66 protein-coding genes (1 of these 66 only partly in view) are annotated in these 54,708 nt (G+C 68.9%); 11 read left to right on the top strand and 55 right to left on the bottom strand.

Going from position 1 to position 54,708, the window contains the following annotated elements; all coding sequences use genetic code 11:
- Positions 1–245 precede the first annotated feature (245 nt).
- Positions 246–1,865, bottom strand: a complete 1,620-nt coding sequence (gene groL, locus AB0C28_RS44715) for a chaperonin GroEL (protein WP_357862491.1) — start codon at positions 1,863–1,865, stop codon at positions 246–248.
- A gap of 71 nt (positions 1,866–1,936) precedes the next feature.
- Positions 1,937–2,251: a co-chaperone GroES gene (gene groES / locus AB0C28_RS44710; protein ID WP_197093639.1), complete on the bottom strand. Its 315-nt coding sequence runs from the start codon at positions 2,249–2,251 to the stop codon at positions 1,937–1,939.
- A gap of 279 nt (positions 2,252–2,530) precedes the next feature.
- Here groES and AB0C28_RS44705 point away from each other — a divergent pair, with 279 nt between their 5' ends.
- The gene (locus AB0C28_RS44705; protein WP_358081968.1) at positions 2,531–3,772 is read left to right on the top strand and encodes a class I SAM-dependent methyltransferase; all 1,242 of its coding nucleotides are present in this window, start codon (positions 2,531–2,533) and stop codon (positions 3,770–3,772) included.
- Between the two features lie 193 nt (positions 3,773–3,965).
- Positions 3,966–5,807, top strand: a complete 1,842-nt coding sequence (locus AB0C28_RS44700) for a hypothetical protein (RefSeq protein WP_357862495.1) — start codon at positions 3,966–3,968, stop codon at positions 5,805–5,807.
- A 155-nt stretch (positions 5,808–5,962) separates the two neighbouring features.
- Here AB0C28_RS44700 and tsaD read toward each other — a convergent pair whose 3' ends face one another.
- From tsaD to AB0C28_RS44645, 11 genes are all read right to left on the bottom strand, one after another.
- A complete protein-coding gene (tsaD, locus tag AB0C28_RS44695; protein ID WP_357862497.1) occupies positions 5,963–6,994 on the bottom strand; it encodes a tRNA (adenosine(37)-N6)-threonylcarbamoyltransferase complex transferase subunit TsaD in 1,032 nt (343 codons plus the stop codon).
- A complete protein-coding gene (rimI, locus tag AB0C28_RS44690; protein ID WP_357862560.1) occupies positions 6,987–7,418 on the bottom strand; it encodes a ribosomal protein S18-alanine N-acetyltransferase in 432 nt (143 codons plus the stop codon). The genes tsaD and rimI overlap by 8 nt, the downstream gene beginning before the upstream one ends.
- 11 nt (positions 7,419–7,429) lie before the next feature.
- Positions 7,430–8,077 carry a tRNA (adenosine(37)-N6)-threonylcarbamoyltransferase complex dimerization subunit type 1 TsaB gene (tsaB, locus tag AB0C28_RS44685; RefSeq protein ID WP_357862499.1) on the bottom strand — a complete coding sequence of 216 codons (648 nt, stop codon included), beginning with the start codon at positions 8,075–8,077 and terminating at the stop codon, positions 7,430–7,432.
- Positions 8,078–8,144: 67 nt separating this feature from the next.
- Positions 8,145–8,684: a class F sortase gene (locus AB0C28_RS44680; RefSeq protein ID WP_358081942.1), complete on the bottom strand. Its 540-nt coding sequence runs from the start codon at positions 8,682–8,684 to the stop codon at positions 8,145–8,147.
- A 3-nt stretch (positions 8,685–8,687) separates the two neighbouring features.
- A complete protein-coding gene (locus tag AB0C28_RS44675; protein ID WP_346110087.1) occupies positions 8,688–9,380 on the bottom strand; it encodes a hypothetical protein in 693 nt (230 codons plus the stop codon).
- 168 nt (positions 9,381–9,548) lie between these two features.
- Complete coding sequence (tsaE, locus tag AB0C28_RS44670) at positions 9,549–10,010, bottom strand: tRNA (adenosine(37)-N6)-threonylcarbamoyltransferase complex ATPase subunit type 1 TsaE (RefSeq protein ID WP_357862503.1); 462 nt, start codon at positions 10,008–10,010, stop codon at positions 9,549–9,551.
- Between the two features lie 78 nt (positions 10,011–10,088).
- Complete coding sequence (locus AB0C28_RS44665; RefSeq protein WP_357862505.1) at positions 10,089–11,141, bottom strand: alpha/beta hydrolase; 1,053 nt, start codon at positions 11,139–11,141, stop codon at positions 10,089–10,091.
- A gap of 45 nt (positions 11,142–11,186) precedes the next feature.
- Positions 11,187–12,320, bottom strand: coding sequence for an alanine racemase (alr, locus tag AB0C28_RS44660; protein ID WP_358081939.1), 1,134 nt, complete (start codon positions 12,318–12,320; stop codon positions 11,187–11,189).
- A 125-nt stretch (positions 12,321–12,445) separates the two neighbouring features.
- Positions 12,446–13,897 (bottom strand): NAD(P)H-hydrate dehydratase, encoded by a 1,452-nt coding sequence (locus tag AB0C28_RS44655; RefSeq protein WP_358081937.1) that lies wholly within the window; start codon positions 13,895–13,897, stop codon positions 12,446–12,448.
- A gap of 3 nt (positions 13,898–13,900) precedes the next feature.
- Positions 13,901–14,251, bottom strand: coding sequence for a holo-ACP synthase (locus AB0C28_RS44650; protein ID WP_346110082.1), 351 nt, complete (start codon positions 14,249–14,251; stop codon positions 13,901–13,903).
- 13 nt (positions 14,252–14,264) lie between these two features.
- Positions 14,265–15,671 carry an alkaline phosphatase PhoX gene (locus AB0C28_RS44645; protein ID WP_358081934.1) on the bottom strand — a complete coding sequence of 469 codons (1,407 nt, stop codon included), beginning with the start codon at positions 15,669–15,671 and terminating at the stop codon, positions 14,265–14,267.
- 193 nt (positions 15,672–15,864) lie between these two features.
- Here AB0C28_RS44645 and coaA point away from each other — a divergent pair, with 193 nt between their 5' ends.
- The 6 genes from coaA (at position 15,865) to AB0C28_RS44615 (ending at position 21,289) form a co-directional block, all read left to right on the top strand.
- A complete protein-coding gene (gene coaA / locus AB0C28_RS44640) occupies positions 15,865–16,767 on the top strand; it encodes a type I pantothenate kinase (protein ID WP_357862562.1) in 903 nt (300 codons plus the stop codon).
- 169 nt (positions 16,768–16,936) lie between these two features.
- Positions 16,937–17,863 (top strand): DUF389 domain-containing protein, encoded by a 927-nt coding sequence (locus tag AB0C28_RS44635; RefSeq protein WP_357862513.1) that lies wholly within the window; start codon positions 16,937–16,939, stop codon positions 17,861–17,863.
- A gap of 40 nt (positions 17,864–17,903) precedes the next feature.
- Complete coding sequence (locus AB0C28_RS44630; protein WP_358081931.1) at positions 17,904–18,812, top strand: ABC transporter ATP-binding protein; 909 nt, start codon at positions 17,904–17,906, stop codon at positions 18,810–18,812.
- Complete coding sequence (locus AB0C28_RS44625; protein WP_357862517.1) at positions 18,805–19,662, top strand: ABC transporter permease; 858 nt, start codon at positions 18,805–18,807, stop codon at positions 19,660–19,662. Before AB0C28_RS44630 ends, AB0C28_RS44625 begins: the two co-directional genes overlap by 8 nt.
- A complete protein-coding gene (locus AB0C28_RS44620) occupies positions 19,659–20,573 on the top strand; it encodes an ABC transporter ATP-binding protein (protein ID WP_357862519.1) in 915 nt (304 codons plus the stop codon). The genes AB0C28_RS44625 and AB0C28_RS44620 overlap by 4 nt, the downstream gene beginning before the upstream one ends.
- Positions 20,573–21,289, top strand: coding sequence for an ABC transporter permease subunit (locus AB0C28_RS44615; protein ID WP_346110076.1), 717 nt, complete (start codon positions 20,573–20,575; stop codon positions 21,287–21,289). The genes AB0C28_RS44620 and AB0C28_RS44615 overlap by 1 nt, the downstream gene beginning before the upstream one ends.
- A 49-nt stretch (positions 21,290–21,338) precedes the next feature.
- Here AB0C28_RS44615 and glmM read toward each other — a convergent pair whose 3' ends face one another.
- The 3 genes from glmM to rplM are packed head-to-tail and all read right to left on the bottom strand — an operon-like array spanning position 21,339 to position 23,690.
- Positions 21,339–22,694: a phosphoglucosamine mutase gene (gene glmM, locus AB0C28_RS44610; RefSeq protein WP_357862522.1), complete on the bottom strand. Its 1,356-nt coding sequence runs from the start codon at positions 22,692–22,694 to the stop codon at positions 21,339–21,341.
- A 1-nt stretch (position 22,695) separates the two neighbouring features.
- Positions 22,696–23,220 carry a 30S ribosomal protein S9 gene (gene rpsI / locus AB0C28_RS44605; RefSeq protein WP_357862524.1) on the bottom strand — a complete coding sequence of 175 codons (525 nt, stop codon included), beginning with the start codon at positions 23,218–23,220 and terminating at the stop codon, positions 22,696–22,698.
- Positions 23,221–23,246: 26 nt separating this feature from the next.
- Positions 23,247–23,690, bottom strand: coding sequence for a 50S ribosomal protein L13 (rplM, locus tag AB0C28_RS44600; RefSeq protein WP_106236123.1), 444 nt, complete (start codon positions 23,688–23,690; stop codon positions 23,247–23,249).
- Positions 23,691–23,996: 306 nt separating this feature from the next.
- Between rplM and AB0C28_RS44595 the strand changes: the two genes are divergently transcribed.
- From AB0C28_RS44595 to AB0C28_RS44585, 3 genes are all read left to right on the top strand, one after another.
- Positions 23,997–24,752, top strand: coding sequence for a CAP domain-containing protein (locus AB0C28_RS44595; RefSeq protein WP_357862526.1), 756 nt, complete (start codon positions 23,997–23,999; stop codon positions 24,750–24,752).
- 435 nt (positions 24,753–25,187) lie between these two features.
- Positions 25,188–26,660 (top strand): hypothetical protein, encoded by a 1,473-nt coding sequence (locus AB0C28_RS44590; RefSeq protein WP_357862528.1) that lies wholly within the window; start codon positions 25,188–25,190, stop codon positions 26,658–26,660.
- 1,188 nt (positions 26,661–27,848) lie between these two features.
- Entirely contained in the window at positions 27,849–29,723 is a 1,875-nt protein-coding gene (locus tag AB0C28_RS44585) for a hypothetical protein (RefSeq protein WP_358081929.1), read from the top strand.
- 35 nt (positions 29,724–29,758) lie between these two features.
- Here AB0C28_RS44585 and truA read toward each other — a convergent pair whose 3' ends face one another.
- The 39 genes from truA to AB0C28_RS44390 form a co-directional block, all read right to left on the bottom strand.
- Positions 29,759–30,625 carry a tRNA pseudouridine(38-40) synthase TruA gene (gene truA / locus AB0C28_RS44580; RefSeq protein WP_358081926.1) on the bottom strand — a complete coding sequence of 289 codons (867 nt, stop codon included), beginning with the start codon at positions 30,623–30,625 and terminating at the stop codon, positions 29,759–29,761.
- Between the two features lie 91 nt (positions 30,626–30,716).
- On the bottom strand, positions 30,717–31,271 hold the full coding sequence (gene rplQ / locus AB0C28_RS44575) for a 50S ribosomal protein L17 (RefSeq protein ID WP_358081923.1): 555 nt from the start codon (positions 31,269–31,271) through the stop codon (positions 30,717–30,719).
- Between the two features lie 90 nt (positions 31,272–31,361).
- A complete protein-coding gene (locus AB0C28_RS44570) occupies positions 31,362–32,378 on the bottom strand; it encodes a DNA-directed RNA polymerase subunit alpha (protein ID WP_103960866.1) in 1,017 nt (338 codons plus the stop codon).
- Between the two features lie 97 nt (positions 32,379–32,475).
- Entirely contained in the window at positions 32,476–33,102 is a 627-nt protein-coding gene (rpsD, locus tag AB0C28_RS44565; RefSeq protein WP_326631022.1) for a 30S ribosomal protein S4, read from the bottom strand.
- Positions 33,103–33,125: 23 nt separating this feature from the next.
- Complete coding sequence (gene rpsK, locus AB0C28_RS44560) at positions 33,126–33,530, bottom strand: 30S ribosomal protein S11 (protein ID WP_020542285.1); 405 nt, start codon at positions 33,528–33,530, stop codon at positions 33,126–33,128.
- Positions 33,531–33,575: 45 nt separating this feature from the next.
- Positions 33,576–33,956 carry a 30S ribosomal protein S13 gene (rpsM, locus tag AB0C28_RS44555; protein WP_106236112.1) on the bottom strand — a complete coding sequence of 127 codons (381 nt, stop codon included), beginning with the start codon at positions 33,954–33,956 and terminating at the stop codon, positions 33,576–33,578.
- Positions 33,957–34,179: 223 nt separating this feature from the next.
- On the bottom strand, positions 34,180–34,293 hold the full coding sequence (gene rpmJ, locus AB0C28_RS44550) for a 50S ribosomal protein L36 (protein WP_003956441.1): 114 nt from the start codon (positions 34,291–34,293) through the stop codon (positions 34,180–34,182).
- Positions 34,294–34,315: 22 nt separating this feature from the next.
- Positions 34,316–34,537: a translation initiation factor IF-1 gene (infA, locus tag AB0C28_RS44545; protein ID WP_012887858.1), complete on the bottom strand. Its 222-nt coding sequence runs from the start codon at positions 34,535–34,537 to the stop codon at positions 34,316–34,318.
- 298 nt (positions 34,538–34,835) lie between these two features.
- Entirely contained in the window at positions 34,836–35,264 is a 429-nt protein-coding gene (locus tag AB0C28_RS44540) for a hypothetical protein (RefSeq protein WP_357862536.1), read from the bottom strand.
- Positions 35,265–35,463: 199 nt separating this feature from the next.
- On the bottom strand, positions 35,464–35,901 hold the full coding sequence (locus tag AB0C28_RS44535; RefSeq protein ID WP_357862538.1) for a DUF1707 domain-containing protein: 438 nt from the start codon (positions 35,899–35,901) through the stop codon (positions 35,464–35,466).
- Positions 35,902–35,916: 15 nt separating this feature from the next.
- The gene (map, locus tag AB0C28_RS44530; protein WP_357862540.1) at positions 35,917–36,726 is read right to left on the bottom strand and encodes a type I methionyl aminopeptidase; all 810 of its coding nucleotides are present in this window, start codon (positions 36,724–36,726) and stop codon (positions 35,917–35,919) included.
- A 113-nt stretch (positions 36,727–36,839) separates the two neighbouring features.
- Complete coding sequence (locus AB0C28_RS44525) at positions 36,840–37,490, bottom strand: adenylate kinase (RefSeq protein WP_106236107.1); 651 nt, start codon at positions 37,488–37,490, stop codon at positions 36,840–36,842.
- Positions 37,490–38,794 carry a preprotein translocase subunit SecY gene (gene secY / locus AB0C28_RS44520; protein ID WP_357862542.1) on the bottom strand — a complete coding sequence of 435 codons (1,305 nt, stop codon included), beginning with the start codon at positions 38,792–38,794 and terminating at the stop codon, positions 37,490–37,492. The genes AB0C28_RS44525 and secY overlap by 1 nt, the downstream gene beginning before the upstream one ends.
- Positions 38,795–38,964: 170 nt before the next feature.
- On the bottom strand, positions 38,965–39,432 hold the full coding sequence (gene rplO / locus AB0C28_RS44515) for a 50S ribosomal protein L15 (RefSeq protein ID WP_106253388.1): 468 nt from the start codon (positions 39,430–39,432) through the stop codon (positions 38,965–38,967).
- 1 nt (position 39,433) lies between these two features.
- The gene (gene rpmD / locus AB0C28_RS44510; RefSeq protein ID WP_080043226.1) at positions 39,434–39,616 is read right to left on the bottom strand and encodes a 50S ribosomal protein L30; all 183 of its coding nucleotides are present in this window, start codon (positions 39,614–39,616) and stop codon (positions 39,434–39,436) included.
- Between the two features lie 2 nt (positions 39,617–39,618).
- Positions 39,619–40,248: a 30S ribosomal protein S5 gene (gene rpsE / locus AB0C28_RS44505; RefSeq protein WP_106253389.1), complete on the bottom strand. Its 630-nt coding sequence runs from the start codon at positions 40,246–40,248 to the stop codon at positions 39,619–39,621.
- A gap of 49 nt (positions 40,249–40,297) precedes the next feature.
- Complete coding sequence (gene rplR / locus AB0C28_RS44500) at positions 40,298–40,681, bottom strand: 50S ribosomal protein L18 (protein WP_357862544.1); 384 nt, start codon at positions 40,679–40,681, stop codon at positions 40,298–40,300.
- A 2-nt stretch (positions 40,682–40,683) separates the two neighbouring features.
- Complete coding sequence (rplF, locus tag AB0C28_RS44495) at positions 40,684–41,226, bottom strand: 50S ribosomal protein L6 (protein WP_357862546.1); 543 nt, start codon at positions 41,224–41,226, stop codon at positions 40,684–40,686.
- Between the two features lie 16 nt (positions 41,227–41,242).
- Complete coding sequence (gene rpsH / locus AB0C28_RS44490) at positions 41,243–41,641, bottom strand: 30S ribosomal protein S8 (protein ID WP_106253393.1); 399 nt, start codon at positions 41,639–41,641, stop codon at positions 41,243–41,245.
- Positions 41,642–41,788: 147 nt separating this feature from the next.
- On the bottom strand, positions 41,789–41,974 hold the full coding sequence (locus AB0C28_RS44485) for a type Z 30S ribosomal protein S14 (RefSeq protein WP_020542298.1): 186 nt from the start codon (positions 41,972–41,974) through the stop codon (positions 41,789–41,791).
- Positions 41,975–41,978: 4 nt separating this feature from the next.
- Positions 41,979–42,554, bottom strand: coding sequence for a 50S ribosomal protein L5 (gene rplE / locus AB0C28_RS44480; RefSeq protein ID WP_106253395.1), 576 nt, complete (start codon positions 42,552–42,554; stop codon positions 41,979–41,981).
- Positions 42,554–42,850, bottom strand: a complete 297-nt coding sequence (rplX, locus tag AB0C28_RS44475; protein WP_245956724.1) for a 50S ribosomal protein L24 — start codon at positions 42,848–42,850, stop codon at positions 42,554–42,556. The genes rplE and rplX overlap by 1 nt, the downstream gene beginning before the upstream one ends.
- 8 nt (positions 42,851–42,858) lie before the next feature.
- On the bottom strand, positions 42,859–43,230 hold the full coding sequence (gene rplN / locus AB0C28_RS44470) for a 50S ribosomal protein L14 (RefSeq protein ID WP_090769698.1): 372 nt from the start codon (positions 43,228–43,230) through the stop codon (positions 42,859–42,861).
- A gap of 197 nt (positions 43,231–43,427) precedes the next feature.
- The gene (gene rpsQ / locus AB0C28_RS44465) at positions 43,428–43,739 is read right to left on the bottom strand and encodes a 30S ribosomal protein S17 (protein ID WP_346113060.1); all 312 of its coding nucleotides are present in this window, start codon (positions 43,737–43,739) and stop codon (positions 43,428–43,430) included.
- Positions 43,732–43,968, bottom strand: a complete 237-nt coding sequence (gene rpmC / locus AB0C28_RS44460; protein WP_106253417.1) for a 50S ribosomal protein L29 — start codon at positions 43,966–43,968, stop codon at positions 43,732–43,734. Before rpmC ends, rpsQ begins: the two co-directional genes overlap by 8 nt.
- Positions 43,968–44,387, bottom strand: coding sequence for a 50S ribosomal protein L16 (gene rplP, locus AB0C28_RS44455; RefSeq protein WP_106253402.1), 420 nt, complete (start codon positions 44,385–44,387; stop codon positions 43,968–43,970). Before rplP ends, rpmC begins: the two co-directional genes overlap by 1 nt.
- Positions 44,388–44,389: 2 nt before the next feature.
- Entirely contained in the window at positions 44,390–45,238 is an 849-nt protein-coding gene (rpsC, locus tag AB0C28_RS44450; RefSeq protein ID WP_357862549.1) for a 30S ribosomal protein S3, read from the bottom strand.
- Positions 45,238–45,591 carry a 50S ribosomal protein L22 gene (gene rplV, locus AB0C28_RS44445; protein WP_103960883.1) on the bottom strand — a complete coding sequence of 118 codons (354 nt, stop codon included), beginning with the start codon at positions 45,589–45,591 and terminating at the stop codon, positions 45,238–45,240. Before rplV ends, rpsC begins: the two co-directional genes overlap by 1 nt.
- A gap of 31 nt (positions 45,592–45,622) precedes the next feature.
- Positions 45,623–45,901, bottom strand: coding sequence for a 30S ribosomal protein S19 (gene rpsS, locus AB0C28_RS44440; protein WP_346113058.1), 279 nt, complete (start codon positions 45,899–45,901; stop codon positions 45,623–45,625).
- Between the two features lie 11 nt (positions 45,902–45,912).
- Positions 45,913–46,749 carry a 50S ribosomal protein L2 gene (gene rplB / locus AB0C28_RS44435; RefSeq protein WP_106253407.1) on the bottom strand — a complete coding sequence of 279 codons (837 nt, stop codon included), beginning with the start codon at positions 46,747–46,749 and terminating at the stop codon, positions 45,913–45,915.
- Between the two features lie 109 nt (positions 46,750–46,858).
- On the bottom strand, positions 46,859–47,161 hold the full coding sequence (rplW, locus tag AB0C28_RS44430) for a 50S ribosomal protein L23 (protein WP_106253408.1): 303 nt from the start codon (positions 47,159–47,161) through the stop codon (positions 46,859–46,861).
- Positions 47,161–47,808: a 50S ribosomal protein L4 gene (rplD, locus tag AB0C28_RS44425; protein ID WP_357862552.1), complete on the bottom strand. Its 648-nt coding sequence runs from the start codon at positions 47,806–47,808 to the stop codon at positions 47,161–47,163. The genes rplW and rplD overlap by 1 nt, the downstream gene beginning before the upstream one ends.
- Positions 47,805–48,458: a 50S ribosomal protein L3 gene (rplC, locus tag AB0C28_RS44420; RefSeq protein ID WP_106253411.1), complete on the bottom strand. Its 654-nt coding sequence runs from the start codon at positions 48,456–48,458 to the stop codon at positions 47,805–47,807. The genes rplD and rplC overlap by 4 nt, the downstream gene beginning before the upstream one ends.
- Positions 48,459–48,472: 14 nt before the next feature.
- Positions 48,473–48,781 carry a 30S ribosomal protein S10 gene (gene rpsJ, locus AB0C28_RS44415; RefSeq protein ID WP_012887830.1) on the bottom strand — a complete coding sequence of 103 codons (309 nt, stop codon included), beginning with the start codon at positions 48,779–48,781 and terminating at the stop codon, positions 48,473–48,475.
- 265 nt (positions 48,782–49,046) lie between these two features.
- Entirely contained in the window at positions 49,047–50,240 is a 1,194-nt protein-coding gene (gene tuf / locus AB0C28_RS44410) for an elongation factor Tu (protein WP_357862554.1), read from the bottom strand.
- A gap of 151 nt (positions 50,241–50,391) precedes the next feature.
- Positions 50,392–52,491, bottom strand: a complete 2,100-nt coding sequence (gene fusA / locus AB0C28_RS44405; protein WP_357862556.1) for an elongation factor G — start codon at positions 52,489–52,491, stop codon at positions 50,392–50,394.
- A gap of 33 nt (positions 52,492–52,524) precedes the next feature.
- The gene (gene rpsG / locus AB0C28_RS44400) at positions 52,525–52,995 is read right to left on the bottom strand and encodes a 30S ribosomal protein S7 (RefSeq protein ID WP_020542314.1); all 471 of its coding nucleotides are present in this window, start codon (positions 52,993–52,995) and stop codon (positions 52,525–52,527) included.
- A 2-nt stretch (positions 52,996–52,997) separates the two neighbouring features.
- Positions 52,998–53,372 carry a 30S ribosomal protein S12 gene (gene rpsL, locus AB0C28_RS44395; protein ID WP_049572713.1) on the bottom strand — a complete coding sequence of 125 codons (375 nt, stop codon included), beginning with the start codon at positions 53,370–53,372 and terminating at the stop codon, positions 52,998–53,000.
- Between the two features lie 744 nt (positions 53,373–54,116).
- A protein-coding gene (locus tag AB0C28_RS44390) for a DNA-directed RNA polymerase subunit beta' (RefSeq protein WP_357862558.1) crosses the window boundary here: on the bottom strand, positions 54,117–54,708 show its 3' portion. The gene runs 3,284 nt beyond the window's last position; the window shows 592 of its 3,876 coding nt (coding positions 3,285–3,876); its start codon lies off the right edge, out of view; its stop codon occupies positions 54,117–54,119.

The raw sequence follows: 54,708 nt of genomic DNA, 5'->3' as shown, positions 1-54,708 counted from the left end.
ACGGCGGCCCGTAGCCGCCGGACGGATACGCCCCAGAACCGCGTCACAGCCCGCACCCCCGCACGGGGCACCCCCCGCGCCCATACCCCCGGACGGGTACGCCACGGAAGCGCACAACGGCCCCCGGACGCGTACGCCCCCGCGAACGCGTCACAGCCCATACCCCCGGACGCGTACACCCCCGCAAACGCGTCACGGCCCGCACCCCCGGACGGGTGCGGGCCGTGAAACGGTCGGACGTGAGGTCAGTGGCCGTGGCCGTGACCGTGGCCCTGGCCGGCGGCCGGGGCCTCCTCCTCGGGCTTGTCCACGACGAGCGCCTCGGTGGTGAGCAGCATGCCCGCGATCGACGCCGCGTTCTGCACGGCCGAACGCGTGACCTTGACCGGGTCGATGACACCCTGGTCGAGCAGGTTGCCGTATTCGCCGGTGGCGGCGTTGAAGCCCTCGCCGGCCTTCAGCTCGGCCACCTTGTGCGTCACCACGTAACCCTCGAGACCGGCGTTCTCGGCGATCCAGCGGGCGGGCTCCACCAGGGCGCGGCGCACGACGCCGACACCGGTGGCCTCGTCGCCCGTCAGGCCGAGGTCGTCGAGTTCCTTGGAGACGTGGATGAGCGCGGAGCCACCGCCGGAGACGATGCCCTCCTCGATCGCGGCGCGGGTCGCGGAGATCGCGTCCTCGAGGCGGTGCTTCTTCTCCTTCAGCTCCACCTCGGTGGCGGCGCCGACGCGCAGCACGCACACACCGCCGGCGAGCTTGGCCAGGCGCTCCTGCAGCTTCTCGCGGTCCCAGTCGGAGTCGGACTGCTCGATGGCAATCTTGATCTCCTTGACGCGGTCCTCGATGGCCTGCGCGTCACCGGCGCCGTCGACGATGGTCGTGGCGTCCTTGGTGACGACGACGCGGCGGGCCGTGCCGAGCACCTCGAGACCGACGTGCTCCAGCTTGAGGCCGACCTCTTCGCTGACGACCTGGCCGCCGGTGAGGATGGCCATGTCCTGCAGCATCGCCTTGCGGCGGTCACCGAAGCCCGGGGCCTTGACGGCCACGGAGGTGAAGGTGCCGCGGATCTTGTTGGTGACCAGGACGGCCAGGGCTTCGCCCTCGACGTCCTCGGCGACCACGAGCAGCGGCTTCTTGGTCTGGGCGATCTTCTCCAGCAGCGGCAGGAAGTCCGCGATGGAGGCGATCTTGCCCTGGGTGAGCAGGATGTAGGCGTCTTCGAGGACGGCTTCCATCCGCTCGGGGTCGGTCACCATGTAGGCCGACAGGTAGCCCTTGTCGAACTGCATGCCCTCGGTGAACTCGAGCTCCATGCCCATGGCGTTGGACTCTTCGACGGTGAGGACACCGTCCTTGCCCACCTTGTCGAACGCCTCGGCGATCAGCTCGCCGATCTTGGCGTCCTGCGCGGAGATCGTCGCGACATTGGCGATCTCCTTCTTGTCGCCGACCTCACGGGCGCTGGCGAGCAGCTTGTCGCTGATCTCCTTGGCGGCCTTGTCGATGCCGCGCTTGAGCGACAGCGGCGAGGCGCCGGCGGCCACGTTGCGCAGGCCCTCGCGGACCATGGCCTGGGCCAGGACGGTCGCGGTGGTGGTGCCGTCGCCCGCGATGTCGTTGGTCTTGGTGGCCACTTCCTTGGCGAGCTGGGCGCCGAGGTTTTCGTAGCGCTCCTCCAGCTCGATCTCACGAGCGATGGTCACACCGTCGTTCGTGATCGTCGGCGCACCGAACTTCTTGTCGATGACGACGTTGCGGCCACGCGGGCCGAGGGTTACCTTCACGGCGTCCGCGAGGGCGTTCACACCGCGCTCGAGCGCACGGCGGGCGTCCTCGTTGAACTCCAGGATCTTCGCCATAACTGAAAGTCCTCTCCTAGCGTCGAAAGCCCCGGCCGCCCTCAAGAGCGCCCGGGGCTCGACACATCCGGCTACTTCTCGATGATCGCGAGAACATCGCGGGCGGAGAGCACGAGGTACTCCTCGCCGCCGTACTTGACCTCGGTGCCGCCGTACTTGCTGTAGAGGACGATGTCGCCCTCGGAGACGTCGAGCGGAATCCGCTTGTCGCCGTCCTCGTCCCAGTTGCCCGGGCCCACCGCGAGGACCTTGCCCTCCTGCGGCTTCTCCTTGGCGGTGTCAGGGATGACCAGGCCGGAAGCGGTGGTCTGCTCGGCCTCAAGCGGCTGAACCACAATGCGGTCGCCGAGCGGCTTAACGGGAACCTTGGTGGCGGTCGTCACGATCGGACCTCCCCTTCAGATTTGAATGATCAGAAGAGGCGACCAGCGGGGCCTGCCGTCGCGGGTGTCAGACCTGCCTCGTCGCACGTTGGCACTCTCAAGGGGAGAGTGCCAACACGAAACATATGCAAGAGGGGCTTGACAGTCAACACGAACGCGTCTGCTCTGAGCGATCAGGCGTCAAAGCCCGGGCCTCGCCAAGGCCGCTACGTGGACAAATACTCCCATCTCCCCCCGTCTGCGGGACGATCCGGGTACGCCGTGGCGCTAACGTCGGACGACGTGGACCTCGACGCCTTCACCGAGCTGCTGACCCCGCGCGGCCAGGAGGCCCTGGCGCGGGCCGGTGAGCTCGCCGGCGCCGATCCGGTCGCCGCCGCCACCGCGCTGCGCAGGACGTACGACGCCGCCCTCACCTCCGCCGCGCTCACCCAGGCGGGGCTCAGGGAACGGGCGAAGGCCAAGTTCGGCGAGGACGCGGCGGTGATGTATTTCACGCCGCACGGCCTGGAGCAGTCCACCAGGGCTGAGGTCGCCGAGCACCGCGCCCGCCGCCTGCCGGCGATGGCCGGACACACATTCGAAGCGCCGACCGGGCCGGAGCCTGGATCGGCGACCGCACCGGCGGCCGGGAAGGCGCTCCAAGTCGTGGACGCCTGTTGCGGCATCGGCGGTGACCTGCTCGCGCTGGCCCGCGCCGGCTGCGCCGTGACCGCCGTGGACACCGACCCGCTGACCGTCGCCGTGGCCGCGGCCAACGCCCGCGCGCTCGGCGTGGACGACCGGGTGACGGTACGCGTGGGCGACGCGGCGCAGATCAGGCCGGAGGAGTACGACGTGCTGTTCGCCGATCCGGCCAGGCGGACCGGCAGGGGCAGGACGTTCGACCCCATGGCCTACTCCCCGCCGTGGCCCGTGGTGCTCGACCTGATCTCCCGCGCTGGCCTGGCCTGCGTCAAGGTCGCGCCCGGCATCCCGTACGAGTTCATCCCCGAAGGCGCGCAGACGGAGTGGGTCTCGTACAAGGGCGAGGTCAAGGAAGCCACGATCTGGACCGGCCAGGGCGGCGGCCGGCGCGCCACGCTGCTGCCCGGCGGCCACTCCCTCACGGCCGCCGGCGTCACCGCCACCCCCGCGCCGGTCGGCCCCGCCGGCCGGTACGTGTACGAGCCGGACGGCGCCGCCGTCCGCGCCCATCTCGTCGCCGAAGTGGCCGAGCTGGTCGGCGGCAGGCTGCTCGACCCGCTGATCGCCTACATCACCGCGGACGACCCGGTGGACACCCCATGGGCCACCAGATACGAAATAGAGGACATTCTCCCGTTCTCTCTGAAAAAACTCCGCGCGCTTCTCCGCGAGCGACAAATCGGCAATGCCACCATCAAAAAGCGGGGCTCCGCGGTCGACATCGAACGCCTCCGCGCCGACCTGCGCCTCAAAGGCGACAACTCGGCCGTCGTCATCTTGACCCGCATTCTCGACAAACCATCGGTTCTTCTCTGCAAACCCCTCTCACCTGCCTGAACCTCCAAACTCGGTCATCCGCGCGTTAACGGCGATCTTTCACTTCGGCCCTGACGGACCATGATCGAAAGGCTAAGGTTGGCGGGCGGGAGTTCTCCCCCTTAATGCGGTCACCCGCGTTCTCGCTCTTTCAGATGAACCGGACCAACCCCACCGCTGCGCGGCAGACCGTCGGCGAGCGAAGGAGCTTTCGGTGGACCATTCCAACCACACCACCCTGCTTCAGACGGGCGCGCATGACGCCGTACCCAAGAGGATGCGCGACCTGCTCGCGCGTGCCGCCCAGGACCACGTCTACGAGCAGCGCACGCAGGGCGCCGTGCTCGACGAGATCCGCCAGCGGCTCGAAGGCATGGAGTGGCTGCTGCGCGAGGTGCGCGAGCGCGAGCTGGGCGGGCTCAGCGGCACGCTGGAGTCGGTGAGCGGGCGGCTGGACGAGATCTCCGCCAAGCCGCCGATGTGGGCGGAGGGCCTGGCGCAGCACGTCGAGGCCGTACGCGACCACGTGGACGCCGTGGGCGCCAGGGTGGGCGAGGTGGACGCGAGGGTCGGCGACGTGGACGCCAGGGTGGCCCCCGTCTCCGAGTTGCCCAGCCTGTGGGCCGACCTCGGCACCGTGGGCGAGAGCGTGGACGAAGCCCTCGGCAAGCTGCAGTCGGTGCTCGACACCACCGACGGCATCACCAAGGGCATGTCCGACTTCTCCGCCAAGCTGGCCACCCTCAACTCCAGCATGGAGGCCGCGGCCAGCCGCTTCACCCGGCTCGACAAGTCGATGTCCGATCTGACCACCCGTACCGACCGGGTCGAGGTCGCGATGAGCGACCTGTCGGAAAACGTCACCGAGCAACTGCGGAGCACCACCGACCAGCTCACCGGTCAGGTCGAGGCGAGCGAGCAGCGCGTCAGCGCCCGGCTCGACGAGGCCGACCAGCGGCTCACGACCCGGCTGGAGCAGACCGACCAGCGCCTCGCGGTCCGGCTCGACGAGACCGACCAGCGCCTGGCCACGGCGCTCCTGGAGGCCGACGAACGCCTTGTCAGCCGGCTCAAGGAGGCCGACGAGCAGCTCACCGGTCGCCTGACCGGCGTCGAGCAGCGCCTGACCACCAGGCTCGACGAGACCGACCAGCACCTCGCGGTGCAGCTCGGCGAGAGCGAGCAGCGCCTGACGGCCCGCCTCAGCGGCGTGGACGCCCGCCTCGACCGGGCCGAGGGCAGGCTGCAGGGGCTCGACTCCCGGCTCACCGGGTTCGACAGCCGGCTGGAGTCCGCGGACGAGGGCCTGGCCGACATCGACACCAGGCTCGACGGCCTCGACGGCCGGATCGGCGGGGTCGATCAGCGGCTGCTGTCCATGGACGGCCGGCTCGGCGCGGTGGACAAGCGGCTGGGCACCCTGGACGGCCACCTGGGCCGCCACGACGACCGCTTCGACGCGCTCGACGTACGCGTGGACGCCCGCTTCGCCTCGCTCGACGAGCGCATGGCCACCACCGACCAGCACGTCAGCGAGACCGCCACCCGCAACGAGGGCCGCTTCAACAAGCTCGACAACCAGATCGACGCCATCGACGAGCGGCTCGGCGAGGCCGAGGAGCACATGAGCAGCCGCTTCGACGCCGTCGACGGTCACTTCGGCGGGCTCGACACCCGCTTCAACGGCCTCGACACCCACCTCAACGGTTTGGCCACCCGCGCCGAGCAGGCGGGCGCGCACCTGGAGTCGGTGGACGACCGCATCGAGGCCGTCAACCAGCGCATGACCCAGCTCCCCGCCACCCTGGCCATCCCCGAGCAGGTCGGCGAGCTGATCCAGACCCACTCGGGCGAGCAGGCCGAGCGGCTCGCCGCCGCGACCGAGACGCTCACCGAGCTGGTACGGTCCCGCCCCGACCACGACGAGCTGGCCGGCACGGTGTCCGGCATCGTCAACCCCGCGACAGAAGACCTCAACAAGCGGCTGGGCGCGCTGGAGGAGACCATGCTGGCCCTGGCCGAAGCCCTCCTCCGCCCGACCCGCCCCAAGGACTGAGCCGCCCAAGGGCCGCTCGGCCCAAGCACTGCGCGGCCCAAGGCCCGCGCGCCCCGCCCTCGCCGCATCGGCGAGGGCGGTCGGGTCAGAGGGCGGTCAGGTCAGACGTGCACGGTCGTGATCGCTGGTCAGACGTGCACGGTCGTGAGCGTGGCTCAGACGTGAACGGTCGTGATCGGAAGCGACGAGTCGGCCGGGATCTCCAGCGTCGACGGCGTGACCCCGGCCGCCACCAGGTCGGACCCGAGCGCCGCGACCATGGCGCCGTTGTCGGTGCACAGCCCGGGACGAGGCACCCGCAGCCGTACGCCGGCCGCCTCGCACCGCTCCTGGGCCAGCGCCCGCAGCCGCGAGTTGGCCGCCACCCCGCCCCCGATCAGCAGATCGTGCACGTCGTATTTCCGGCACGCCTGCAACGCCTTACGGGTCAGCACGTCCACCACGGCCTCCTGGAACGAGGCGGCCACGTCGGGCACGTGCACGGACTGCCCGGACGCCTCGCGGGCCTCGACCCACCGGGCGACGGCCGTCTTGAGCCCGGAGAAGGAGAAGTCGAGCGTGCCGTCGTCGATCTTGCCGCGCGGGAAGGCGATGGCCGCCCCCGACCCGTCGCGGGCGGCCCTGTCGATGTGCGGGCCGCCGGGGAAGGGCAGCCCCAGCACCCGCGCGACCTTGTCGAACGCCTCGCCGGCCGCGTCGTCCACGGTGGAGCCGAGCGAGATCACGTCGTCGGCGACGTCGGGCACGAGCAGCAGCGACGAGTGACCGCCGGAGACCAGCATGGCGATGCACGGCTTGGGCAGCGGCCCGTGCTCCAACTGGTCGACCGCGACGTGGGCGGCCAGGTGGTTGACGCCGTAGAGGGGCACGCCGAGGCCGAGCGCGTAGGACTTGGCCGCGGCCACGCCGACCAGCAGCGCCCCGGCGAGGCCTGGCCCGGCGGTCACGGCGATGGCGTCGATGTCGGAGAACTTCAGCCCGGCCTCGGCCAGCGCGGCCTCCACCGTGGGCGTCATGGCCTCCAGGTGGGCGCGCGAGGCGACCTCGGGCACCACCCCGCCGAACCTGGCGTGCTCGTCCATGCTGGAGGCGATCGTGTTGGCCAGCAGCGTGTGGCCTCGCACGATGCCGATGCCGGTCTCGTCGCAGGACGTCTCGATGCCCAGGACCAGGGGTGCGTCAGTCACCAAGCTTCCTTCTCATCATGATCGCGTCGGTGCCGTCGTCGTAGTAGCGGCGGCGGGTGCCGATCTCCTCGAACCCGAAATGCCGGTAGACGGCCTGCGCGTGGGGATTGTCGGCGCGTACTTCCAGGAAGATCTCGCGTGCGCCGCGGCGGGTCGCCTCGGCCAGCAGCTCGGTCAGCATCGCGCTGCCGAGGCCGGTGCCCTGGTGCTTCTCCAGCACGGCGATGGTCTGCACGTCGGCCTGGTCGGCCGCGGCGGCCAGGCCCGCGTAGGCCACGATCTCGTCGTTCACGGTGACGACCACGTAGTGGCGGGTGCGGGGCATGTCGGCCAGCTCGCCGCGCATCATTCCCTCGCTCCAGGCGTCGAGCGGGAACGTGGCGCGTTCGATCGCCATCACGGCCGGGAGGTCGGCCACGGTCATCGGCCTGAGTTTCACGCCGTCACCTTCTTGGGCGCGCCGGGCACGACGGCGTCGGGTCTGCGCAGGTAGATCGGTCGCGGGGGGTCGAGCGGCACGCCCTCGCCGAGCCGGAGCGCGGCCAGAGCGGCCAGGGCGCCGGCGTAGGGGTAGGGCGGCGCGTCGCCGCCGTCGCCGAGCAGGTCGGGGTAGAGCCCGGCGCCCGCGCCGACGACCGGCAGGCCCTGGACGGGCACGTCGGCGGGCCGGTCGACGAAGGGGCCCTCGGCGCGGGTGCGGCAGTCGGTGTAACGCGCCCAGAACACCTCTTTGCGCCGCGCGTCGGTGGCCACCAGGAAGGGCTCACCGAGCCCGGAGGCGTACGCGACGGCGTCGAGCGTGCAGATCCCGTACGCGGGCACGCCCAGCGTGGTCGACAGGCCCTGGGCGGTCATCAGCCCCACCCGGAGCCCGGTGTAGGGGCCCGGCCCGCTGCCGGCCACGACGGCGCTCACGTCGCGCAGCCGCGCGCCCGCCTCGCTCAGCACGGACTCGATGGTGGGCACGAGCAACTCGCCGTGGCGCCGGGCGTCGATCGTGGTCGACTCGGCGAGCACGCGCTCCCCGTCGTGGAGCGCGGCGGTGACGGCGGGGGTTGCGGTATCAAAGGCCAGGACCAGCACGACTGTTTAGCCTACCCGCCGCCGGGGTCGTGCCTGGCCGGTACGCGGTTTCACGCCTGTCCGGCGCTCAGACCTGGGAGGCGTACACGATGATGTTGTCGAGATATTCGCCCGTGGCGTAGTCGAACTTGCCGCCGCAGGTGACCAGCTTCAGCCCGTCCTCCAGGTAGACCCGTTCGCTGGGGAAGCTGTCCTTGTGCACCTGCTCGATCGAGTCCACCTTGTACGACACGACCTTGCCGTCGCTGCGTTCGACCTTGACGGTCTGGCCCTTGCGTAACTGCCTGAGCTTGTAGAAGACGGCGGGCGCGGTCTTGGTGTCGACGTGGCCGATGATCACCGAGGGGCCCTTCTCGCCGGGCACCGCGCTGCCGGTGTACCAGCCGGCCACCTTCGGCTTCTCGTACGGCGGCAGCTCGACCTCGCCGTTCTTCTGCAGGCCGAGCTTCATCAGCTGGGCCTCGACCTCGATCGAGGGAATGTCGATGCTCTTGGGTACGACGACGGCGGCGGGCTTGGTCGTGCCGGTCTCCATGTTCTTGCCGAACATGACCAGCACCAGGCCCGTGACGGCGCCCGCGAGCACCACCCGTCCTGCTCGGGCCATGGGTCAGGCCCGGTTGCGCCGCTTGACCGCGAAGCCGATGCCTCCGGCCAGGGCCAGGGCGATCAGCGCGCCGGCCGGGCCGAGCGGGATGGAGGACTCTTCCGAGGCGTCCTGGGCGTACGTGCCGCCGCCGCCGGCCCGTGGGGCCCTGGTGGGCACCGTACGGGTCGGCTCGGGCTCGGACTCGGCCGCGGCCACCCTGAGCGTGGCCCTGCCGATGTCGTTGGTGCCGTCGCACTTGACGTCCACGCGGTAGCTGCCGCGCCGGATCGTTCCCGAGACCTGCGCCTCGCCGCGCACCCACGGGGAGCCGGCGGTCGTGCCGGTCGGGGTGGGGCTGGCCGAGGCCGCCGGGACGGGGTTGAGCGTGACGCCGTTGACGAACGCCCTGGAGGTGGCCGTGCCGGTGTGGGCGGGGCCGCCGGTCGGGACCGGGCAGTTGGCCAGGATCCACACCCTGGACGTCTCGCCGGCGGTGACGCGGTCGGGGTTGAGCTGGACGTTGATGGTCGGCCTGGTGGTGGTCGTCCGCGGGGTGGCGGTCGCGGTGGTCGTGGGTGAGACGGTGGTGGTGGCCGTGCCGCTGGGCGTGGCGCTCGGTGTGGCTGTTGGATCGGAATCGGCCGAGGCCGTGCAGCCGGTCAGACCGACCACGACGATGGCTCCCGCGTACGCGACACGCCTGACCCTGAGCACCGGCCGCACCCCACTTTGCCGTCTTACAACCCAGCATCCACCAAAATTGTGGATGTCGCCCCTCCTGATACCCAGAAATTCTGGGCGAATCCCTGACCAACGATCATGATTTAAATCATCGGCCCGGTACGTCAAGGGTGCCAGCCATACCGGGCTTTGACCGTCGTTTTACTCTTCTGGCGGATCAGACGGCGTGTCGCTCCACCGGGAGCCCACGCCGCGCAGGGTCACAATGCGGGCCTCGTCGCCCGCCTCGCGGTCGATGTGGATCTCCAGCCGGTCCTCGGCCAGCCCTTCGACCAGGCCCTCGCCCCACTCGACCACGGTGACCGAGTCTTCCAGCGAGGCGTCCAGGTCGAGATCGTCGACCTCCAGGTCACCGCCGAGCCGGTAGGCGTCCACGTGGACGAGCGGCGGGCCCTGGCGCAGCGAGGGATGCACCCTGGCGATCACGAACGTGGGCGAGGTGATCGGGCCGCGTACTTTCAGCCCTTCCGCGATGCCCTGCACGAGCGTGGTCTTGCCGGCGCCGAGCGGGCCGGACAGGACGAGCAGGTCTCCCGGGCGCAGCCTGGCGGCCAGGCGGGCGCCGTAGGCACGCATGTCTTCCGGTGTGGCCAGTCGTGTCACCGCTCTCCCCCCTTCGTACCAGGCGTGACCAGGCGCGTCACAGCCCTGCCCCCTTCTCGTCGGATGCGCTCCGGCACGTCACAGCTCCACCCGCTTCAGCAGGTCGCGCAGCGCGTCGTTGACGACGCCCGGCCGTTCCAGCTGGATCAGGTGCGAGGTGTCGGGCACCTCGGTGAGCTGGGCCTTGGGCAGCGCGGCCGCCATGGCCTTGCTGTGGTCGGGCGGCGTCAGCCAGTCGCGGTCGCCGACCAGGATCGCCGTGGGCACCGGATCGAGCACGTCGAGGGCGGAGAGCTTGTCGTGGTTCATCAGCGCCGGGTAGAAGTCGGCGACCACCTCGGTCGGGGTCGCCCTGATCATCGACTCGGCGAAGTCGACCACGGTCGGGCTGACGTTCTTGGAGTCGCCGAAGCCGACGAACCGGGTGATCAGGAACGCGATGTCGCTGCCCGCGTGACGGGCCCTGTCGGCCAGGGCGCCCCGCTTGCCCAGCATCGACACGGTGGTGGGAGCCACCTTGTGCACGACCTTGGACAGGATCGCGGGCAGGCCCAGCGTGAGCTCGGCGAGTTTGCCGGCCGAGGTCGAGATGAGCGACACCGCGCGGATCTTGTCGCCGAACAGGCCGGGGCGGCGGTCGGCCAGCGCCATGATCGTCATGCCGCCCATGGAGTGGCCGACCAGCACGCACGGGCCGGGCACGAACTGCTCGATCACCTCGGCGAGGTCCTCGCCCAGGCGGTCGATCGTGCTGTCGTCGGCGCCGGCCCGCTGGGAGCGCCCGTGGGAGCGCTGGTCCCACAGCACGATCCGGTAGTTTTCCCGCAGGTCCTTGCGCTGGTAGTGCCAGGATTCGAGGTTGAGGCAGTAGCCGTGGCAGAACACGACCGTCAGCGGCGCGTCGTCGGGACCGTCGATCACGATGTGCAGCGCCTTGCCGTCGGAGGTGATGAGGGTGCGTTCCCTGCCGCGCAGCTCGCCGAACGGCTCGCTCGCCTCGGTGTCGGGGCGCAGCCTGATGCGGCCGACCGCGTAACGCTTGGCCAGCGCCGCCGCCGCGACACCGGCGGATGCCGCACCGACGAGCGCGCCGGCGATTCCCACCCTGCGCCGTGTTGTCGTCGTCGTCATGTCCCCGATCCTTCTCCGCTCATGGCAGCCGCGATGTGCCCGCCGTCACCCTCGATAGACCCTGGGCACCCGCGCACCGATCCTGGTCACGATCTCATGCGTGATCGTGCCGAGGGAATCCGCCCACTCCTGAGCGGTCGGCTCGCCGTCGTCGCCCGGCCCGAACAGCACGACCTCGTCACCTGCCGCCAACGGGGCGTCGCCCATGTCGATCATGAACTGGTCCATGCACACCCGGCCGGCGATCAGCCTGCGGCGCCCGCCCGCCAGCACCTCGGCCCGCCCCGTCGCGTGCCGGAGTATCCCGTCGGCGTACCCGAGCGGGACGAGGCCGAGCGTGGTCTCGCGGTCGGTGGTGTAGAGGTGACCGTAGGAGACGCCGGAGTCTTCAGTGACCCGCTTGGCCAGCCCGACCCTGGCCACGAGCGTCATCGCCTGCCTGAGGCCGAAGTCGCCCAGCTCGGGGACGGGGCTCAGGCCGTACATCGCGATGCCGCTCCTGACCATGTCGTAGCGGGCCTCGGGCAGCGTCATCGTGGCGGCCGAGTTGGCGATGTGCCTGATCACGTGGGAGCCGCCGGCGCCGGCCTGCTCGGCCAGCTTCAGCGCCGTCTCGAACGCCTCCAGCTGCCTGGCGATCGACGGATGCCCGGGGATGTCGGCGCAGGCGAAGTGGGACCAGAGGCCGGCGATCTCGACGACGCCCTCGGCGCGCAGCTCCAGCGCCCTGGCCAGCAGCGCCGGCCAGGCGGCCAGCGGCGAGCCTCCCCTGCTCATGCCGGTGTCGGCCTCCAGGTGCAGCGTCGCGGTGCGGCCCGTGCGGCGGGCGGCGGCGGCGATCTCGTCGAGCAGCCGCACGTCGGAGGCCGACAGCTCGACGTCGTGGGTCAGCGCCTCGTCGAGCGGCTCGTCCGGGGTGATCAGCCAGGACAGCACCGGCGCGGTCATACCGGCCTCGCGCAGCGCGAGCGCCTCCCTGATGAACGCGGTGCCGAGCCGGCTCACCCCGGCGCGCAGCACGGCCTCGGAGACCGGCACCAGGCCGTGCCCGTAGGAGTCGGCCTTGACCGCGGCCATGAGCTCGGCGCCGCCGGCGGCTTCCTTGATCAGGGTCACGTTGTGCCTGATGGCGGCCAGGTCGACCCGTGCCTCGGCGGGCGTGGCGGGCGGAGAGTACATCCTTCTAGTGTGGCAGCTCGCGCACGTGCTCGGGCGCCGTTCTCACCGCCGGCCTCTTCGAGACGGCGCTGGTCACGGCCCTCAGTCCTGTCACGAGGGCGCGCTGGTCGCAGCCCTCGGGCCCGTCACGAGACCGCGCCGGTCACGGCGCGGATCGCCGCGGGAACCGCCGTGGCCACGTCGGCCGCCGCCAGGGGCGCGCCGTCGGCGGCCAGCCGACCGGCCACGCCGTGCAGGAACGCGCCGCACGAGGCGGCGTCGTAGCAGCTCAGCCCCTGGGCGAGCAGCGCGCCTGAGATGCCGGCCAGCACGTCGCCGGTGCCGCCGGTGGCCAGCCAGGAGGTGCCGGTGACGTTGACCCGTACCGGCCGCGCGTCCTCGGCCACCACCGTGGTCGAGCCCTTGAGCAGCACGGTCACGCCCAGCTCGGCCGCCGCCCGGCGGACGTGCGCGAGCCTGGCCGCCTCGATGTCGTCGCGCTCGGCCCTGATCAGCCTGGCCAGCTCACCCGCGTGCGGCGTGAGCAGCACGGGCGCGTCACGGCGCAGCAGCCCGGGGTCGCGCGCCACCAGCGTCAGGGCGTCGGCGTCGACGAGTACGGGCACGCCGGAGCCGAGCACCCTGGCCGCCAGCTCGTGCGCCCAGTCGTCGGTGCCGAGCCCGGGGCCGAGCACCCAGGCCTGCACCCGCCCGACATGATCGATGGTGGGCTCGTCCAGGGGCGTCACCACGGCCTCAGGCCAGTGGGCGCGCACCTGGGCGACAGGCCCTTCGCGGCCGGCGTAACGCACCATGCCGGCGCCCGCCCGCAGCGCGCCCCCCACCGCCAGCACGGCGGCGCCGGTGAACTGGTCGCTGCCCGCCGCCACCCCCAGCACTCCCCTGCGGTATTTGTCCGACTCAGCGCCCGGCCTGGGCATGAGGGCGTCCACGTCACCGCCGCTCAGCGCGGCGACGTCGGGATCGGGCACGTGGTCGCCCAGCCCGATGTCCACCAGCCGGACGTCTCCCGCGTAGGAGGCGCCAGGATCGACCAGCAGCCCCGTCTTGTACGCCCCCATGGTCACGGTCACCTTGGCCCTGACCGCCGCGCCCGCCACCTGCCCGGTGCTCGCGTCCACCCCGCTGGGCACGTCGACGGCCACGACCGGCCCAGGGGCCGCGTTCGCCGCCTCGGCCAGGCGCGCGTACGGCTCACGCAACGCCCCTGAGGCGCCGATCCCCACGAGTCCGTCGATGATCAGGCCGGCCCGCCCGAGCTCATGCGCCTCGACGACCCGCCCGCCCGCGTCGAGCAGCGCCCGCAGCCCCGCCTCGTGCGTCTTGGACCCGGCCAGCACGGCGCCCACCCACGCGCCCCGCCTGGCCAGCCGCTCGCCCGCGTAGAGCGCGTCACCGCCGTTGTCACCGCTGCCGACGAGCAGCACGACCCGTCTCCCGTAGACCCGCCCGAGCAGGTCGGCACAGACGGCGGCGAGCCCGGTGGCCGCCCGTTGCATGAGCGTCCCCTCGGGCAACAGCGCCATGAGCGCGTGCTCAGCGCCTCGGATCTGATCAGCGGTATAGGCGGTCTTCATGTTTCACCCTTCGGCGATCACGTACGCGATGGCCACGCCCGCGTCATGGCTGAGTGAGACGTGCCACCGCTTGACCCCCAGCTCGTACGCCACCTCGGCCACCTTCCCCGAGACGCGCAACTCGGGCTTGCCCAGCTCATCACAGTGAACCTCGGCCTCCAGATGACCAAGCCCCTTCGGCGCGCCGAGCGCCTTGGCCACCGCCTCCTTGGCGGCGAACCTGGCGGCCAGGGAGTGCACCGCCAGCGGCCGCTCGACCTCGGTGAACAGCCGGTCCCTGAGCTGCGGCGTACGATCGAGCGCGGCCTCGAAGCGGGCGATGTCGACGACGTCCACGCCGATTCCCAGGATCATCGTCCCAGCCTACTCAGAACGGCCCGCGCTCCCACGGACCCCAGATCGCGATCGACATACCCTGTCTGGCCTGCACGTTGACGTAGAGCGTGTGACCGCCGGGACCGAACGTGGAGCCGGCGAACTCGGCGCCCGCGTCGTCGGCGATCGGCTGCAGCCGGCAGAAGTCGAAGATCTGCCCCGCCTTGCTGAGGCCGCGCAGGTAGTTGTCGCCGTCGCCGTCCTCGCACAGCACCAGCGTGCCGCGCCTGCTGGCGGTGACGTTGTCGGGCAGGTCGAGCACCGACGCGCGGGGCGATTCGTAGGCGAGCTTGAGCCGGCCGCTCCACGTCTCGTACGCCCACACCTGCCCGCGCCCCTTGCCGAACCCGTCGGGCGCGGTGTCGCCCGGCGCGGTGGCCCCGCCCTGGGTGGAGACGAAGTAGATCGTCCCCTGATGGTGGACCGCCCCCTCCAGCCGGGAGAAGATCGCCGCGCCCTTCCGCCTGCCCTGCTTGCCCACGGCCTGGACGGCCACGTCGTTGGCCGGCCTGCCGGTGAAGTCGGGGTCGGGGTCGTCGATGTCCACCCACGTGGCCGCGTACGTGGCACCGGGCTCCTGCCCCTCGGACAGGTCCTTGCGCTCCGCGCCCTTGACGGCGAGCATCTGCAGCCGGCCGCCGTCGAGCAGCCGCCCCGCCAGGATCGGATGCTTGGGCGGCAGGTAGCGGTAGAAACCGGACGGGAAGCCGAAGTTGTCCTCGGTCAGATAGATGGCGCCGGAGGAGGGGTCGAAGGCGGCCGACTCGTGCGGGAAGCGTCCGGCGGCCCTGATCGGCCTGGCGCTGGCGGCGCGCCCGATCGGCACCTCGAAGAGGTAGCCGTGCTTGCGCGTCAGCTTGGAGTTGTCGCCGCCGGAGAAGTCGTCGCCCACGTCGGGCCCGTTGACGGTCTCCTCGCAGGTCACCCAGGCGCGCCAGGCCATGGGGCCGCCGGAGCAGTTCATCATGGTGCCGGTGAGCGAGGGCGCGCTGGTGATCACCTCGCCGTAGCGGGTGACGCGCAGCGTCGAGGTGCCGCCGCCGGCCATCGGGTCGTACGCCTTGTCCCTGTCGCCGAACGCGCCCACGGGCCCGTTGACCTCGTGGTTGCGGATCAGCACGGTGCTGCCCTTGGGGCCGGAGAAGGCCGCCATGCCGTCGTGCCTGCCCGGCACCGTGGACCCGTCGTCGAACTTGTCGCCGGCCACGCTGAACGAGCGGTATTTGAAGCCGTCGGGCAGGTGCAGCCGCACCTTGCCGTCACGCAGGTCCTTGACCGGGCGCAGCGGGCCGTAGCCGGACACGGGCTCGGCCCCGCCCCTGGCTCCGGCGCAGGCGACCCCGGCGAAGGGCCCGGCGATGCCGGCGACGACGTTGGAGATGAAGCGACGACGGTCCACGGATAACCTCCCGTCCGGACAGTAGCCGCCCGCGATCCGTTTCAGCACGGCTTCGGCAAGACCAGTTCTCTTTCCCCGACCGGAGTCGCGGTAATCCCACGTCTTCGTCCACAGGCTGTGGATCGAGGGGTGACCCCCGCCCATGATCCGATTCGTCCCGCATCGCTACGCTGCCTAGGTGAACAACGGCTACGTGGACCTGAGCAGGGAGCAGTGGAGCGAGCTCCGCAAGAACACGCCCTTGACTCTCACCGCAGACGAGCTGGAAGAACTACGCGGCCTCGACGACCCCATCGACCTCACCGAGGTCACCGACATCTACCTCCCCCTGACCCGGCTGCTCAACCTGCACTTCACCGGGTCCAAGCAGCGCAGCAGCGTGCTGAGCGCGTTCCTCGGCCATCCCGAGCATCGCGTCCCCTACATCCTGGGCATCGCGGGCAGCGTCGCGGTCGGCAAGTCGACCACCGCCCGTCTGCTGCACACCCTCCTCGCCCGCTGGCCCGAGCACCCGCGCGTGGAGCTGATCACCACCGACAGCTTCCTCTACCCCAACGCGATGCTCGAATCCAGGAAGATCATGCATCGCAAGGGCTTCCCCGAGAGCTACGACCGGCGGGCCCTGGTCAGGTTCGTGGCGGAGGTGAAGGCGGGCGTGCCCGAGGTGCACGCACCCGTCTACAGCCACCTTGAGTACGACATCGTCCCCGGCGCCAAACAGACCGTGAAAAATCCTGACATCTTGATCATCGAAGGGCTCAACGTCCTCCAGCCGGCCCCGCCCACGTCCCTCGCGGTCAACGACTACTTCGACTTCTCCATCTACGTGGACGCCAAGGTCGAGGACATCCGCACCTGGTACGTCGACCGCTTCCACAAACTGCGCCGTACGGCCTTCGAGGACCCGAAGTCGTACTTCCGGCACATCGCGGAGATGTCGTACGAGGAGGCCACGGCCTTCGCGGTGAACGTCTGGCGCGACATCAACGAGCGCAACCTGATCGAGAACATCGCCCCCACCAGGGGCCGCGCGGACCTCGTCCTCAAGAAGGGCGCCGACCACTCGGTACGGCGGGTACGCCTCCGCCAGACATGAAGACCTCCTCGAACAGGTAACGCCCGAACCTGCCCGCACACTCCTGGTCGTCGATGTCGGCGAACCAGCACTCCTCACCATGGTCGTGACATATGAACGCGATCATGCGAAAAAGCCTCGCGTATCCGCGTCAACACATCGTCAACGTCCGATCGACGACAATGGTCACGTGCTGCATCTGCGACTGATCGTCCCCGCCGCGCGCACCGACGAGGCGACGGCGGTGTTGGAAGACTGCCCCGGCGTCACCAACATCGTCGTCCTGCCGGGCGCGGCCCGCGACCCGCGGGGCGACGTCGTGCTCTGCGACGCGGCCAGAGAGTCGGCCAACGAGGTGCTCGGCCGGCTGAAATGGCTGGAGACCGAGGGCTCCATCGCGGCCGAGCAGATCGAGCTGTCGCTGTCGGAGGCCGCGCGCGACGCCGTCCACGAGGCGCCGGGCGAGCCGGACGACGCGGTGATCTGGGAGCAGTTGTCGCAGAAGGTCTACGCCGATTCCCGCATCACCTGGGCCTACCTGGCCTTCCTGGCCATCGCCACCCAGCTCTCCGGCATCGCCGTGCTGCAGGACTCCATCATCCTCATCGTCGGCGCGATGGTGCTCGGGCCCGAGTTCGGCGCGGTCGCGGCCATCTGCTTCGGCCTGCTGCACCGCAACGGCCACCTGGTCGTCAACGCGCTCAGGACGCTGGTGGTCGGGTTCGGGGTGGCGATGGCGATCACGTACGCGTGCGCGCTCGTCTCGTACTGGCTGGGCTGGATCGTCCCCGGCGACCTCGACACCAGCGCGGAGTTCCAGTTCATCGTCAAGCCCGACCGCTGGTCGTTCATCGTCGCGCTGCTGGCCGGCGCGGCGGGGGTGCTGTCGATCACGGCGGGCAAGTCGTCGGCCCTGATCGGCGTGTTCATCTCGGTCACCACGGTCCCCGCGGCCGGCTACGTGGCGGTCGCCTCGGCGCTGGGCGACTGGAGCGAGGTTTCCGGCTCGGTCGCCCAGCTCGCGCTCAACCTCGCGGGGATGATCATCGCGGGCACTCTCACCCTCCTGGTCCAGCGGAAATTCTGGCCTCAAGTAGGACGTCGTTCATCCGTCTGACCGAGGCGCTACGCGTGAGCACCCCGGTAGTGTCCGGCTCATGCACATCCTCGCCACCGAGGGGCTGACCAAACGCTTCCCCGCCGTCACCGCGGTCGACCAGCTCACGGTCACCGTGGGCCCCGGGGTCACCGGTCTGGTCGGGGCGAACGGCGCCGGCAAGTCGACGTTGATCAAGATCCTGCTGGGCCTGCTGCCGCCGTCCGGCGGCGGCGCGCGCGTGCTCGATCTCGACGTCACCGCGCGCGGCCCCGACATCCGCAGGCTCGTCGGTTACATGCCCGAGCACGAATGCCTGCCCCCCGACGTCTCCGCCACCGAATTAGTCGTTCATTTCGCCCGGATGTCCGGGCTGCCCCGTACGGCCGCACGCGAGCGCGCCGCCGACGTGCTGCGGCACGTCGGGCTGGCCGAAGAGCGTTACCGGCCCGTCGGCACCTACTCCACCGGCATGAAGCAGCGGGTCAAACTGGCCCAGGCGCTCGTCCACGACCCGAAGCTGATCTTCCTCGACGAGCCCACCAACGGGCTCGACCCGCGCGGGCGCGACGAGATGCTGACGCTGATCAGGCGTATCGGCACCGAGTTCGGCATCAGCGTGCTGGTCACCTCCCACCTGCTGGGCGAACTCGAACGCATCTGCGACCACGTGATCGTCATCGACGCGGGGCGGCTGCTGCGCTCGTCCGCGATCGGGGAGTTCACGCAGGTCACGCAGACCGTCGAGGTCGAGGTGGACGAGGGTCTCGACGACCTGGCCGCCCACCTGTCCGCCGGTGGCCAGACCGTCTCGCGGCAGGGACGCCTGCTGGTGGTCAAGGTGACCGGGCCCGAGTCGTACGACGCCATCCGCGACGCCACCGCCGAGCTGGGCCTGTGTCTCATCCGCCTCGAACAGGGACGCCACCGCATCGAGGACGTCTTCAGGGACGAGGTCGCACATGTCTGAGATCTACGACATCGGGTACCGCCACTACGACGGCCCCCGGCTCGGCCGCGGCTACTCGACCCGGGCGCTGACCGTGCACAGCCTGCGCGGCGTCTTCGGTCTCGGCCGCCCCGCGCGCAGCAAGATCGTGCCGTTCGCGCTGGTCGGCATCATGTTCATCCCCGCGATCGTGAGTATCGCGATCATGGCCCTGGCCCAGCAGCGCGGCATCCCCTACAGCGGCTTCGCGGTCGTCATGCAGGCCGTGGTGGCGATCTTCTTGGCCGCGCAGGCCCCTGCGGTCGTCGCTCCCGACCTGCGCTACCGCGTGCTGCCGCTCTACCTGTCGCGGCCGGTCTCGATCACCGAGTACGTCGGCGCGAAGGTCGCGGCGATGACCATGGCGGTGTTCGCGCTGATCGCGGCGCCGCTCACGCTGGCCTACGTGGGTGAGCTGGTGGTCGACATGCCCGGCCCGCCGGCCACCGGCGAATACCTGGGCGCGATGCTGATGGCGCTCGTGCTGGCCCTGCTGCTGTCGGCGTTCGGGCTGGCGCTGGCCTCGTTCACGCCGCGGCGCGGGCTCGGCGTGGCCTCGGTGATCACGGTCTACCTGCTGTCGTCGGCGTCGGTGCCGGTGATCTACGCCACCTTCGCCGAGACCGGCAACGTGGAGACGGCCAAGTGGGCCTGGCTGGCGAACCCGTTCTGGCTGGTCGACTCCGTCCAGAGCTGGCTGTTCGGCACCCCGCCGCACTCCATCGAGGGCGACTACCCCAACGGGCCCGCCTCGGCGTTGCTCCTCGTGGTGCTGATCGCCGTCGGCCTGCTCGCCCTGGCGCTGCGCTACAGGAAGGCGGCCGCGCGATGAAGATCGAGCTCTCGCAGGTTTCCCGCTGGTACGGCAACGTCGTGGCGGTCAACGACGTCACGATGACCATCGGCCCCGGCGTCACGGGGCTGCTCGGGCCGAACGGCGCGGGCAAGTCGACGCTCCTGCACATGATGGCCGGCTTCCTGGCCCCGTCGGGCGGCTCGGTCACGCTGGACGGCACCAGGGTCTGGAAGAACCACCATATTTACCGAAATATCGGCCTAGTTCCTGAAAGAGAGGGCGTGTACGGCTTCCTGACCGGCTGGCAATTCGTCCTCTCGGCCGCCCGCCTGCACAACCTGCCCGACCCGATCGAGGCCGCCCGCAAGGCCCTGGCCACGGTCGAGATGGAGGAGCCGAAGGACCGGCGCGTGGAGACGTACTCCAAGGGCATGCGCCAGCGCGTCAAGGTCGCCGCCGCGCTCGTCCACGACCCGGCCGTGCTCCTGCTCGACGAGCCGTTCAACGGCATGGACCCGCGCCAGCGCCTGCACCTCATGGACCTGATCCGCACGATGGGCACGGGCGGCAAGACGATCCTGTTCAGCTCCCACATCCTGGAGGAGGTCGAGCGGGTCGCCCAGCACATCGAGGTGCTGGTCGCGGGCCGGCACGCGGCGTCGGGCAACTTCCGCGAGATCCGGCGGCTGATGACCGACCGGCCCCACCTGTTCATGATCCGATCGAGTGACGACAGGCGGCTGGCCGCGGCCCTGGTCCGCGACGACTCGACCGGCGGCATCACGCTGCGCCCCGACGGGCTGGAGGTCCAGGCCACCGAGTTCCGCCGCTTCGCCCGCCTGCTTCCCCAGGTCGCCAAGGCCGAGGGCGTGCGCCTGCACCAGGTCTCCCCGGCGGACGAGGACCTGGAGAGCGTCTTCTCCTATCTGATCAACAGGAGCAGCTGATGAACACCGTCGTAGCGGGCATCACCTACCGCGCCCTGCTGGGCCGGCGGCGGATCATCCTGCTCCTGCTGCTGCCGGCGGCCCTGATCGGCCTGGCCGTGCTGCTGCGCCTGTTCAGCGCCGACGACCAGGCCACGACCGTGCTGCTGATGAAGAACTTCGCGATCGGCACCATGCTGCCGCTGCTGGGCCTCATCGCGGGCACGGGCGTCATCGCGCCGGAGATCGACGACGGCACGATCATCCACCTGATGTCCAAGCCGATCTCCCGCCCGGTCATCGCGCGGACGAAGTTCCTGGTCGCCGCGTCGCTGCTGGCCGTGTTCGCGGCGGTGCCGACGTACGTGGCGGCCTGGATCCTGGTCGGGAACGAGGACGGCATCGCGCCCGGGTTCGCCCTGGGCTCGCTCGTGGCCGGCATCGCGTACGCCGCCGTCTTCCTGCTGCTCGGCGTGGTCACCCGGCACGCGGTCACGATCGGCATCATCTACGCGCTGGTCTGGGAGAGCCTGGTGGGCAACCTACTGGCCGGCGCCCGTACCTGGTCGATCCAGCACTGGGGGCAGTCGATCGCCGCGCAGCTCTCCGACTCGCCGTTCTTCCAGGCGGACGTCTCGCTGAGCTTCGCGATCCCGGCGCTGATCATCGTCACCGTCGGCGCGGTCCTGTGGGCCGGGCAGCGGCTGCGCGCGTTCTCCCTGACCGGCGACGAGTGAGAATGACCGTCCATCGGGCGCGCCGAGGCGCCCGATGGACGGTCGTTCGTCAGACGCAGGCCGTACGGACCACGTCGGCCAGGCGGCCCGCCACCTGCGTGGCGTGCTCCTCCGACGCGGCCTCGACCATGACCCGGATCATCGGCTCGGTCCCGCTCGGCCTGATCAGCACCCGGCCGGCCTCGCCCAGCTCCGCCTCCGCCTCCGCGACGGCCGCGACGAGCTCGGGCACCGCGGCCTTGCCCCGGTCGACGTCCTTGACGTTGATCAAAATCTGCGGCAGCGGCGTCATCACCGAGGCCAGCTCCTTCAGCGGCACGCCCGACTTGGCCACCACGCCCAGCAGGTGCAGGGAGGTGAGCAGGCCGTCGCCGGTGGTGGCGTGGTCGAGCATGATGACGTGCCCCGACTGCTCGCCGCCCAGGTTGAAGCCGTCGGACTTCATCCGCTCCAGCACGTAGCGGTCGCCCACCGAGGTCTCCACCACGGTGATCCCCGCATCGCGCATCGCCAGCTTGAAGCCCAGGTTGGACATCACGGTCGCGACCACGGTGTCCTTGGCCAGCAGGCCCTCGCCGTGCATGGCGGCGGCCAGGACGGCCATGATGTGGTCGCCGTCGACGACGGCGCCGGTGTGGTCGACCGCGAGGCAGCGGTCGGCGTCGCCGTCGTAGGCCACGCCGAGGTCGGCCCCGCGCGAGATGACCACCTGACGGAGCTTGTCCAGGTGGGTCGAGCCGTGGCCGTCGTTGATGTTGAGCCCGTCGGGCCTGGCGCCGATGGCCTCGACCCGCGCTCCCGCGCGCACCAAAGCCTCGGGCGCCACCATGTGGGCGGCCCCGTGAGCGCAGTCGACCACGACGTTCAGGCCGTCGAGGGCCGCGGTCATCGTGGTCAGCACGTGGGAGATGTAGCGGTCGGCCTCACCGTACGCGTCGCGCACGCGCCCGACGCCGGAGCCGACGGGGAAACTCCACTCCTCGCCCAGCCGCCGCTCGATCTCGTCCTCGACCGCGTCGGACAGCTTGAAGCCGCCGCGCGCCAGGAACTTGATGCCGTTGTCGGGCGCCGGGTTGTGCGACGCCGACAGCATGACGCCGAGATCGGCGCCGAGCGCGGCGGTGAGGTGGGCGACGGCCGGGGTGGGCAGCACGCCGAGGCGCAGCACATCCACTCCAGACGCCGCGAGGCCGGCGACCACGGCGGCCTCGAGAAACTCTCCCGAGGCACGCGGGTCCCGGCCCACGACCGCCACCGGCCGGTGTTTACCGGATCCGGTGGCGGAGAACGCGCCTGCATCGCCGAGGACGTGAGCGGCCGCCACGGACAAGTCCATGGCGAGCTCCGCCGTGAGGTCGCGGCCCGCGACCCCACGTACCCCGTCGGTGCCGAAAAGGCGCGCCAACTTAGCGCTTGCTGTACTGCGGAGCCTTGCGGGCCTTCTTGAGGCCGTACTTCTTCCGCTCCGTGGCGCGGGCGTCACGGGTGAGGAAGCCGGCCTTCTTCAGCGGCGGGCGGTTGACCTCGACGTCCAGGACCGCCAGGGCGCGGGACAGGCCCATGCGCAGCGCGCCGGCCTGGCCGGTCACGCCGCCGCCGTCGATGCGCGCGATGACGTCGAACGCCTCCTCGGCGCCGAGCACCACGAAGGGCTCGTTGACGATCTGCTGGTGGACCTTGTTCGGGAAGTAGGCGTCCAGCGAACGACCGTTGATCGTCCACTTGCCGGTGCCGGGGACGATGCGCACGCGGGCGATCGCCTCCTTGCGGCGACCGGTGCCGTACGAGTTGCCCGTCGTGACGGGCTTGCGCACGGGCGCGTCAGCGCTGGCGGTGGATTCGGTGGTGTACTCGGACGGGAACTCCTCGCCGGAGAAGTCCTCCACCTCGGCCGTCTCTACGACCGTCTCGACACCAGTGGGCTCAGCCACGGTTCTCCTCTAACTCTTTCGAACTACTACTGGGCGATCTGGGTGATCTCGAACGGCACCGGCTGCTGGGCCTGGTGCGGGTGCTCAGAACCCGCGTAGACCTTCAGCTTCTTGGCCATCTTCCGGCCGAGGGAGTTCTTCGGCAGCATGCCCTTGACGGCCTTCTCCACTGCCTTGTCGGGCCGCTTGTCCATGAGCTCGCCATAGCTGACGGAACGCAGACCGCCCGGGTAGCCCGAGTGGCGGTACGCCTTCTTCTGCTCACGCTTGTTGCCGCTCAGCGCGATCTTGTCGGCATTGATGACGATGACGAAGTCACCGGTGTCGACATGGTTCGCGAAGATCGGCTTGTGCTTGCCGCGGAGCAGGGTCGCGACGTGGCTGGCCAGCCGGCCCAGCACGACATCGGTCGCGTCGATGACGTACCACTGACGCTGGACGTCGGCGGGCTTCGGTGAGTACGTGCGCACGGTCGTAGCCTTCTTTATGCTCGCGTCTTCGGCGCTGTCGGATGTGACAGCTACATTGGTCGGTCGGTGCGGGCACACGACGGCCCGGACCTTCCGTCTCCGCAACACGGGAGATGACGCCGGACGCGCCGCGCATTGGTCGCGCTGGACCTATGCACACAACGAACCTAAGCTACCCGCCCTGAGGCGCGCAGGTCAAAAGACCGGTAACCCTGTGCGAGTCTACCTGACCGCAGAACGGTTCGATTTCGTTTCCCTGGGACCCCTTCTTTCCCAGGACCAGACATCCCTATCGTTGGCGGCGGTATGTGGCAGAACTCTCGCACCCGGCAAACCCAGCGCGGCCATCGGCGCCGGAGTCACCTGGGTGTGCTGGCCTGCCTCATGGCCGTGCTCTTCACCGGCGTACTGATCGGCCGGCTGACCACCGACCCCGACCCGGCCCGCCACGTCTACCTCGACGAGACCGCCCCGCCCGCGGCCGCCACCGCCAACCCCGCGCCGACGGCGGCGAGGAAGGCGCAGCAGCTCGAAAGCATCCCCAGGGGCGTCACGACCAGGAAACTGCCCAGCGGCGCCCCGACGCCCCGGCCGACCAGGTCGTCGAAGGACCAGATCCCGGGCTTCGCCTCGGAGGACCGTACGCGGGTGCTCGGTGGCGAGGACGGCGGCGTCCAGGTGCTGGCGGGCGTCGCCTCGCGCGTGGTCTCCCTGACGAACTCGGCCAGGTCCAGGCGCGGTTGCGCGCCGCTCAGGGTGGACGGCGGGCTCACCCGCTCCGCGCGTACGCACTCGCTGGAGATGGCCCGCACGGGGCAGCTCTCGCACAACTCCCCCGACGGCGCCTCGCCGTGGGACCGGATGGAGCGCGCCGGATACCGCTGGGGCGCCGCCGAGAACATCGGCGCCGGCTACCGCACCGCCGACGAGGCCGTACGCGGCTGGCTGGACAGCCCCGACCACCGCAGGAACATTTTCGACTGCCGCCTGCGGGCCATCGGCGTGGGCGTCGCGTCGGGCCCCGGCGGCCCCTGGTGGACCCAGGACTTCGGCACCCAATGACATCACCCCCGGCGGGGGTCCGATTCCTCCCCGCCTTCAGGCCAGGATCTCCTCAGAGGCATCTGATGACAAACATCACGGTAGTGTCGCCGCATGGTTTCCAACGGCGATAGGGAACGCGAGAACGGCACGGGCGATGCCCCCTTCGCCCCTTTCGGCCCCGGCCCCGCCGGTGGCGCCCCCTACGGAATGGGAGGCGCGCCCCGAGGCGGCGCGCCCGCGGGCGGCGCGCACGCGGCTGCCGGAGCTTCGGGTGGCAGGCCCCTGAACAGCGACCCCTTCGACAGCGGACCCCCGAACGGCGGATCTCGCAACGGCGGCGCCCATGGCGCGCCCGCGAACGGCGGTCCCAACGGTGGCGGACCCGCGAACGGCGGCCTCATCGGTGACTTCAACGGCGGTTCCAGCGGTGGCGGGCCCACGAGTGGCGCCTTCATGACCAGCGGCCCGGCGGGCGGCGGTCCCGGAGGCGGCGGCCCCGGTGGTGGCCTTGGCGGCGGCCCCGGTGGTGGCCTTGGCGGCGGCCCCGGTGGCGGTCTTGGCGGCGGCCCCGGCGGGCCTGTTGGCGCCTCTGGCGGCCCCGGCGGTGGCTCTGGCGCCGGCCCCAGCGGCGGCCCTGGTGGCGGCGGCCCGTCCGAGGGCCTTCCCAGCCGTGGCAAGCGCGCACGTGGCGGCCCCTCCGGCGGCTCGCACGGCGCGGGAGGCCCCGGCGGTCCTGGCGGCCCCGGCGGGGGCGACCCCGCGGGCGGCTTCTTCGGCGGCGGTCCCGCAGGGGGCGGCCGTCCGGGAGACGACCGGCCGGGCGGAGACCAGCCAGGTGGCGGCCGTTCCGGTGGAGGGCCTTCCGGCGGAGGCCGTTCCGGTGGACGCCGGGCCGGAGGCAGCCCGTTCGGCGGCGGTTCCTTCGGCGGCGGCGACCCGTTCGGCGGCGACAGCGGCGCGTTCGGCGTCAACCCCGGCCCAGGCGGTCCTGGCGGGCCAGGCGGTCCCGGCGGCGCGAACCCCGACTCCGGCGCGCCGGACGACGACAAGTCCGCGACCGGCAAGGGCCGCCGTTCCCGCAGGGGCAAGGCGGACAAGGGCGACAAGGACCCCGCCAAGGCCAAGGACACGTCCAAGAAGAAAGACGACGCCGGCGACGACACCACGTGGGTGCCGCAGAGCAAGGTGGGCTGGAGCCCGTACGACGAAGGGCAGCGCTCCCGCGCCCCGCTGTGGTTCGCGATCGGCGGAGTGCTGGTGCTCGGCCTGCTCGGCGGCGGCCTGACCCTGATGTGGAACGCAGACGGCCCCGTGACGGCCGAGACCGCCGCCACCCGCCAGACCTCGGCGCCGCTGCCGTCGGTCCCGGCCGGCAAGTACGGCTTCGCGGCCGCGCGCACCACCGACCCTGACGCGATCACGGTCAAGGAGGTCTTCGGCAAGAGGAAGAAGATCACGATCTCGGGCCGCAGCTACGAGATGACGATCACCAGCAAGGACAAGAAGTGCACCGACGGCGCTCTGGGCGACACACTCCAGAAGGCGCTCAAGTCCGCCAAGTGCACCCAGTTCGTCCGCGCGAGCTTCCGCGACAAGTCCGCCACGGTGATCGGCACGGTCGGGGTGGCCAACCTCAAGACGAGCAAGCTGGCGATCAAGGTGGCCAAGGCCGGCGACACCAAGAACTACGTCAAGCCGCTCGCGGGCAAGGACACCGTCACGAAGTTCCTCGGCTCGGGCAGCGGCGGCGCGAAGATCTCGACGTACGGCCACTACGCGATCCTGTTCTGGTTCCAGAACAAGGACGGCACGAAGCCCGACGCGAAGGGGACGAAGCGGATCGCGCAGGCCATCAACGACATCAGCAAGGCCACCGTCTTCCAGGCCCTCGACAACCGGGCACTGACCGGAAGCCGGGCGAGCTGATCGGCATTGTGGGGCATAAGCGCCGGTAGAGGACTCGTGTTGCTGCTGGGAACATCCATACCGACATAACGATCTCGCTACTCTCGCTAGGCTCCAGCTATGCGTGGCCAGGAACCCGGGTCTGAGCACGATCACAGGGAAGCCGAACGCTCGGCCGCACCGGTGACGCCACCGCCGAGCTTCGGCCAGACCAACGGGCGAGACGTTCCACCGGCGTCCCCTTCGACCGACCCCTCAACCGACCCCGCGATCGACCCCCGGACCGGCGCTCCGACCGACGCCGCACCCGGCGCCCGGTCCGCACCAGGGACCGACACCGCGTCCGGCGCGCCAGGCGCCTCCTCAACCGGCACCTCGGATGGCTCCCCGGCCGACGCCGAGGCGTCTCCGGTCGTCTCCGCCTTCCAGGGTTCGCCGGGAGGTCCTGAGGGGCCGTCCGGTGTCGCTCAGCCGTGGGAAGTGCCAGACGACGACGCCTCCCCGTACGACTGGTACGCCGACCCCACCGACCCCGACCTCGCAACCCAGGAGCCCTCCGGCGGCCCGCGCCCCGGCCACCAGCCGCACGCACAGTCCGCGCCCGGCCCCGCCTTCGGCCAGCCCGCCACCGACCCTTCCTGGCCGCACCACACCCAGCCCGGCTCCGGCCAACCATGGCCAGCACCACACCACCCCGGAGCCGAAACCGCCCAGCCGTGGTCACCGCCCCCAGCCCAAGCGGGGACGGACCAGCCGTGGTCGCCGCCCCACGCTCAGGCCGGGGCTGACCAACCATGGCCGGCGCCGCACGAGCCCCAGGCCGAAGCCGGGCAGCCGTGGTCGCCATCCCCAGGCCAGCCGCCCCCAGGCCAAACGGGGACCGACCAACCGTGGTCGCCGCCCCACCCCCCATCCGGGGCCGAGCAACCGTGGCAGGCACCGCACCACCCCGGAGCTGAGACCGGGCAGCCCTGGGCAACCGCCCCCCACGCGCAACCCGACGCCAACCAACCATGGCCGCCCTCGCACCACCCCCAGGCCGGGAGTGACCAGATCCGGCCCGGGCGGATCCATGAGGTGCGGCCGTGGGACGCCGCCGGGGCGGATCCCGGTGGGCATCCCGGCGATCCCAGTGGGCGACCCGGCGATCCCGGTAGGCAGCTCGGCGATCCCGGCGGACAGCCTGGCGCCTGGCCGGTGGAGCCCGTCGTGCCCGGTGCGCCGCCCTGGGAGCCGCCTCCCGCCTTCACCGCCGCCGCGGCGGGCATGCCGGTGTGGCCCGCGCCGCTCTCCGACCCGCACGCCATGCCTCCCTGGCCGGCCGCCACGGGCGAGCTGGTGGCCGAGCCCGACTCCGACGAGCCGAGCCCGCTGGCCGCGCCCTTCGACGCGAGCGCCACCCAGCCGGACGGCCTCACCCACCCGGCCCACTACTTCGATCCAGACGCCACGCAACGGGACGCGATCCACCACCTCCACGCGGACGACACGCCTCCCGACGGCATGCCCGCCCAGGATCGGCAGCTCCAGGACCCACCAACCCACACCGCCCCTGGCGGGCACGCCCCAGAGCCGGCACACACCGCTCCCGGCGGGCACGCCCCAGAGTCGGCGCACGCCGAGCAGGACTCCGGCCGCCCCGACGGCTTCGCGGGCCCCGGTGGCCCTGAGCCCACCGCCACAGTGCCAGGTGGCCTCCGCCCCGGCAGCCCCGAACCTGCCGACACGGTGCCCGGCGGCCTCCGACCCAGCGGCCCCGAGCCCACCGGCACCGCACCCGGCGACACGGTGCCCGGCGGTCTCCGCCCCGGCGTCACCGCCCCCGGGCGCGCGACCTCCGAGGACGCCCACCCCGGCGACTCCCAGACCACCGACCCACATTCCTTCCACAACCAGACACCCGGCCAGGGTGCGAGCCAAGGAGCCGGTCAAGGCCCGGGCGAAGGAACGAGCCAAGGTCCCAGTCAGGGACCCGGCCAAGGGCAGCAAGGGCCCGGCTCGAAGCCGTCCGAACTCCCCTACCTCCCCGCCCCCATCGCCTCCACCCGCGACCCCTCCGCCAAACCAGCCCACTACTTCGACCCGAACGCGGCCAAGACGGAGGCCGCCGGCCAGAATCCGCCCTTCGGCCCCAACTCCACCAACCCATCCGTCCGCCCCCCGGAGCCAGGCGACGTACCCGTCTGGCCCCCCAATCCCCCGACCGGTGACAAACTGCCCGAGCTCCCGTTCTCGAGAGACACCTGGGGCCACAAGCCCTCGACCTCTTTCGACGTCCCCAAGCCCCCAGCGGGCGGCCCCGCGTTCCCGCCAGGAGCGTTCAAGCAGCCCCCGTTCCAGACCCCGCCCCCACCACCTCCCCCGCCCAGGAGCAAACGGGCGCTGCTCATCACGCTCGGCGCGCTGGCCCTGGCCGGCGTGGCGACGGGCGGGTTCTTCGCCGTCCAGGCGATGAACTCCGCCGCGCCGCCACCGGTGGCCGCCTCGCCCGCGCCGGCGAGCCCGAGTGTCGCCGAGGAGTCGGCGGCCCCGCCGGCCGACCTGGCCGGCACGTCGGTGCTCGACTCCGAGGAGAGCGATCCGCAGAAGCTGTCGCTGTCGGAGGCGTTCCCGAAGAAGAAGGTGAGTGCGGCGGGCACGACGTTCACCAGGGTCAAGGCCCACATGGAGACGACCTGCGACAAGGCCGCGACCGGCGCCTTCGCCGACGCGCTGAAAGAGCAGAAGTGCAGCCGCGTGCTCAGGGCGACGTACGTCGACAGCAAGCGCCGCTACGCCGTCACCACGGGCTTGGCCGTCCTGCCGGACAAGAACGCCGCCACCACCGCGGACCAGGCGAAGGACCTGTCGAACAACATCTGGTTCCGCCCGCTGCCCGGCGCGTCCGGATCGGGCGGCGAGCGCGTGCACATCGCCGGCGGTTACGCGGCGGGCCTGGTCTGGGGCCGCTACATCGTGTTCAGCTACGCCACCTACGCCGACGGCCACACGCCGACGGCCAAGGAGAAGACGCTGCCGAAGGTCAGCGGCGCGTTCAGGGACCAGATCTCACTCGTCCTGGAACGCCGCATCACCAAGGGCTGAACCCCGGCCAGGAGCCACCTGGCTCCGATCGGGACCTACTCGGCCGGAGGCTGCTCGGGCACCGTCCGGACCCGTCGCGTCGCCACCGCGCGCGCGGCGAGTTCGGACGGCGCCGGATAGCCCACCTCTTCCAGGCAGAGCCCATGCGCCGGCGCCACATGCACCCCCGAATCGCGCACCCCCCGCCGCAGCACCTCACCAGGCCACTCCACCGGCCGCCGCCCGTCCCCGGCCGCCAGCAGCGACCCGACCAGCGCACGCACCATGGAGTGGCAGAAGGCGTCGGCGACGACGGTGGCGACCAGCACCCCGTCCGGTCCCCGCACCCAGTCCAGCCGCTGCAGCTCCCTGATCGTGGTGGCGCCTTCGCGCTTCTTGCAGAACGCGGCGAAGTCGTGCTCGCCGAGCAGCCGCGCGGCGGCGTCGTTGAGCGCGCCGAGGTCCAGAGGCCGGTTGTGCCAGACGATCTCCCAGCGGCGCAGCGGGTCGACGCCTCCCGGCGCGTCACTCACGCGGTACGCGTACCGCCGGAACATCGCCGAGAACCGTGCGTCAAAGCCCTCAGGAGCCACGGAGACCCGATATATCCGTACATCTGGCTCCAGGACACCACCGAGCCGTCTCACGAGCGCAGAGAGCCGCTCATCGATGCCCAGCGGCCCCCGGTTCCCGTCGAGCTCCCCCAGCCGCTCCTCCGGCACGTCCACGTGAGCCACCTGCCCCCGCGCGTGCACCCCCGCGTCGGTCCGCCCGGCCACGGTCAGCATGGCAGGCTCGCCGAGGCGCAGGATCCGTCCGAGCGCCTGCTCGATCTCCCCCTGAACCGTACGCAGCCCCGGCTGCCTGGCCCAGCCGGAGAAGCCGGTCCCGTCGTACGCGAGGTCGAGGCGGAGCCGTACCACGATGTTCCCTCCCGGGGATGAGAAAACGGGCCCGGACCCCCGTCAGGGGATCCGGGCCCGTCTCAGCCGTTCTGAACCTCAGGCCTGAAGATCAGGCCTCGTCCTTCTTCGCCTCGGCGGCCGGGGCCTCCTCGGCGGCGGCCTCCGGAGCCTCGGCGGTCTCGGCCTTGGCCTCAGCCTCGGCAGGGGCCTCGGTCTCCGCGGGAGTCTCGGTCTCCTCGGCGGCCGGAGCCGCAGGGGCGGCCGCGGCGGCGGGAGCCTCGGTGGCGCGGGTCGTGACGCCGCCCAGCGGCTCGCTCACCAGCTCGATGATCGCCATCGGGGCGTTGTCGCCCTTACGCGCACCGATCTTGGTGATGCGGGTGTAGCCGCCGGGACGCTCGGCGAACGTCGTCGCGATCTCGGTGAAGAGGTGGTGGACCACGCCCTTGTCCCGAACGACGGTCAGGACCTGGCGACGGTTGTGGATGTCGCCCTTCTTCGCCTTGGTGATCAGGCGCTCCGCGACGGGACGCAGGCGCTTGGCCTTGGCCACCGTCGTGCGGATCCGGCCGTGGCGGAACAGATCGGTGGCGAGGTTCGCCAGGATCAGCCGCTCGTGCGCCGGGCTTCCGCCAAGACGCGCACCCTTGGTGGGCTTGGGCATGTCATCTCTCCTTGGGGTTCACCCGCCCCGGCCGTGCCAGGTACCGGGGTCGGGCCGCCAGGCCCCCGGCGGGGGCCCGCGCTATCTGGATCAGTACTGCTCGGTCTCGACGTACGCGCTGTCGTCGTCGTCGTAGCCGCCGCCGGCCACCGCGCTCGGGTCGAACCCGGGCGGGGAGTCCTTGAGCGCCAGCGACATCTCGTGCAGCTTCTGCTTGACCTCTTCGATCGACTTGGCGCCGAAATTCCTTATGTCGAGAAGGTCCTGCTCGCTGCGGGCGACGAGCTCACCCACGGTGTGGATGCCCTCGCGCTTGAGGCAGTTGTAGGAGCGAACGGTCAGGTTCAGCTCCTCGATCGGCAGCGCCAGGTCGGCCGCCAGGGCGGCGTCGGTCGGCGACGGGCCGATGTCGATGCCCTCGGCCTCGACGTTGAGCTCGCGGGCCAGGCCGAAGAGCTCGACGAGGGTCTTGCCGGCGGAGGCCACCGCGTCGCGGGGCTTCATCGCGGGCTTGGTCTCGACGTCGAGGATGAGCCGGTCGAAGTCGGTACGCTGCTCGACTCGGGTCGCCTCGACCTTGTAGGTGACCTTGAGCACCGGGGAGTAGATCGAGTCGATCGGAATCCGGCCGATCTCCTGGCCCGGCTGCTTGTTCTGAGCGGCGGAGACGTAGCCGCGACCGCGCTCGACGGTCAGCTCCATCTCCAGCTTCGCCTTGCCGTTGAGCGTGGCGATGCGCAGCTCGGGGTTGTGCACCTCGACACCGGCCGGAGGCGCGATGTCGGCGGCGGTGACCTCACCCGGGCCCTGCTTGCGCAGGTACATCACGACCGGCTCGTCGTGCTCGGAGGAGACGACCAGTTCCTTGAGGTTGAGGATGATGTCGGTGACGTCTTCCTTGACCCCGGGAACGGTCGAGAACTCGTGCAGCACGCCCTCGATGCGAATGCTCGTCACGGCCGCGCCCGGAATGGACGACAGCAGCGTGCGGCGCAGCGAGTTGCCGATGGTGTAGCCGAAGCCCGGCTCCAGCGGCTCGATGACGAATCGGGACCGGGTGTCGTCGATCGACTCTTCGAGGAGAGTCGGGCGCTGAGCGATCAGCATGTGTGGGTTCTCCCCTTTTTCGTGTGGCGACCGCTATATGACGCCACTCCGATGAAAAGCATAGTTGAGGCACGGAAATCCGTGCCTCAACCACCACTCACTTCGAGTAGTACTCGACGATGAGCTGCTCCTGAACCTGGGTGTCGATCTGCTGGCGAACCGGCAGCTGGTGCACCAGGACGCGGAGCTTGTCCGGCACGACGCCGAGCCACGCGGGAACCGTGCGCTCGCCGGCGGTGGCGCGGGCCACCTCGTACGGCAGCAGGTTGCGCTTGCTCTCGCGGACCTCGATGATGTCGTGCTCGCGAACGCGGTAGGACGGGATGTCGACCTTCTTGCCGTTCACCACGATGTGCCCGTGACGGACCTGCTGGCGAGCGGCGTCGCGCGACTGCGCGAACCCGGCGCGGTAGACGACGTTGTCGAGACGGCTCTCCAGGATCTGGAGCAGCACCTCACCCGACTTGCCGCTCTTGCCCGCGGCCTCCTCGTAGTAGTTGTGGAACTGCTTCTCGAGGACGCCGTAGATGCGGCGGGTCTTCTGCTTCTCACGAAGCTGAAGCTGGTACTCGGTGTCCTTCGGACGACCGCGGCCGTGCTCACCCGGGGGGTAAGGACGGATTTCGATGGGGCACTTGGCGGACTCGCACTTGCTGCCCTTGAGGAAGAGCTTGGTCTTCTCGCGACGGCAGAGCTTGCAGTCCGCGCCCGTGTAACGAGCCATTTCTCACTATCTCCTGGGCTGAGTCAGACGCGGCGGCGCTTCGGCGGCCGGCAACCGTTGTGCGGAACCGGGGTGACGTCCTGGATCGAACCCACCTCCAGGCCGGTGGCCTGCAGCGAGCGGATCGCGGTCTCACGGCCGGAGCCGGGACCCTTCACGAAGACGTCGACCTTACGCATGCCGTGCTCCATGGCCCGGCGGGCGGCGTTCTCGGCGGCCATCTGCGCGGCGAACGGGGTGGACTTACGGGAGCCCTTGAAACCCACGTGGCCGGCGCTGGCCCAGGAGATCACGTTCCCGTTGGGGTCGGTGATCGAGACGATCGTGTTGTTGAACGTGCTCTTGATGTGGGCGTGCCCGTGAGCGACGTTCTTCTTTTCCTTGCGGCGCACCTTCTTCGGCGCACCCTGGCGGCTCTTAGGAGGCATCCTTGGCCTTCACTCCTGAGGTCTTCGGTCCTGCGGCTGCGAGGACTACTTCTTACCGGGCTTCTTCTTGCCGGCGACGGTCTTCTTCTTGCCCTTACGGGTGCGCGCGTTCGTCTGGGTGCGCTGACCGTGGACGGGCAGACCCTTGCGGTGCCTGATGCCCTGGTAGCAACCGATTTCGATCTTGCGACGGATGTCGGCCTGGACCTCGCGGCGCAGGTCACCCTCGATCTTGTAGTTCGCCTCGATGTAGTCACGCATCGGGACGAGCTCGGTGTCGGAGAGCTGGTGCACACGAAGGTCGCCGCTCACGCCGGTGGCCTGGAGGATCTCCAGGGCGCGGGTGCGGCCGATTCCGTAGATGTAGGTGAGAGCGATCTCCAGCCGCTTGTCGCGGGGGAGGTCGACGCCAACCAGGCGAGCCATGGTCGGGCATTCTCCTTCTTTGTGGCGGAGGTCTTGCGCCGCACTACCCCTCCCCAATGCCCGGGGTGAGGGCCCCGGCCTCCGACCGGGGGTCTCCTGAACGGTTCGGACGCCCGACGTGGAGCGGCCGCCTGTTCAGGTGTGTGACGCGACTACTGATGCAGGCTCCTCATACGTCGAGCCCGCACCCTGCCGGGGCGGACTCGGAGAGGCCTTGCGGCGACTAACCCTGACGCTGCTTGTGGCGCAGGTTGTCGCAGATCACCATGACGCGACCGTGCCGGCGGATCACCTTGCACTTGTCGCAGATCTTCTTGACGCTCGGCTTTACCTTCATTGTCCTTTGTTCCTCAGACGTCTTACTTGTATCGGTAGACGATCCGCCCACGACTGAGGTCGTAGGGGCTCAGTTCAACGACTACCCGGTCGTCGGGAAGAATCCGGATGTAGTGCATCCGCATACGTCCGCTGATGTGGGCCAGGACTTTGTGGCCGTTGTCGAGCTGCACCCGGAACATGGCGTTCGGGAGCGATTCGACCACAGTGCCCTCGATCTCGATGGCGCCGTCTTTCTTGGCCAAAATTCCTCGCGTTTCACTGATCGGTCGTCTGAGGCTCCGGTTCACTACGCAGCCGCGACCTCCACGCTTCGAAGAGAGCGACGGCCGACGAGGGCCGCCGACGCGTGGAAAGTCATAGTGAGCCGACTAAGGAGTGTACGACACCTGAGCCAAAAACGCGAAACGCGTGCCAGGTGTCCTGACACAACCATGTAAGAGTCTACCCCACGTGGCGAATCCTCAGGACACACGACGCGAGGCCCGCCGGCGTCATGCCCGGCGGGCCTCGATCTGCCCCTCTCTGATGCGAGGAGGACATTTAGTAGATGCGGTGCGAGGGGCCGCAGTACTTGGACTTCCCGCCCCAGCAGGTGTAGGTGTATATCTTCTTGATCCCCTTGCCGGACCAGGTCGCGTCGTACGAGCCGTTCCACCGGTGGGAGAACTTGTACCACTTGCCGCCGGCGTAGTACTTGAACCAGACGTAGCCGTACTTGGGCGAGTACTCCTTGCCGTACCAGTGGGTGTAGACCTTGCCGCCGTACTTGTAGGTCTTGCCGTAGGTGTAGGCCTTGTGGTTGCTGGAGTAGTACTTGCCCCAGCTGCCCTGCGAGCCGGCGATGGCGGTGGCGGTGCTGCTGACCGTGCTGGCGGCCGTGCTGGTGGCGGCCTGCGCGGCGGGGGCCGCGGCGAGACCGGCGATGGTGACGGAGCCGGCGATGGCGGCGGCCGCAAGGATCTTTCGCATGGGATGTCCTCCGTGAGTCGTGCTGTTCGACACACCTCACGGTAGGAATCCCGGCGGATCCGGACTGCGCACGAATGCACAGAGTGCACAACAGCACAGAACCCGCCGGAGCCGGCAGAGCCGTCGCAGCTGCTAGAGCTATCAGAGCCGTCGTCGCAGCCGGCAGAGCTGTCGCAGCCGCCGGAGCCCGCCGAGCGGACTAAGCGTGCTTCTTGTTCCCGTCGCCGGCGCCGCCGAAGACGGTGCTGATCAGTAGGATCACGCCCCACGGCCCCATCACCCACAGCGGCCACGGATAGATCGGGTGGCCGCTCGTCAGGCTCACGATCAGCCAGACCGTCCAGTTGATGCCGGCCACCGCCGCCCACGCGCTCCAGGCGGCCTTCATGCCGGGGTGCATCCCGCGCCGCTCGGGCGCCGGGGGCGTGGCCTTGGCCGGCAGGCGACGCATGTCGACGTCCGGCAGGTCCGACGTCAGCTTGGCCAGCTCACCGTAGGTCTTGCTCTTGTAGAGCGACTCCAGCCGCTCGTTGAACTCGTCCATGGTGATGCGGCCCTGCGCGGTGTGCTCGCGGAGGATGGCGGCGACCCGGTCACGGTCGGCGTCGGAGGCACGCATCTCGGGACTGTTCGCCATCCCACCACTCCCGGGCTAGTTCTGCAGTTGAGCGAGGCGCTCTTCGCCCCCATCTAGTGCGGTAAGCACCCAAGGTCCATTATGTGTCACCGCGACGCTGTGTTCGAAGTGTGCGGAGGACTTCCCGTCGACCGTCACCACGGTCCAGTCGTCGGCCAGGACGCGGGTGCGCTCGGTGCCCAGGTTGACCATGGGCTCGATGGCCAGGCACATGCCCTCTTCGAGCGCCGGGCCCCGGCCCGGCTTGCCGTGGTTGGCGATCCACGGGTCCATGTGCATCTCGGTGCCGATGCCGTGGCCGCCGTATTCAGGCGGGATGCCGAAGCGGCCCTGGGACTTGACGTAGCGCTCGATCTCGTAGCCGATGTCCGACAGGTGGCGGCCGGGCTTGAGCGCGGCGATGCCGCGCCACATGGCCTCCTCCGTGATCCGCATCAGCTCGGTCAGCTTGGGGTCCACCTCGCCCACCGGGACCGTGACGGCGGAGTCGCCGTGCCAGCCCTCCAGGATCGCGCCGCAGTCGATCGAGATGATGTCGCCCTCACGCAGCTTGCGTACGGCGGTCGGGATGCCGTGCACGACCTCGTCGTTGACCGACGCGCAGATCGTGGCGGGAAAGCCCTGGTAGCCCTTGAACGACGGGATCGCGCCCTCGTCCCTGATCGCCTTCTCGGCGATCACGTCGAGGTCCAGCGGCGTCATCCCGGGCTCGACCGAGCGCCGCAGCAGGTCGAGCGTGCGCCCGACCACCAGCCCCGCCGCGCGCATCTTCTCCAGCTGCTCCGGCGACTTGATCTGGATGCCGTGTCTGTTGCGTTTGAACATCTCTTGCCCCCCTGGGTCTCAACGGGCCACGGTGGGGGCCCAATTCCCCCCACAATAGCCGCGAGGTGGCACGGAAACCCGTGCCACCTCCGCGAATCAGTCGGATGAAGCGCTCAGCCCATGAACGGCCGGATCGCGTCCATGGCCCGCTGTGTGACCTCCTCGACCGGACCGGTCGCGTCGACGCCCACCAGGATGCCCTCGTCGGCGTAGTAGGAGACCAGCGGCGCCGTCTGCTCCTGGTAGACCTCCAGGCGGTGCCTGACGGTCTCCTCCTTGTCGTCGTCACGCTGGAACAGCGCGCCCCCGCACGCGTCACACCTGTCGTCCTTCTTGTCGTCGAACTCGACGTGCCAGATGCGGCCGCACTGGCTGCAGGTGCGCCTGCCGGCCAGCCGCCTGACCACCTCGTCGTCGTCCACGACGAGCTCGAGCACGAGGTCGAGCGCCTGGCCCCAGTCCTTGAGCATGTCGCGCAGGATCTCCGCCTGCGCGACGTTCCTCGGGAAGCCGTCGAGCAGGAAGCCGTCCTGCGCGTCGTCCTCGGACAGACGGTCACGGACCATGGCGATGGTGACCTCGTCGGGCACCAGGTCACCACGGTCCATGAACGTCTTGGCCAGCTTGCCGAGATCCGTGCCGCCCGAGACGTTGGCACGGAAGATGTCACCTGTCGAGATTTTCGGGATGGACAGGTTCGATGCGATGTACTGGGCCTGTGTCCCCTTACCCGCTCCGGGGGGCCCGACCAAGACGAGACGCACTACCGCAGGAAACCTTCGTAGTTACGCTGCTGCAGCTGGCTCTCGATCTGCTTCACCGTGTCAAGGCCGACGCCTACCATGATCAGAATGCTCGTCCCTCCGAACGGGAAGTTCTGGCTCGCACCGGCCACCGCCAGCGCGACGATCGGGACCATGGAGATGAGACCCAGATAGAGCGCGCCTGGCGCGGTCAGACGGGTGAGCACGAAGTTCAGGTATTCAGCCGTCGGACGGCCGGGGCGGATGCCCGGAATGAACCCACCGTACTTCTTCATGTTGTCGGCGACTTCAGTGGGGTTGAAGGTAATCGACACGTAGAAGTAGGTGAAGAAGATGATCAGCAGGAAGAACGTGGTCATGTAGATGGGCGTGTCGCCCGTGGCCAGGTTCTGCGAGATCCAGGTGATCACCACGTTGTCGCTGGTCGAGAACAGCGAGGTGATGAGCTGCGGCAGGTAGAGCAGCGAGGAGGCGAAGATGACGGGGATGATGCCCGCCTGGTTGACCTTCAGCGGGATGTAGGTGGAGGTGCCGCCGTACATCCTGCGGCCGACCATGCGCTTGGCGTACTGCACCGGGATGCGGCGCTGCGCCTGCTCGACGAAGACGACCGCGGCGATCATGAAGATGCCGACGATCATGACCACGGCGAAGGTGAACTTGTTCGCCTGGAAGATGTTGGCCAGCTCGGACGGGAAGACCGCCACGACCTGGGTGAAGATCAGGATGGACATGCCGTTGCCGACGCCCCGGTCGGTGATGAGCTCGCCGAGCCACATGATCACGGACGTGCCGGCGGTCATGATGACGACCATCGTCACGATCTGGAAGATGTTGTCGGGGTCGAGCAGGACGTCCTGCTGGCAGTTCGGGAAAAGCTGCCCGGTACGGGCCAGCGCGATGAAAGCCGTCGACTGGAGAATCGCGAGACCGATGGTCAGATAACGCGTATACTGCGTGATCTTCGTCTGGCCGGACTGGCCTTCCTTCTTCAGCGCCTCCAGCCGCGGGATCACCACGACGAGCAATTGCAGAATGATGCTCGCGGTGATGTACGGCATGATGCCCAGCGCGAACACCGACAGCTTCAGCAACGCGCCGCCGCTGAACAGCTGGACCATCCCGTAGATGTTGCCGGTTTCGCCACTACGGGCCTGGTCGAAACAGGCGGCGAGGTTTTGGACGTGGACTCCCGGGGTCGGCAGAACCGAGCCGAGACGGAAAAGCGCGATGATGCCCAGGGTGAAGAGCAACTTCTTGCGCAGGTCCGGTGTCCGGAACGCCCGGGTAAACGCGGTCAGCACGGTCCCTCCTGCGCGCCTTTACGGCGTTGTGAGTAAGCGATGGTGCGGGGATCTGCCATCTGAAGTCTCATGTCGAACGAGCCGGACAGAAGCCTGCCGTCTCGCGAACTCTAACGCACTACGGGCGTGGGGGCCCATTGTCAAAGCCCCCACGCCTCGTCATAGCGTTACTACAGCTCGGTAACGGAACCACCGGCGGCGGCGATCTTCTCCTTCGCGGCGGACGAGAAGGCGTGAGCCTGCACGTTCACCGCGACCGAGATGTCGCCGGTGCCGAGCACCTTCACGAGCTGGTTCTTGCGAACAGCACCCTTGGCGACCAGCGCCTCGACGGTGACCTCGCCACCCTCGGGGAACAGCTCACCGAGCCTGTCGAGGTTGACGACCTGGTAGGTCGTCTTGAACAGGGCGTTGGAGAAACCCTTGAGCTTCGGCAGACGCCTCTGCAGCGGCACCTGGCCACCCTCGAAACCGAGGGGGACCGTCGTGCGCGCGTGGCTGCCCTTGGTGCCACGGCCGGCGGTCTTGCCCTTCGACGCCTCGCCACGACCCTTGCGGATCTTGGCCTTGTTGGCGCCGGGAGCAGGACGCAGGTCGTGGATCTTGAGCGGAGCAGCGTTGTTGGAGCTGTCAGTCATGTCAGTCGACCTCTTCCACCTCGACGAGGTGCGTCACCACGGAGACCATGCCGCGAATCTCGGGCCGGTCCTCCTTGACGACGACGTCGCCGATTCGCTTCAGGCCAAGCGAACGAAGCGAGTCACGCTGGTTCTGCTTGCCACCGATCTTCGAGCGAACCTGAGTGATCTTCAGGCGTGCCATGACTAGCTCACCGCCTTGGCGGCCGCGGCCTCGGCGATGCCCTCGCGCTGAGCCTTGAGCATCCTGGCCGGAGCGACGTCCTCGATCGGCAGGCCACGCCGGGCGGCGATCTCCTCAGGGCGGGAAAGGCCCTTCAGAGCCGCCACGGTGGCGTGCACGATGTTGATCGGGTTGTCCGAGCCGAGCGACTTGGACAGCACATCGTGGATGCCCGCGCACTCCAGGACGGCGCGCACCGGGCCACCGGCGATGACGCCGGTACCGGCCGAGGCCGGACGCAGGAAGACGACGCCGGCCGCCTCCTCGCCCTGCACCGTGTGCGGGATCGTGCCCTGGATCCGAGGCACCTTGAAGAAGTGCTTCTTCGCCTCTTCGACGCCCTTGGCGATCGCCGCGGGGACTTCCTTGGCCTTGCCGTAACCGACGCCAACCAGGCCGTTGCCGTCACCGACGACGACGAGGGCGGTGAAGCTGAAGCGACGACCACCCTTCACGACCTTGGCCACGCGGTTGATCTTCACTACGCGCTCGATGTACGAGACGCCCTTGTCGGCGGCGCCACCGCGGCGATCGTCACGACGGTCACGCCGATCGCCACCGGTGCCGCCACCGCGACGCGGAGCTGCAGCCATCAGTGGTTCCTCTTCTCAGTTGCCATCATTTGCGATCCTCGGGCCCGCATCAGAACTCGAGCCCGCCCTCGCGAGCGCTGTCGGCCAGCGCCGCGATCCGACCTGCATACCGGTTGCCACCGCGGTCGAAGACGACCTTGGAGATCCCGGCTTCCTTGGCCCGCTGAGCGAGGAGCTCGCCGACCTTCTTCGCCTTCTCGGTCTTGTCCGCCTCCAGCGTGCGCAGCGAGGCGTCCATGGTGGACGCGCTCACCAGCGTGTGGCCGACGGAGTCGTCCACGATCTGGACGAATATGTGACGGGTCGAACGGTTGACGACCAGGCGCGGACGCTCTGCCGTACCGACGACGAACTTGCGGACGCGGCGGTGACGGCGGGCCCGCGAGACGGTGCGGGCAGCCGTGTGCTTGCTGAACGCAGTCTTCGGAGCCATGCCTACTTACCAGCCTTTCCGACCTTGCGGCGGATCTGTTCGCCCTGGTAACGCACGCCCTTGCCCTTGTACGGGTCAGGCTTGCGCAACTTGCGGATGTTGGCCGCGACCTCGCCGACCTTCTGCTTGTCGATGCCGTCCACGTGGAACAGGGTCGGCTTCTCGACGCGGAAGGTGACGCCCTCGGGGGCGTCGACGATGACCGGGTGACTGAAGCCCAGAGAGAACTCCAGCTGCGCCGGGCCCTTGGCCTGGACGCGGTAACCCACACCGACGATCTCAAGGCTCTTGGAGTAGCCCTGAGTGACGCCCTGCACCATGTTGGCGATCAGCGTCCGGGACAGGCCGTGCAGCGCACGGACCTTGTTCTCGTCGTTCGGCCGGGAGACGGCGATGGCGCCGTCGTCGTCGCGCGCGACCGTGATGGGCTCGGCGACCTTGTGAAGCAGCGTGCCCTTCGGGCCCTTGACTTGGACATCCTGGCCGGTGATCGTGATGTCTACGCCACTGGGCACAGGGATGGGCAGCCGTCCGATTCGCGACATGCTGTGTTCCTCCCCTCTACCAGACGTAGGCGAGGACTTCCCCGCCCACGCCACGCTTGCCGGCCTGCTTGTCGGTCATGAGACCGGCGGACGTCGAGATGATCGCGACGCCCAGCCCGCCCAGGACTCGAGGCAGGTTGTCCTTCTTCGCATAAACCCGCAGACCGGGCTTGGAAACCCGGCGCAGGCCCGCGAGCGAACGCTCACGGGTAGGCCCGAACTTGAGCTCCACCACGAGGTTCTTGCCAACCTTGGCGTCTTCGACGGTCCAAGCCTGGATGTAACCCTCTTGCTGGAGGATCTCGGCGATGTGCGCCTTGATCTTCGAGTACGGCATCGACACGCTCTCGTGGTACGCCGAGTTCGCGTTGCGCAGACGTGTGAGCATGTCTGCGATCGGGTCGGTCATCGTCATGGCCAGTGGCCTTCCTCGCCGCGGTTTCCAGTCGGTGAAGCAGCGCTCTACCGGTGGACCTTCGGCGTGGTCACGGACGCGGGATGCGTCCTTGTTTTTCGTGAATATGAGCACCTGGGGGCGACACGGGGCCGCCCCTCAGGTTATCTACCAGCTCGACTTGGTGATGCCGGGCAGTTCGCCCCGGTGCGCCATCTCGCGGAAGCACACGCGGCAGAGGCCGAACTTGCGGTAGACGGCGCGGGGCCGGCCGCAGCGCGAGCAACGAGTGTATGCCCGGACCTCGAACTTCTGCTTGCGCCCCGCCTTGGCGATCAGCGACTTCTTCGCCATTGGATCAGGCCTCCTTGAACGGGAAGCCGAGGAGCTTCAGCAGCGCCCGGCCCTGGTCGTCGTTCTTCGCGGTGGTCACGATCGTGATGTCCATGCCCCGCGGACGGTCGACCTTGTCCTGGTCGACCTCGTGGAACATGACCTGCTCGGTCAGACCGAAGGTGTAGTTGCCGTTGCCGTCGAACTGCTTGGGCGACAGGCCGCGGAAGTCCCGGATACGGGGCAGGGCCAGCGCCAGCAGGCGGTCGAGGAACTCCCACATGCGGTCACCGCGCAGCGTGACGTGCGCGCCGATCGGCATGCCCTCGCGCAGCTTGAACTGCGCGATGGACTTGCGCGCCCGGACGACGGCCGGCTTCTGGCCGGTGATCACGGTGAGGTCGCGGACGGCACCTTCGATGAGCTTGGAGTCGCGAGCCGCCTCGCCGACGCCCATGTTGACCTTGATCTTGGTCAGGGCGGGGATCTGCATGACGTTCTCGATGCCGAACTGCTCGCGAAGCTGGGCCGCGATCTCCTCGCGGTACTTCGTCTTGAGTCGCGGCGTCGGGCGCTCGGTCTCAGTGGTCGTGGCAGTCATCAGCTGTCCTCACCCGTCTCCTCGTCGGCCTTCTTCTCGTCGGCCTTCTTGTCGGCGGGCTTGTCGTCCTTGAGCTTCTTCACGTTGGAGACGTGGATCGAAGCCTCCATGGTCTGCACGCCGCCGGTCTTGGCGCCGCGCGGGCCCTGGTGGGTCTCCTTGGTGTGCTTCTTGATCATGTTGATGCCCTCGACCACCACGCGGTCCTCGCGCGGGAGAGTGGCGATCACGCGACCCTTGGCACCCTTGTCCTTGCCGGCGATGACCTGGACCAGGTCACCCTTCTTCACATGCAGCTTCGGCATTACAGCACCTCCGGGGCGAGCGAGATGATGCGCATGAACTTCTTGTCGCGCAGCTCGCGGCCGACCGGGCCGAAGATACGAGTGCCACGAGGGTCACCGCTGTCCTTGATGATGACGGCGGCGTTCTCGTCGAAGCGGATGTAGGAGCCGTCAGGCCGGCGGCGCTCCTTGACCGTGCGGACGACGACCGCCTTGACGACGTCGCCCTTCTTGACGCCCGTGCTGCCGGGCAGCGCGTCCTTGACTGTGGCGACGATGATGTCGCCGATACCGGCGTAGCGTCGGCCAGAGCCACCGAGAACACGGATGCAAAGGATCTCCTTGGCACCCGTGTTGTCGGCGACCTTGAGCCGCGACTCCTGCTGGATCACGTCTTACTCCTGTTAGTCGCGCCGGTTCTCATCGCTGAGCCTGGCGGAACCCGTCATTGTCTTGTTCCCACGGCCACAGCGCCCCTGGAGGCACCGCACCGCAGGCGACGCGAGGCCCGCCCGAGGGCCTCGCGTCCTTGGACGCCGTCATGGGGGCTCTGAGAGCCCCCACGAGGCGCGGTATGTCCGAGAGGGCCTTACTTGGCCTTCTCGAGGATCTCCACGACCCTCCACCGCTTGGTGGCGGAGAGGGGGCGGGTCTCCATCAGCAGCACGCGGTCGCCGACGCCACAGGCGTTGGCCTCGTCGTGCGCCTTGTACTTGGTCGTACGGCGGATGACCTTGCCGTACAAACGGTGCTTGACGCGGTCCTCGACGGCGACGACGACGGTCTTGTCCATCTTGTCGCTGACGACGAGGCCCTCGCGGACCTTGCGGAAACGACGTGCGTCCTCCGCGGCCTCAGGCGTGGTCCCAGTAGTGGTCTCGGTGGTCTCGGTCTCAGCCATCGCTCGTCTCCTTCTCGACCGTGACGATGCCCAGCTCGCGCTCGCGCATCACGGTGTAGATACGGGCGATCTCGCGGCGGACGGCACGCAGCCGCCCGTGGCTCTCCAACTGACCGGTCGCCGCCTGGAAGCGGAGGTTGAACAGCTCCTCCTTCGCCTCCTTCAGCTTCTGGACGAGGGTGTCCTCGTCCTCGAGCCGCAGCTCCCCGGCGGTCAGGCCCTTAGCCATCACGCCTCACCCACTTCACGCTTTACGATCTTGCACTTCATGGGCAGCTTGTGAATCGCTCGGGTGAGCGCCTCACGCGCCACCGACTCCGCCACGCCGGACAGCTCGAACATCACGCGTCCGGGCTTGACGTTGGCGATCCACCACTCCGGCGAACCCTTACCGGAACCCATGCGGGTCTCGGCCGGCTTCTTGGTGAGCGGACGGTCGGGGTAGATGTTGATCCACACCTTGCCGCCACGGCGGATGTGACGGGTCATCGCGATACGGGCGGACTCGATCTGGCGGTTGGTCACGTAGGAGTGCTCAATCGCCTGGATGCCGAACTCGCCGAACACGACCCTGGTGCCGCCCTTGGCGGCTCCGCTGCGGTCAGGCCGGTGCTGCTTGCGGTGCTTGACCCTGCGCGGGATCAGCATGGTCAGCTCCCTTCAGCACCCGGCTGCGCAGCCGGGCCGGTCTCGGGGGCGGCCTGCGAGGCCGCCTCGTTACGGGGGGCGCGGTCGCCGCGGCCGCCACCACGACGGGGGCGGTCACCGCCACCACGACGCGGACGGTCGCCGCCGCCGCCACCACGACGGTCGTCGCGGTCACGACGCTGGCCGGCGCGAGCACCGGCGGCGGCCGCCTCGCGCTCGGCGCGGCTCGTCGGGGCCTCGCCCTTGTAGATCCAGACCTTCACGCCGATGCGGCCGAAGGTGGTGCGGGCCTCGTAGAAGCCGTAGTCGATGTCCGCGCGGAGGGTGTGCAGCGGCACGCGGCCCTCGCGGTAGAACTCCGACCGCGACATCTCGGCGCCGCCCAGACGACCGGAGCACTGGACACGGATGCCCTTGGCGCCGGACTTCATGGCCGACTGCATCGCCTTGCGCATGGCACGGCGGAACGAGACGCGGCTGGACAGCTGCTCGGCGACGCCCTGCGCGACGAGCTGGGCGTCGATCTCCGGGTTCTTGACCTCGAGAATGTTGAGCTGGACCTGCTTCTTGGTCAGCTTCTCCAGGTCGCCACGGATCCGGTCCGCCTCGGCGCCACGACGGCCGATCACGATGCCGGGACGCGCGGTGTGGATGTCCACCTGCACGCGGTCCGTCGTGCGCTCGATCTCGACCTTGGAGATGCCGGCCCGCTCCATGCCCTTCTGCAGCATGCGGCGGATCGACACGTCCTCGGCGACGTACGACTTGTACAGCTTGTCGGCGTACCACCGGCTCTTGAAGTCGGTCGTGATGCCGAGGCGGAACCCGTGCGGGTTAACCTTCTGGCCCACTATCGGGTCCTTCCCTTCGGCTCGCGGGACTCCACGATCACGGTGATGTGGCTCGTCCGCTTGTTGATCCGATAGGCACGACCCTGGGCACGCGGACGGAACCGCTTCAGCGTCGGGCCCTCGTCGACCCACGCGCGGCTCACTACGAGCGTGCTGGGGTCGAGATCGAAGTTGTGCTCGGCGTTCGCCATGGCGGAACTGAGCACCTTGTAGATCGGCTCGCTCGCCGACTGGGGAGCGAACTGCAGCACGGCCTGCGCCTCCGAAGCGGGCAGCCCGCGAATAAGGTCCACCACGCGGCGGGCCTTGAGGGGCGTGACACGGACGAACCGCGCCTGAGCCCTGGCTTCCATCGCTTACTCCTCTAAATGCTTCTGAAGGCGTCTATCGCCGGCTGCGCCGGTCGTCCTTGACGTGGCTGCGGAACGTCCGCGTGGGCGCGAACTCTCCGAGCTTGTGGCCGATCATCGACTCGGTGACGAACACCGGGACGTGCTTGCGGCCGTCGTGCACGGCGATCGTGTGCCCGAGCATGTCGGGGACGATCATGGAACGCCGCGACCACGTCTTGATGACGGTCTTGGTGCCCTTCTCGTTCTGGACTTCCACCTTCTTCTGAAGGTGCTCGTCCACGAAGGGACCCTTCTTAAGGCTACGTGGCATTTCGGCTGCTCCTACCGCTTCTTCCTCTTGGACCGACGGCGGATGATCAGCCTGTCGCTGGCCTTGTTCGCCTGACGGGTACGGCCCTCGGGCTTGCCCTTGGGGTTCACCGGGTGACGACCACCGGAGGTCTTGCCCTCACCACCACCGTGCGGGTGGTCGACGGGGTTCATCGCGACACCGCGGACGGTCGGGCGCTTGCCCTTCCACCGCATACGGCCGGCCTTGCCCCAGTTGATGTTGGCCTGCTCGGCGTTGCCGACCTGGCCCACCGTGGCGCGGCAGCGCACGTCGACCATGCGCATCTCGCCGGACGGCATACGCAGCGTGGCGTAGGTGCCCTCCTTGGCGAGCAGCTGGATCTGGGCGCCGGCGGAGCGGCCGAGCTTGGCGCCGCCACCCGGACGGAGCTCCACCGCGTGGATGAAGGTACCGGTCGGGATGTTGCGCAGCGGCAGGCAGTTGCCCGGCTTGATGTCGGCCGCGGGGCCGTTCTCGATGCGGTCACCCTGCTTGAGCCCCGTCGGCGCGATGATGTAGCGCTTCTCGCCGTCGGCGTAGTGGAGCAGAGCGATGTTGGCGGTGCGGTTGGGGTCGTACTCGATGTGAGCGACCTTCGCCGGAACGCCGTCCTTGTCATGCCTACGGAAGTCGATGATCCGGTAGGCGCGCTTGTGACCGCCGCCTTGGTGGCGGGCGGTGACCCGGCCGTGTACGTTGCGGCCGCCCTTGCTGTGAAGGGGCGCAAGCAACGACTTCTCGGGGGTGCTGCGGGTGATCTCGGAGAAGTCCGAGACACTCGACCCGCGGCGACCCGGAGTCGTCGGCTTGTATTTACGGATGCCCATCTTTTTCGTTCATCCTTCGTCGGTTACATGGGTGAGCCCGCCGCACCGAAATGCGACGGTCTCAGCCCCGCGCGGACCATGTGTGGCCCGCACTCACTTCTATGGCCGCTCAGCCGATCTGACCGAAGATGTCGATCCGATCGCCCTCACCCAGGCTCACGATCGCGCGCTTGGTGTCGGGACGCTTGCCGAAACCGGTACGGGTCCGCTTGCGCTTGCCCTGCCGGTTGATGGTGTTCACGCTGGTGACCTTGACCCCGAAGATCTGCTCAACAGCGATCTTGACCTGAGTCTTGTTCGCGGTCTTCCGCACCAGGAACGTGTACTTGTTGTTCTCATCGATCAGGCCGTAGCTCTTCTCAGAGACGATCGGCTTGATGATGATGTCGCGCGGGTCGGCGATCTTCTCCATCAGGCGTCTTCCTTCCCGCCACTCAGTCGCGCCACGACCTGGTCGTACGCCTCCTGGGTGAAGACCACGTCGTCGTGCACGAGCACGTCGTAGGTGTTGAGCTGCCCGGCGTCCAGCAGGTGGACCTCGGGCGCGTTGCGCAGGCTCAGCCAGGTCAGCTCGTCGTCCGAGTCGACCACGACGAGAACGCGCGCGGACTGGGTGATCTTGCGCAGGGCATCGAGCGCCGCCTTGGTCTTGGGCGTCTCACCCGTGACCAGCGAGCTCACCACGTGCACGCGACCGCCGCCGGCCCGGTCGGAGAGGGCACCGCGCAGGGCGGCGGCCTTCATCTTCTTGGGCGTACGCTGCGAGTAGTCGCGCGGCACGGGGCCGTGGACGGTGCCACCGCCGGTGAACTGCGGCGCACGGGTCGAACCCTGACGGGCGCGACCGGTGCCCTTCTGGCGATACGGCTTCTTGCCGCCGCCGGAGACCTCACCACGGGTCTTGGCCTTGTGGGTGCCCTGCCGGCGAGCGGCGAGCTGGGCCACGACCACCTGGTGGATCAGCGGCACGTTGACCTTGGCGCCGAAGATGTCCTCGGGCAGGTCGACGGTACCGGTCTTCGCGCCACCGGCGTCGAGGACGTCAATAGTGGTGCTCACTTGGCAGCCCCCTTCTTGGCAGCGGAGCGGACGAGGACCAGGCTGCCGTTGGCGCCGGGAATCGCACCCTTGATCAGGATGAGACCCTTCTCGGCGTCCACGGCGTGAACCTTGAGGCTCTGCACAGTGGTGCGGACGTTACCCATCCGACCAGCCATGCGCAGACCCTTGAATACGCGGCCCGGGGTGGCGCAGCCACCGATGGAACCCGGCGAGCGGTGCTTGCGCTGCGTACCGTGCGACGCGCCCAGACCACCGAAGCCGTGCCGCTTCATGACACCGGCGAAGCCCTTGCCCTTGCTCTTGCCCGTCACGTCGACGAACTGGCCGGCCTCGAAGGTGTCGGCCAGCAGCTCCTGGCCCAGGTTGTAGTCGCTCGCGTCGTCGGTGCGGATCTCCGCGAAGTAACGGCGCGGGGTGATGTCGTGCTTACGCAGGTAGTCGCCGAGCGGCTTGTTGACCTTCCGGGGGTCGACCTGTCCGAAGCCGAGCTGGATGGCGGAGTAGCCGTCCTTGTCGGCGGTGCGGACGCGGGTCACCACGCACGGACCGGCCTCGACCACGGTCACCGGCACCATCCGGTTGTCCGCGTCGAAGACCTGGGTCATGCCGAGCTTCTTGCCCAGGACGCCCTTGATCGTCTTAGCCATGTCAGTGCGTTCCCTCAGAGCTTGATCGAAATGTCGACACCCGCGGGGAGGTCGAGCCGCATGAGCGAGTCAACCGTCTTGGGGGTCGGGTCGATGATGTCAATCAGCCGCTTGTGCGTGCGCATCTCGAAGTGCTCGCGGCTGTCCTTGTACTTGTGCGGCGAGCGGATGACGCAGTACACGTTCTTCTCGGTCGGCAGCGGCACCGGGCCCGCGACCTTCGCGCCAGTCCGCGTCACCGTCTCGACGATCTTCTTGGCCGAGCTGTCGATGACCTCGTGGTCATAGGCCTTAAGCCGGATGCGGATCTTCTGTCCCGCCATAGTGGCCTCGGTGTCCTTCGCTGTCGTCTGAAAAAGTATCGTGCGGCCTGTTGCCGCTGATGTGTTGCTGCAGGTCGAACCCGCACTGACCCCACGAGGCAGACGTAGTCGATCTGCCTTTTCTTCCGTGATCCGGCAGTGACTTCGGTCACCTGTCATACGGCGGCCGAAGCTACTGCTGGATCACGGCGCCATCTGCATGGGGCCTTACGTGGTGCGGCGGTCGGCTCCGAGTCCGGGGCCGACCGCCGCCCCGACGGTCTAGCTACTTGATGATCTTCACGACCCGGCCGGCGCCGACAGTGCGGCCACCCTCACGGATCGCGAACTTGAGGCCTTCCTCCATGGCGATGGGCTGGATCAGCTCAACGCGCATTTCGGTGTTGTCGCCCGGCATGACCATCTCGGTGCCCTCGGGGAGGTTCACCACACCGGTCACGTCAGTCGTACGGAAGTAGAACTGCGGGCGGTAGTTGTTGAAGAACGGCGTGTGCCGGCCGCCCTCGTCCTTGGACAGGATGTAGACCTGGCCGGTGAACTCGGTGTGCGGGGTGGTCGTGCCCGGCTTGATGATGCACTGGCCGCGCTCGACGTCGTCGCGCTTGATGCCGCGGAGCAGCAGGGCGGCGTTGTCACCGGCGTGACCCTCGTCGAGCATCTTGTTGAACATCTCGATGCTGGTGACGGTGGTGGTCGTCTTCTCCGGCTTGATGCCGATGATGTCGACCTGCTCGTTGACCTTGACGATGCCGCGCTCGATACGGCCGGTGACGACCGTGCCGCGACCGGTGATCGAGAAGACGTCCTCGACCGGCATGAGGAACGGCTTGTCCGTCTCACGCGGGGGCTCGGGGACGTTCTCGTCGACGGCGTCCATCAGCTCGATGATGCTGTCGGCCCACTTCGCGTCGCCCTCAAGAGCCTTGAGCGCGGAGACGCGGATGACAGGCAGGTCGTCGCCGGGGAACTCCTGAGCGGACAGGAGCTCACGAACCTCGAGCTCGACGAGCTCCAGGATCTCCTCGTCGTCCACCATGTCGGACTTGTTGAGGGCCACGACGATGTAGGGGACGCCGACCTGGCGGGCCAGGAGGACGTGCTCCTTCGTCTGCGGCATCGGGCCGTCGGTGGCGGCGACCACGAGGATCGCGCCGTCCATCTGAGCGGCACCGGTGATCATGTTCTTCACGTAGTCGGCGTGACCGGGGCAGTCCACGTGAGCGTAGTGGCGCTTCTCGGTCTGGTACTCGACGTGCGCGATCGAGATCGTGATGCCGCGGGCCTTCTCCTCCGGCGCCTTGTCGATCTTGTCGAACGGCGTCGCAGCGTTCAGCTCGGGGTAACGGTCGTGGAGCACCTTGGTGATCGCCGCGGTCAGCGTGGTCTTGCCGTGGTCGATGTGCCCAATGGTGCCGATGTTCATGTGCGGCTTGTTCCGCTCGAACTTGGCCTTGCCCACTGGTTCTCTCCTTAGAGAATCTGACTGACTTTCGTCTACACACTCGGGCCCGGGAAATCCCGAACCCCTTGGCGGCGGGGTGGCTCTCACCACCCCACCAGGGACCAGGACAGCAGTCCTGGCCCAGCCCCTTACGGGACCGGACCGGAAACTATTCGCCCCGGGCCTTCGCGACGATCTCCTTGGCGATGCCCGGAGGCACCTCCGCGTAGGAGTCGAACTGCATGCTGTAGCTCGCGCGCCCCTGCGTCTTGCTACGCAGGTCGCCCACGTAGCCGAACATCTCAGACAGCGGCACGAGCGCCTGGATGACCTTGGCACCGGCCCGGTCATCCATCGACTGGATCTGCCCGCGGCGACCGTTGAGGTCACCGATGACATCACCCATGTAGTCCTCGGGCGTCGTGACCTCGACGGCCATCATCGGCTCGAGGAGCACGGCGTCCGCCTTGCGCGCGGCCTCCTTGAAGGCCATCGAGCCGGCGATCTTGAAGGCCATCTCCGACGAGTCGACGTCGTGGGCCGCACCATCGGTCAGCGTAACCTTCACGCCCACCATCGGGTAACCGGCCAGCACGCCGAACTCGGCGGCCTCCTGCGCGCCCGCGTCGACCGACGGGATGTACTCCCGCGGGACGCGGCCACCGGTGACCTTGTTCTCGAACTCGTAGCCGTCGTTGCCTTCGCCGAGCGGCTCGAGGTTGATGATCACCCGCGCGAACTGACCGGAACCACCGGTCTGCTTCTTGTGGGTGTAGTCGAGCTTCTCCACCTTGCGGCGGATGGTCTCGCGGTAGGCCACCTGCGGGCGGCCGACGTTGGCCTCGACCTTGAACTCGCGACGCATGCGGTCGACGAGGATCTCCAGGTGAAGCTCGCCCATGCCCCAGATGACCGTCTGACCGGTCTCCTCGTCCCGGCGGACCTGGAAGGACGGGTCCTCCTCGGCCAGCCGCTGGATGGCGGTCGACAGCTTCTCCTGGTCGCCCTTGGTCTTGGGCTCGATGGCGACGTTGATGACCGGAGCCGGGAACGTCATCGACTCGAGCACGACCTGGTTCGCCGTGTCGGACAGGGTGTCGCCGGTCGTGGTGTCCTTCAGACCCATGACCGCGACGATCTGGCCGGCGATCGCCGTCGGGCGCTCTTCGCGCTTGTTGGCGTGCATCTGGTAGATCTTGCCGATCCGCTCTTTCTTACCCTTCACAGAGTTGGTGACCTGTGAACCGGTCTCGAGCGTGCCCGAGTAGATGCGGATGTAGGTGAGCTTGCCCAGGTGCGGGTCGCTGGCGATCTTGAAGGCCAGCGCGGAGAACGGCTCGGTCGGGTCGGCGTGCCGCTCGATGACCTTCTCCTCGTTGCCGACCGCGTGGCCCTTGAAGGCCGGGATGTCGGTCGGGGCCGGGAGGTAGGCGACGATCGCGTCGAGCAGGGGCTGCACGCCCTTGTTCTTGAACGCGGTGCCACACAGGACCGGGTTGATGGCGCTGGCCAGCGTCGCGCGGCGGATGGCCGCGACCAGCTGCTCCTCGGTGGGCTGGGTGCCCTCCAGGTAGAGCTCCATCAGCTCGTCGTCGTTCTCGGCGACCGTCTCGATGAGGCGGTCACGCCACTCACGGGCGGCCTCGGCGTGGTCGGCCGGGATGTCGACGATGTCGTACATCTCGCCCTTCGCCGCCTCGGCACTCCAGATGAGACCCTTCATCTGGATGAGGTCGATGACGCCCTTGAAGTCGGCCTCGACGCCCCACGGCAGCTGAATGACAGCCGGCGTGGCGCCCAGACGGTTGATCATCATGTCGACGCAGCGGTGGAACTCCGCCCCGACCCGGTCCATCTTGTTGACGAAGCAGATCCGGGGGACTTCGTAGCGGTCGGCCTGACGCCACACCGTCTCCGACTGCGGCTCGACACCGGCCACGCCGTCGAACACGGCGACGGCACCGTCGAGGACGCGCAGCGAGCGCTCCACCTCGATGGTGAAGTCGACGTGGCCCGGAGTGTCGATGATGTTGATCGTGTGACCGATCCACTCACAGGTGGTCGCGGCAGACGTGATCGTGATGCCGCGCTCCTGCTCCTGCTCCATCCAGTCCATCGTGGCAGCGCCCTCGTGGACTTCACCGATCTTGTAGTTGATGCCGGTGTAGAACAGGATGCGCTCGGTCGTGGTTGTCTTGCCCGCGTCGATGTGGGCCATGATCCCGATGTTTCGGACCTTGGCCAGGTCAAGAGCGGTCTGCGTGGCCACTTCTCTCGCGTCCTCGTCGTCTCGTCGAACCCACTACCAGCGGTAGTGAGCGAAGGCCTTGTTGGACTCGGCCATCTTGTGGGTGTCCTCACGCTTCTTGACGCTCGCCCCGAGGCCGTTGCTGGCGTCGAGGAGCTCGTTCATGAGGCGCTCGGTCATGGTCTTCTCGCGGCGGGCGCGGGAGTACTGCACCAGCCAGCGCAGGGCCAGGGTGGTGCTGCGCGCGGCGCGCACCTCGACCGGCACCTGGTAGGTCGCGCCACCGACGCGACGGCTGCGGACCTCGAGCGTCGGCTTGACGTTGTCAAGCGCGCGCTTCAGGGTGACGACCGGGTCGTTGCCCGTCTTCTCCCTGCAGCCTTCGAGGGCGCCGTAGACGATCGACTGCGCGATGGAGCGCTTGCCGTCCAGGAGCACCTTGTTGATCAGGGCGGTCACCAGCGGCGAGCTGTAAACCGGGTCAGCCATGAGCTGACGACGGCCAGGAGAACCCTTACGAGGCATTGTTAGCTCTTCTCCCTCTTCGCGCCGTAGCGGCTGCGGGCCTGCTTGCGGTTGCGCACACCCTGGGTGTCCAGCGAGCCGCGGATGATCTTGTAGCGAACACCAGGCAGGTCCTTCACACGACCGCCACGCACGAGCACGATGGAGTGCTCCTGCAGGTTGTGACCCACACCCGGGATGTAGGCCGTGACCTCGATGCCGTTCGTGAGCCGAACGCGGGCCACCTTGCGCAGTGCCGAGTTGGGCTTCTTCGGGGTCGTGGTGTACACGCGCTGGCACACGCCGCGCCGCTGCGGGCTCCCCTTGAGGGCAGGAGTCTTGGTCTTGGAGACCTTGTCCTGCCGGCCCTTGCGGACCAACTGCTGAATAGTGGGCACTGCCACTCCGTTTCGTGCCTTGGCCGGTGTTACGTCATGGTCTTGCATTTCGCAGGTTCTGCCGGTGTCATGACCTGCTGGTTTCTCTTGTCTCGGCGCCCCCGCGCTCGGGCGTGTCGCGCTATTCGCACAGACACATCCGCGAGGATTACGAGCCAGGAAGCCGTCCTGCGCCCGCAATTGGGCGCACGGCCGAGAGCCCGTTAGAAGACGGGCACGATGCTCAAGACTACCCAGGCCTTGGCGACACGTCAAAACGGCGCGGCAAAGCGGACAAGCTCCGCCACTCCGGATCGCTGAGGCCTATTTCATCCAGCCCATCTACAGCTCCGGAACTCATGATATAGCCCCCTGGGGTGTTCCGCCCCCAACTCCACGAACCGCCACCCGCCCGTTACCTCCCCTTGTCCCACCAAATCCCCTTCAGCCACCCATCACGGCCACGCGACTGTGCCACACAACACACCCGCGCTCCCACCTCGGTGACACTTCCCTGCCTCTGTTTGGGGGGGCCGGGGTCGCCACTGCCCCGGGGCCGGGGTCGCCACGGAGGGGGCCCAGGAGGCGGCGTAGCGGCGGCTCGCCACTGACGGGTTCAGACAGCGTCTCCCTGGAGGGTCCTCAGCCACGTACGGCGTGTGGGGCAAGCTGGCGCCGCCGTAACAGAAAGAAGGCCCTGAAAAGCCGAGCGCCCGGCCCCTCAAAAGAGGGGGCCGGGCGCACAGACCACTGGCAATCAGAGAATCACCGGTTGTACTGGCCGAAGTCGTACTCCTCCAGGGGAACGGCCTCGCCGCTGCCGGTGCCGAAGGTGTAGTCGGCCGCGGAGCCGTCGTAGCCGCCCACGGTGTACATGGCGGCCTTGGCCTCCTCGGTCGGCTCGACCCGGATGTTGCGGTACTGGGGCATGCCCGTGCCGGCCGGGATGAGCTTACCGATGATGACGTTCTCCTTCAGGCCCAGGAGCGAGTCGGACTTGGCGTGGATCGCCGCGTCCGTCAGGACCCTGGTCGTCTCCTGGAAGGAGGCCGCCGACAGCCACGACTCGGTGGCCAGCGACGCCTTCGTGATGCCCATGAGCACCGGACGGCCGGCGGCGGGCGACCCGCTCTCGGCCACGGTCTCGCGGTTCATCTGCTCGAAGCGCGGACGCTCCACGAGCTCGCCGGGCAGCAGGTCGGTGTCACCGGACTCCAGCACGTTCACGCGCTTGAGCATCTGCCGCACGATGATCTCGATGTGCTTGTCGTGGATCGACACACCCTGCGAGCGGTAGACCTGCTGGACCTCCGCCACCAGGTGCAGCTGCACGGCCCGCGGGCCGAGGATGCGCAGC

This window comes from Nonomuraea sp. NPDC048892 (assembly GCF_040649735.1).
GTDB classification, from domain to species: Bacteria; Actinomycetota; Actinomycetes; order Streptosporangiales; family Streptosporangiaceae; genus Nonomuraea; species Nonomuraea maheshkhaliensis.
The sequence above is the reverse complement of the archived record's forward strand: the minus strand, read 5'-3'. Positions and strand labels throughout refer to the sequence as shown.

Bases quoted from the DNA above. Each gene is read 5' to 3' on its own strand.
- groL (WP_357862491.1), bottom strand. From the start codon at position 1,865: ATGGCGAAGATCCTGGAGTTCAACGAGGACGCCCGCCGTGCGCTCGAG.
- rimI (WP_357862560.1), bottom strand. From the start codon at position 7,418: ATGACCGTGGCCGACCTCCCGGCCGTGATGGCGATCGAACGCGCCACG.
- AB0C28_RS44680 (WP_358081942.1), bottom strand. From the start codon at position 8,684: ATGGCCCGAGCAGGACGGGTGGTGCTCGCGGGCGCCGTCACGGGCCTG.
- AB0C28_RS44665 (WP_357862505.1), bottom strand. From the start codon at position 11,141: ATGACGACGACGACAACACGGCGCAGGGTGGGAATCGCCGGCGCGCTC.
- alr (WP_358081939.1), bottom strand. From the start codon at position 12,320: ATGTACTCTCCGCCCGCCACGCCCGCCGAGGCACGGGTCGACCTGGCC.
- AB0C28_RS44655 (WP_358081937.1), bottom strand. From the start codon at position 13,897: ATGAAGACCGCCTATACCGCTGATCAGATCCGAGGCGCTGAGCACGCG.
- AB0C28_RS44650 (WP_346110082.1), bottom strand. From the start codon at position 14,251: ATGATCCTGGGAATCGGCGTGGACGTCGTCGACATCGCCCGCTTCGAG.
- AB0C28_RS44630 (WP_358081931.1), top strand. From the start codon at position 17,904: ATGCACATCCTCGCCACCGAGGGGCTGACCAAACGCTTCCCCGCCGTC.
- AB0C28_RS44625 (WP_357862517.1), top strand. From the start codon at position 18,805: ATGTCTGAGATCTACGACATCGGGTACCGCCACTACGACGGCCCCCGG.
- AB0C28_RS44620 (WP_357862519.1), top strand. From the start codon at position 19,659: ATGAAGATCGAGCTCTCGCAGGTTTCCCGCTGGTACGGCAACGTCGTG.
- AB0C28_RS44615 (WP_346110076.1), top strand. From the start codon at position 20,573: ATGAACACCGTCGTAGCGGGCATCACCTACCGCGCCCTGCTGGGCCGG.
- AB0C28_RS44595 (WP_357862526.1), top strand. From the start codon at position 23,997: ATGTGGCAGAACTCTCGCACCCGGCAAACCCAGCGCGGCCATCGGCGC.
- AB0C28_RS44590 (WP_357862528.1), top strand. From the start codon at position 25,188: ATGACCAGCGGCCCGGCGGGCGGCGGTCCCGGAGGCGGCGGCCCCGGT.
- rplQ (WP_358081923.1), bottom strand. From the start codon at position 31,271: ATGCCCAAGCCCACCAAGGGTGCGCGTCTTGGCGGAAGCCCGGCGCAC.
- AB0C28_RS44570 (WP_103960866.1), bottom strand. From the start codon at position 32,378: ATGCTGATCGCTCAGCGCCCGACTCTCCTCGAAGAGTCGATCGACGAC.
- rpsD (WP_326631022.1), bottom strand. From the start codon at position 33,102: ATGGCTCGTTACACGGGCGCGGACTGCAAGCTCTGCCGTCGCGAGAAG.
- rpsK (WP_020542285.1), bottom strand. From the start codon at position 33,530: ATGCCTCCTAAGAGCCGCCAGGGTGCGCCGAAGAAGGTGCGCCGCAAG.
- rpsM (WP_106236112.1), bottom strand. From the start codon at position 33,956: ATGGCTCGCCTGGTTGGCGTCGACCTCCCCCGCGACAAGCGGCTGGAG.
- rpmJ (WP_003956441.1), bottom strand. From the start codon at position 34,293: ATGAAGGTAAAGCCGAGCGTCAAGAAGATCTGCGACAAGTGCAAGGTG.
- AB0C28_RS44540 (WP_357862536.1), bottom strand. From the start codon at position 35,264: ATGCGAAAGATCCTTGCGGCCGCCGCCATCGCCGGCTCCGTCACCATC.
- AB0C28_RS44535 (WP_357862538.1), bottom strand. From the start codon at position 35,901: ATGGCGAACAGTCCCGAGATGCGTGCCTCCGACGCCGACCGTGACCGG.
- map (WP_357862540.1), bottom strand. From the start codon at position 36,726: ATGTTCAAACGCAACAGACACGGCATCCAGATCAAGTCGCCGGAGCAG.
- rplO (WP_106253388.1), bottom strand. From the start codon at position 39,432: ATGACTGACAGCTCCAACAACGCTGCTCCGCTCAAGATCCACGACCTG.
- rpmD (WP_080043226.1), bottom strand. From the start codon at position 39,616: ATGGCACGCCTGAAGATCACTCAGGTTCGCTCGAAGATCGGTGGCAAG.
- rpsE (WP_106253389.1), bottom strand. From the start codon at position 40,248: ATGGCTGCAGCTCCGCGTCGCGGTGGCGGCACCGGTGGCGATCGGCGT.
- rplR (WP_357862544.1), bottom strand. From the start codon at position 40,681: ATGGCTCCGAAGACTGCGTTCAGCAAGCACACGGCTGCCCGCACCGTC.
- rplF (WP_357862546.1), bottom strand. From the start codon at position 41,226: ATGTCGCGAATCGGACGGCTGCCCATCCCTGTGCCCAGTGGCGTAGAC.
- rpsH (WP_106253393.1), bottom strand. From the start codon at position 41,641: ATGACGATGACCGACCCGATCGCAGACATGCTCACACGTCTGCGCAAC.
- AB0C28_RS44485 (WP_020542298.1), bottom strand. From the start codon at position 41,974: ATGGCGAAGAAGTCGCTGATCGCCAAGGCGGGGCGCAAGCAGAAGTTC.
- rplE (WP_106253395.1), bottom strand. From the start codon at position 42,554: ATGACTGCCACGACCACTGAGACCGAGCGCCCGACGCCGCGACTCAAG.
- rpsQ (WP_346113060.1), bottom strand. From the start codon at position 43,739: ATGGCTGAGACCGAGACCACCGAGACCACTACTGGGACCACGCCTGAG.
- rpmC (WP_106253417.1), bottom strand. From the start codon at position 43,968: ATGGCTAAGGGCCTGACCGCCGGGGAGCTGCGGCTCGAGGACGAGGAC.
- rplP (WP_106253402.1), bottom strand. From the start codon at position 44,387: ATGCTGATCCCGCGCAGGGTCAAGCACCGCAAGCAGCACCGGCCTGAC.
- rplV (WP_103960883.1), bottom strand. From the start codon at position 45,591: ATGGAAGCCAGGGCTCAGGCGCGGTTCGTCCGTGTCACGCCCCTCAAG.
- rpsS (WP_346113058.1), bottom strand. From the start codon at position 45,901: ATGCCACGTAGCCTTAAGAAGGGTCCCTTCGTGGACGAGCACCTTCAG.
- rplB (WP_106253407.1), bottom strand. From the start codon at position 46,749: ATGGGCATCCGTAAATACAAGCCGACGACTCCGGGTCGCCGCGGGTCG.
- rplW (WP_106253408.1), bottom strand. From the start codon at position 47,161: ATGGAGAAGATCGCCGACCCGCGCGACATCATCATCAAGCCGATCGTC.
- rplC (WP_106253411.1), bottom strand. From the start codon at position 48,458: ATGGCTAAGACGATCAAGGGCGTCCTGGGCAAGAAGCTCGGCATGACC.
- rpsJ (WP_012887830.1), bottom strand. From the start codon at position 48,781: ATGGCGGGACAGAAGATCCGCATCCGGCTTAAGGCCTATGACCACGAG.
- rpsG (WP_020542314.1), bottom strand. From the start codon at position 52,995: ATGCCTCGTAAGGGTTCTCCTGGCCGTCGTCAGCTCATGGCTGACCCG.